General features: G+C 41.6%; 35 protein-coding genes and 1 riboswitch (2 of these 36 cut by a window edge). Of the genes, 16 read left to right on the top strand and 19 right to left on the bottom strand.

The window, feature by feature from the left end:
- From B151_RS0108775 to B151_RS20440, 5 genes are all read left to right on the top strand, one after another.
- Window positions 1-1324 carry the final stretch of a TonB-dependent receptor gene (locus tag B151_RS0108775; protein ID WP_020403254.1) on the top strand. The gene continues 1514 nt to the left of window position 1, outside the view, so the window shows 1324 of its 2838 coding nt (coding positions 1515-2838); the start codon falls outside the window, past its left edge; the stop codon is at window positions 1322-1324.
- Window positions 1325-1343: 19 nt separating this feature from the next.
- Window positions 1344-2996, top strand: a complete 1653-nt coding sequence (locus B151_RS0108770; RefSeq protein ID WP_020403253.1) for an SGNH/GDSL hydrolase family protein — start codon at window positions 1344-1346, stop codon at window positions 2994-2996.
- 201 nt (window positions 2997-3197) lie between these two features.
- On the top strand, window positions 3198-3782 hold the full coding sequence (locus B151_RS0108765; protein WP_020403252.1) for a nucleotide exchange factor GrpE: 585 nt from the start codon (window positions 3198-3200) through the stop codon (window positions 3780-3782).
- 9 nt (window positions 3783-3791) lie between these two features.
- Window positions 3792-4976, top strand: coding sequence for a molecular chaperone DnaJ (gene dnaJ / locus B151_RS0108760; protein WP_020403251.1), 1185 nt, complete (start codon window positions 3792-3794; stop codon window positions 4974-4976).
- A 245-nt stretch (window positions 4977-5221) separates the two neighbouring features.
- On the top strand, window positions 5222-5479 hold the full coding sequence (locus B151_RS20440; protein ID WP_425402408.1) for a four helix bundle protein: 258 nt from the start codon (window positions 5222-5224) through the stop codon (window positions 5477-5479).
- Window positions 5480-5514: 35 nt separating this feature from the next.
- Here the strand turns inward: B151_RS20440 and B151_RS0108750 are convergent, their stop codons facing one another.
- From B151_RS0108750 to B151_RS0108735, 4 genes are all read right to left on the bottom strand, one after another.
- Window positions 5515-5835 carry a heavy metal-binding domain-containing protein gene (locus B151_RS0108750; RefSeq protein WP_020403249.1) on the bottom strand — a complete coding sequence of 107 codons (321 nt, stop codon included), beginning with the start codon at window positions 5833-5835 and terminating at the stop codon, window positions 5515-5517.
- 121 nt (window positions 5836-5956) lie between these two features.
- On the bottom strand, window positions 5957-6202 hold the full coding sequence (locus B151_RS0108745) for an RNA recognition motif domain-containing protein (protein WP_020403248.1): 246 nt from the start codon (window positions 6200-6202) through the stop codon (window positions 5957-5959).
- A gap of 149 nt (window positions 6203-6351) precedes the next feature.
- Window positions 6352-6837: a 5-(carboxyamino)imidazole ribonucleotide mutase gene (gene purE / locus B151_RS0108740; protein ID WP_020403247.1), complete on the bottom strand. Its 486-nt coding sequence runs from the start codon at window positions 6835-6837 to the stop codon at window positions 6352-6354.
- A 62-nt stretch (window positions 6838-6899) separates the two neighbouring features.
- The gene (locus B151_RS0108735; RefSeq protein WP_020403246.1) at window positions 6900-8060 is read right to left on the bottom strand and encodes a 5-(carboxyamino)imidazole ribonucleotide synthase; all 1161 of its coding nucleotides are present in this window, start codon (window positions 8058-8060) and stop codon (window positions 6900-6902) included.
- Between the two features lie 216 nt (window positions 8061-8276).
- On the opposite strand from B151_RS0108735, the gene B151_RS19520 reads away from it, so the two are divergent.
- The 5 genes from B151_RS19520 to prfA all read left to right on the top strand — a co-directional run bounded on the left by B151_RS19520 (window position 8277) and on the right by prfA (window position 23935).
- Window positions 8277-10628, top strand: coding sequence for a T9SS type A sorting domain-containing protein (locus B151_RS19520; protein ID WP_020403245.1), 2352 nt, complete (start codon window positions 8277-8279; stop codon window positions 10626-10628).
- Window positions 10629-10905: 277 nt separating this feature from the next.
- Window positions 10906-12729: a T9SS type A sorting domain-containing protein gene (locus tag B151_RS0108725; protein ID WP_020403244.1), complete on the top strand. Its 1824-nt coding sequence runs from the start codon at window positions 10906-10908 to the stop codon at window positions 12727-12729.
- 227 nt (window positions 12730-12956) lie between these two features.
- Complete coding sequence (locus B151_RS18305; protein ID WP_083909891.1) at window positions 12957-18644, top strand: right-handed parallel beta-helix repeat-containing protein; 5688 nt, start codon at window positions 12957-12959, stop codon at window positions 18642-18644.
- Between the two features lie 35 nt (window positions 18645-18679).
- Window positions 18680-22741, top strand: coding sequence for a fibronectin type III domain-containing protein (locus B151_RS19515; RefSeq protein ID WP_083909890.1), 4062 nt, complete (start codon window positions 18680-18682; stop codon window positions 22739-22741).
- Window positions 22742-22855: 114 nt separating this feature from the next.
- Window positions 22856-23935, top strand: a complete 1080-nt coding sequence (gene prfA, locus B151_RS0108710; protein WP_020403241.1) for a peptide chain release factor 1 — start codon at window positions 22856-22858, stop codon at window positions 23933-23935.
- A 71-nt stretch (window positions 23936-24006) separates the two neighbouring features.
- Here the strand turns inward: prfA and B151_RS0108705 are convergent, their stop codons facing one another.
- From B151_RS0108705 to B151_RS0108695, 3 genes are all read right to left on the bottom strand, one after another.
- Window positions 24007-25623 carry a phosphoenolpyruvate carboxykinase gene (locus B151_RS0108705; RefSeq protein ID WP_020403240.1) on the bottom strand — a complete coding sequence of 539 codons (1617 nt, stop codon included), beginning with the start codon at window positions 25621-25623 and terminating at the stop codon, window positions 24007-24009.
- Window positions 25624-25934: 311 nt separating this feature from the next.
- Window positions 25935-28448 (bottom strand): serine/threonine-protein kinase, encoded by a 2514-nt coding sequence (locus B151_RS0108700; RefSeq protein WP_020403239.1) that lies wholly within the window; start codon window positions 28446-28448, stop codon window positions 25935-25937.
- Between the two features lie 76 nt (window positions 28449-28524).
- Window positions 28525-29097 carry a sigma-70 family RNA polymerase sigma factor gene (locus B151_RS0108695; protein ID WP_020403238.1) on the bottom strand — a complete coding sequence of 191 codons (573 nt, stop codon included), beginning with the start codon at window positions 29095-29097 and terminating at the stop codon, window positions 28525-28527.
- A gap of 378 nt (window positions 29098-29475) precedes the next feature.
- On the opposite strand from B151_RS0108695, the gene B151_RS0108690 reads away from it, so the two are divergent.
- Window positions 29476-30534 (top strand): agmatine deiminase family protein, encoded by a 1059-nt coding sequence (locus tag B151_RS0108690; protein WP_157470825.1) that lies wholly within the window; start codon window positions 29476-29478, stop codon window positions 30532-30534.
- Between the two features lie 5 nt (window positions 30535-30539).
- Here B151_RS0108690 and B151_RS0108685 read toward each other — a convergent pair whose 3' ends face one another.
- The 4 genes from B151_RS0108685 to B151_RS0108670 all read right to left on the bottom strand — a co-directional run bounded on the left by B151_RS0108685 (window position 30540) and on the right by B151_RS0108670 (window position 34608).
- Window positions 30540-31832, bottom strand: a complete 1293-nt coding sequence (locus B151_RS0108685; protein ID WP_020403236.1) for a M20/M25/M40 family metallo-hydrolase — start codon at window positions 31830-31832, stop codon at window positions 30540-30542.
- Window positions 31833-31965: 133 nt separating this feature from the next.
- On the bottom strand, window positions 31966-33066 hold the full coding sequence (locus tag B151_RS0108680) for a fatty acid desaturase family protein (RefSeq protein ID WP_020403235.1): 1101 nt from the start codon (window positions 33064-33066) through the stop codon (window positions 31966-31968).
- Window positions 33067-33116: 50 nt separating this feature from the next.
- Window positions 33117-34319: a saccharopine dehydrogenase family protein gene (locus tag B151_RS0108675; protein ID WP_026166580.1), complete on the bottom strand. Its 1203-nt coding sequence runs from the start codon at window positions 34317-34319 to the stop codon at window positions 33117-33119.
- Between the two features lie 79 nt (window positions 34320-34398).
- Entirely contained in the window at window positions 34399-34608 is a 210-nt protein-coding gene (locus B151_RS0108670; RefSeq protein ID WP_020403233.1) for a cold-shock protein, read from the bottom strand.
- A 359-nt stretch (window positions 34609-34967) separates the two neighbouring features.
- Between B151_RS0108670 and B151_RS18300 the strand changes: the two genes are divergently transcribed.
- Entirely contained in the window at window positions 34968-36287 is a 1320-nt protein-coding gene (locus B151_RS18300) for an aspartyl protease family protein (RefSeq protein ID WP_020403232.1), read from the top strand.
- 83 nt (window positions 36288-36370) lie between these two features.
- A complete protein-coding gene (locus B151_RS0108660) occupies window positions 36371-37894 on the top strand; it encodes a S10 family peptidase (RefSeq protein ID WP_020403231.1) in 1524 nt (507 codons plus the stop codon).
- A gap of 64 nt (window positions 37895-37958) precedes the next feature.
- Here the strand turns inward: B151_RS0108660 and B151_RS0108655 are convergent, their stop codons facing one another.
- The 7 genes from B151_RS0108655 to B151_RS0108625 form a co-directional block, all read right to left on the bottom strand.
- The gene (locus tag B151_RS0108655) at window positions 37959-38315 is read right to left on the bottom strand and encodes a DMT family protein (RefSeq protein ID WP_020403230.1); all 357 of its coding nucleotides are present in this window, start codon (window positions 38313-38315) and stop codon (window positions 37959-37961) included.
- Between the two features lie 129 nt (window positions 38316-38444).
- Window positions 38445-38654 carry a cold-shock protein gene (locus B151_RS0108650; RefSeq protein ID WP_020403229.1) on the bottom strand — a complete coding sequence of 70 codons (210 nt, stop codon included), beginning with the start codon at window positions 38652-38654 and terminating at the stop codon, window positions 38445-38447.
- 400 nt (window positions 38655-39054) lie between these two features.
- The gene (locus B151_RS0108645; protein ID WP_020403228.1) at window positions 39055-39834 is read right to left on the bottom strand and encodes a S1/P1 nuclease; all 780 of its coding nucleotides are present in this window, start codon (window positions 39832-39834) and stop codon (window positions 39055-39057) included.
- Between the two features lie 63 nt (window positions 39835-39897).
- Window positions 39898-40392 carry a VOC family protein gene (locus tag B151_RS0108640; protein WP_020403227.1) on the bottom strand — a complete coding sequence of 165 codons (495 nt, stop codon included), beginning with the start codon at window positions 40390-40392 and terminating at the stop codon, window positions 39898-39900.
- A complete protein-coding gene (locus B151_RS0108635) occupies window positions 40382-40840 on the bottom strand; it encodes a GyrI-like domain-containing protein (protein WP_020403226.1) in 459 nt (152 codons plus the stop codon). Before B151_RS0108635 ends, B151_RS0108640 begins: the two co-directional genes overlap by 11 nt.
- Window positions 40841-41000: 160 nt before the next feature.
- Window positions 41001-42671 carry an amidase gene (locus B151_RS0108630; RefSeq protein WP_020403225.1) on the bottom strand — a complete coding sequence of 557 codons (1671 nt, stop codon included), beginning with the start codon at window positions 42669-42671 and terminating at the stop codon, window positions 41001-41003.
- A gap of 139 nt (window positions 42672-42810) precedes the next feature.
- Window positions 42811-45783 carry a two-component regulator propeller domain-containing protein gene (locus B151_RS0108625; RefSeq protein ID WP_169332200.1) on the bottom strand — a complete coding sequence of 991 codons (2973 nt, stop codon included), beginning with the start codon at window positions 45781-45783 and terminating at the stop codon, window positions 42811-42813.
- Window positions 45784-46168: 385 nt separating this feature from the next.
- Between B151_RS0108625 and B151_RS0108620 the strand changes: the two genes are divergently transcribed.
- The 3 genes from B151_RS0108620 to B151_RS0108600 all read left to right on the top strand — a co-directional run bounded on the left by B151_RS0108620 (window position 46169) and on the right by B151_RS0108600 (window position 53910).
- Window positions 46169-47455 (top strand): hypothetical protein, encoded by a 1287-nt coding sequence (locus B151_RS0108620; protein WP_020403223.1) that lies wholly within the window; start codon window positions 46169-46171, stop codon window positions 47453-47455.
- Window positions 47456-47502: 47 nt separating this feature from the next.
- Window positions 47503-47720, top strand: a riboswitch (cobalamin riboswitch).
- A 169-nt stretch (window positions 47721-47889) separates the two neighbouring features.
- Window positions 47890-49746, top strand: coding sequence for a TonB-dependent receptor plug domain-containing protein (locus tag B151_RS0108605; protein WP_020403220.1), 1857 nt, complete (start codon window positions 47890-47892; stop codon window positions 49744-49746).
- Between the two features lie 495 nt (window positions 49747-50241).
- Window positions 50242-53910: a vitamin B12-dependent ribonucleotide reductase gene (locus tag B151_RS0108600; protein ID WP_020403219.1), complete on the top strand. Its 3669-nt coding sequence runs from the start codon at window positions 50242-50244 to the stop codon at window positions 53908-53910.
- Window positions 53911-54428: 518 nt separating this feature from the next.
- Here B151_RS0108600 and B151_RS20015 read toward each other — a convergent pair.
- Window positions 54429-57671: the 3' portion of a lamin tail domain-containing protein gene (locus B151_RS20015; RefSeq protein WP_211207840.1), read on the bottom strand. It continues 447 nt past the right edge of the window; the window shows 3243 of its 3690 coding nt (coding positions 448-3690); the start codon falls outside the window, past its right edge; the stop codon is at window positions 54429-54431.

The raw sequence follows: 57671 nt of genomic DNA, 5'->3' as shown, positions 1-57671 counted from the left end.
TACCGATGGATTCGAAAATGAAGTGGATCGTTTGAGAGCTCTTTCTCTGGCTGATGGTGGGGCATTATTTCTTGATAAATCTGACCTTTACCATGCTGAAGGTATGTATAACTTCTCAAATATAATCGACCCCTCAACGGTTGAGTTAATAGCAGGGGCCAATTATAGATTATATGATTTGAATTCTGAAGGAACACTTTTTGCTTATGAAGATGTAACGAATCAAGAGGAATTTAACATCAATGAATGGGGAGCCTATGTACAGGCTAGTAAGAGTCTTTTAGAGGATCAGATTAATCTTCAAGGATCTATTCGTTACGATAAAAATGAATATTTTGACGGACAGTTTTCCCCTCGGGCTTCCGCTACTTTTACGATCGCGGATCAGCATAATATCCGAGCTTCTTATCAAACCGGTTTCCGGGTACCAACTACGCAAGATCAATTTATAAATCTTGATGTAGTAAGCCGGTTGCTGATCGGAAGTAATCAAACTTTGGTAGATCGTTACAGATTTGAGACTAATACAGTATACACTGCTCAGAGCGTGCAGGAAGCGCAACAAATAGCAGCATCCGGAGGGTCTGCAGCTCAAGCACGCGCCGCTTTGGAAGCCGTAGCTTTTGAAGAGTTCGATACGGAGAAGATCCAAACCTATGAAGTAGGGTATAAAGCCTTTCTTTGGGATAAATTAATGGTGGATGCTTACTACTATTACAGTTCCTACAGAGATTTTATCGCAGAAATCCAATTTGTACAAGGTGTGCCAAATGGACTGACCAACGACCCGGGCTCATTCGATGCTGACAGTGATGCCGGAAAAGATGCGATCATTAATGGAGGTGTTCTTACTCAAGAATATGGTTTTGACGTGAATGCAGATGGGAATGTAAATTCACACGGATGGGGCCTTAATCTTGAATATTCACTTCCAAAGGGCTTTTTGATTGGAGGTAATGTGACTTACAATAAACTGCTCGATCAAGATGACTTAATAGCACAAGGATTTCGTGCCAGTTACAACACTCCGGAATGGAGATATAATGTGAAACTGGAAAATAGAAGTATCATAGAAAATCTCGGTTTCAATGCTACCTATAGATGGCAAGATGCCATGTTATGGGAATCTTCATTTGGATCAGCTGTAGTACCTGCTTTTGGGACTTTGGATGCCCAGTTTAGCTACAAACTGTCTAATTACAATACAATCTTGAAAGTTGGTGGAAGTAACGTATTGAATGAGCGATACACAACTTCTTTCGGTAATCCTAAGATGGGGGCGATCTATTACTTCTCTATCACATTCGATCAATTCCTGAACTAATTTAAAAAGAGATTTTATTATGAAACGCTTAAAAAAACTATCAAAACTACTTTTATTAACAGCCGTGGTTTTCACGGGTTGTGAAGGACAGGAACAATCATTGATTGATGATCGTCTTGCGAATAATCCATTACCAGAACCACCTTCGGCTAATTATACTGCAGGTGAAGCTGATCTGAGTAATTATGTGGCCATTGGTAACTCTCTTACGGCTGGCTATATGGATGCGGCACTTTATGACGCGGGGCAGCAAAATTCTATTGCAGCTTTAATGAATTCTCAATTTGAAGTGGTTGGCGGAACCGACAGTTTCAATCAACCAGACATTAACTCTGAAAATGGCTTCAATACCGCTGTTGAAAATCCAAACTCCCAATTAGGAGTATTGGGTAGGTTTAAACTGGATACAAACATTCCCGGACCATCACCGGTAATAAATGGGGATCCGATTTCACCCTATTCCGGGACTACCGCTGATTTGAATAACTTTGGAGTACCGGGTATACAAGTAGGCCAATTATTGACTCCAGCTACAGGTGGACCGAATTCTCCTCAAAACCCGGCTTATAGTCCATTTTATGCACGTTTTGCAAGTAACCCAAGTCAAGATGGACAAACCGGATCCACAATCTTACAAGATGCAATCAGTGCAGAACCTACCTTCTTTTCTTTGTGGATCGGTAATAACGATGTATTAGGTTATACCATCAGCGGAGCAACCAACGATGCCATCTTTACTTCCACAGCTGATTATCAAACTCGGTTCAGCGCTGTGATCAACAGCTTAATGCAAGTTCCTGATCTGAAAGGTGTCGTACTTGATATTCCGCCAATATTGGCGATACCATACTTCAGAGCCGTTTCTTACGATCAAATTTTTTTGGATGAACAAACAGCTGGGGCCTTGAACCAGGGATTTGCAGGTTTCAATGCTGCTTTGGATGCAATTGTAGCTAATTTGGGGCATGATGCTGATGATGCAGCCATGCGAAAAGTAAACTATGAAGCCGGTGCAAATCCAATTCTTATCATTGATGATAATCTTGAAGACCTAGGTCCAAAATTTGACCAATTGGAACAAGCAGGTGCTATTACTGCTCAGCAACGTGCCGCATTGGTACCCTATGAGCAAGCACGACCTATGATGGGAGATACGCAGGTTGGAGATGAGTTGGTACTACTTTCTGCAGGTTCTGTTTTAGGAACTTTAGCTGATCCTAACAATCCTCAGTCTCAGATCGGTGTTGTTGTTCCCCTGGGTGACGAGTACACACTTACAGTTGATGAGATTGTTGAAATTGAAACCCGTCGTCAAACACTCAATGGAATCATGCAACAAATAGTACAGGGAGCCAATGCTAATTCAACCCGAATAGCTTTTCATAGTACAAATGCTGCAACCGGTACTTTTGCTGACCTATTTGGGTTAAGTGATGGAGTACTTGGTGTTAGGGTATCTGGAACTTCATTAGCTCCCGATTTTAGTCCTAATGGTGTTTTTTCCACAGATGGGATTCACCCTAATCAAAGGGGTAATGCATTGTTAGTAAATGATGTCTTAGAAACTATTGAAAGTACTTTTGGAGCTTCGCTTCCTGAACTTAATGTCTTGAATCTACCAAGTGTTCAGGTTTGTGCAGGGGATTGCGTGAGTCAGCAGGGAGGAAGCTGAAAGTCAAAGCACTGATAATTAAAAACTAAATCTTAACCCTGCATAACTAACAGTATGCAGGGTTTTTTTATGTCAGGTACCAAAGGTTTTGTCAGAAAAAAGTAACTTTGTCATTTCGGTTGGTTCAGCAAACTGATGGCATGCTATTTGCTTCAACCAATGCGAAACAGACGAAAATCTTAATACCCACACAAAGCTTACATGAGTAAAGAACGTATTCAGGAAGAAGAAGCAAAAACTCAGCAACAGGCTGATGTTAAAGAGAAATCATCTGCTGAGCAGGATGTTACACAGGAAGAAATAGAAAAAGAAGCTGAAAAGGACGAAAGAGACCTCAAGATACAAGAACTCGAACAAGAACTGACTTCTACTAAAGACAGCTTGTTGAGAAAAGCTGCGGAACTGGAAAATGTTCGCAAAAGAGTTAAAAGAGAGCGAGTGCAGTTGTTTGAGGAAGCCAAAGCAGGTGCTTTGGAAGATTTCATGCCCATTGCAGACGATCTCATTAGAACCCTGAAAGCCGCTGAGGAATCCAAGATCGAAAATAGCTTTCTTGAAGGGGTGCAACTGGTGGCCGAAAAATTCAAAAGTGTTCTTGAAAAGCACGGAGTTCAGCGCATCGATGAGACCGGTGTTCCTTTTGATGTTAACCTCCATGATGCCATGATGAAACAACCGGCTCCGGATGAGGAAACCGGCAGCGATGTGGTGTTGCAAGTGCTGGAAAGTGGCTACAAGATCGGAAACAGGACAATCCGACATGCAAAAGTAATTGTAAGCGAGTAAACCAAATTTATGTCTACTAAAAGAGATTATTACGAAATACTGGGCGTTGATAAAGGCGCTTCGGAAGCGGAAATAAAAAAAGCCTATCGCAAGAAGGCGATGAAGTTTCATCCCGACCGTAACAAGGGAGATGCCGATGCGGAAAAGAAATTCAAGGAAGCTTCTGAGGCGTATGAAGTCCTCAAAGATAAAGATAAACGGGCCCGGTACGATCAGTTTGGCCATCAGGGAGTAAATGGTCAGGGTGGCTTTGGCGGTGGAGCCGGTGTCGACTTCGACAACATGGGCTTTGAAGATATTTTTAGCCGTTTTGGTGATATCTTTGGGTCTGGATTTTTTGGTGAAGAAGCTTTTGGCGGAGGGCGGCGAGGACGTTCCCGAAGGAGCAGAGAACCGGGGCAGCCCGGCTCGGATATGAAGATCCGCATGCCGTTAACCCTGGAAGAGATCGCATTTGGAGCAGAGAAAAAACTCAAGATCAAAAAACAGATAAAGTGCGATAAGTGCGGTGGTACCGGAGCTGAAACAAATTCCGATTTTGAAACTTGCTCTACTTGTAATGGAATGGGGGAAGTCCGCCAGGTTACTCGTACTATGCTTGGACAGATGGTAAATGTGCAGGCCTGTCCTACTTGTAATGGCGATGGCCGCATCATCAAGAATAAATGCACCAAGTGTAACGGAGAAGGCCGGGTAAAAGGCGAAGAAACCATTAAGGTTAATATTCCATCGGGTGTTTCCAATGGAAATTACATCACCCTCAGAGGGCAAGGTAATGCCGGTCGTCGCGGAGGTTCTGCAGGCGATTTAATTGTTCTGATCGAAGAAAAAGAGCACGAACATTTTCAGCGTGATGGGAATAATATCTACTACAACCTGACGCTAAGTCTCCCTGATGCTATTCTTGGAACCGAAGTTCAGGTTCCTACTCTGAAAGGCAAAGCCAAGCTTAAAATTGACCCGGGAACCCAACCCGGCAAAATGCTAAGAATGCGTGGCAGGGGAATCAAAGGATTAAATAATACAGGTGAAGGCGATCAATACGTTCGGTTAAATGTGTATATACCTGAGAACCTGTCGGACTCTGAGAAAAAGGCAATTGAATCACTTAAAGGCTCAGAAAATTTTGATGCCTCCAATGCTGATGACAACGCGAAGAATTTCTTCTCCCGCATGAAAGATATGTTTGGATAGGAGTGTGAGTGATTAAGTGAAAAGTGATGAAGTATTTTTATTAAAATATTTTAAGGAATTAGTTTTTCGTAGCTCTTACTATAACAAAAAGAAGAGCTATGATTTATACAGAATGGGAAGAACAAGTTCACCCTGATCTTAAGAATGATATTTTATAGAGAATCGAAGCATAACGCCTTTCTTTGTATTTGGCTGATTTGTGCTGGTTTGATACCCAGCAAATAATTCAAAGCAAATATTTTTCTATGGCCGACCAGTTAATTAGATCAAGTGGATCTATAAGTGCTAATATTTCGGAGGGTTATTCCAGAATCTCTAATAAAGAGAAAGCCCGATTTTATGAAATTGCTTTTGGTTCTGCTCCAGAAGCAAGAGGATGGTATTTCAAGAGCCGACATATTCTAACTCCTGAGTTAGCCTCAAAAAGAATTTACTTGATCACAAAAATCATAAAACTCTTATTGAATATGATTTCTGATAGAAGAACAGCCCATAAAGTTTAAAAACTCACTTCATCACTCATCACTTTATCACTTAATCATTCTGCCAAAACCGCCGTACCGCTAACAGAAACCATCAGCATACTTCCGTTGGCACCGATGGTTTCGTAATCAATGTCGATGGCTACAATGGCATTTGCGCCTACACTGTTGGCTTTCATCTCCATTTCTTCAAAAGCCAATTTACGGGCTGATTGTAATTCCTTTTCATAAGCCCCGGAACGCCCTCCAACGATGTCACGAATGCCTGCAAAAAAATCCCGAAAGATATTTGCCCCAAGAATCGCTTCTCCGGTCACAATACCTTTATAAGTTTTGATGGTTTTGTGATCGATGGTATTTGTAGTGGTCATGATCATAATAAAAACTCCGTTGATTGAAAGTTGCGTGTTCGTACTGAATTCACACCAAAAAGTTACCCAATAAAAAAGCCTTTCCCGAAATGAGAAAGGCTTGAGTAAAAAAGAAATAAGCGTACGTTTAATTACGAGGCTTTGCTTCGTTTACTTTAACAGGACGTCCATCAATTTCTGCCCCATCCAATTGTTCAATGGCAGCTTCTGCTTCCGCTTTGTTATCCATTTCTACAAAACCGAATCCTTTAGAACGCCCCGAATTACGGTCAGTAATTACTTTTGCTGAACTTACAGAACCGTAAGCCTCAAAAACTTCTCTAAGTTGATCACTGGAAACGCCATAACTCAGGTTTCCGATATAAATGTTCATAATGTCTAAGTGTGTTTAAAATTGAAATTGGAAAAATGATCATCACAAGTTAGATCGTGATTCCAACTTCAAAAGTACGCTATTTTGTGAATTTCACAAAGCTTATGTGAACATTAAGTACAACTAATGCAGGAAGCAAAAGTCGTATTCTATTTTAAATTGTCTGTCTTCTTCATTGATTCTTCAGCCATCTCCCGATGATAGGCCTCCAGCTTTTCAGCCAACGATTCATCATTCATTCCCAACATTCGAATGGCCAGCAATCCGGCATTTTTTGCCTTTCCGATAGCAACGGTAGCCACCGGAATACCATTGGGCATCTGTACGATAGAGTAAAGGCTGTCCACGCCACCCAGGGCAGTAGTTTTTACCGGAACACCAATAACCGGCAGGGTAGTGTGACTTGCCAACATTCCCGGAAGATGTGCAGCGCCGCCGGCTCCGGCTATAATGGCTTTGATCCCACGTTCCCGGGCTTCTTTCCCGTAATTGGCCATTACATCCGGCGTGCGGTGAGCAGAAACGACCCTTTTTTCATAAGGCACTCCAAAATGATCTAAAATATCAGCAGCTTCTTTCATGGTGGGCCAGTCACTATCGCTGCCCATTACCACTCCTACAATCGGTGTACTCATTGTGCTTTTTGCTTTAATTTAATTTTCGGTAAGATAGAATTCAGAACTCAGAATTCAGAATTTCAAATCTCAATCTTACGAGTCACATGTAGTGCTTTTTTATAGGTTTCTTCAAGATTGTCTCCAAGTAAGGTATAATGCGCCATTTTTCGGCCTACTTTACTGTCGATCTTGCCATACACGTGCAGATGCCCGTCTTCGGTTTTAAGCGCCTCTGTGATATGATCCGTTTCAGCCGGACGTTGATGTGTGCCTAGCAAATTGATCATGGCAACGGCCGGTTTGTTTAATTGGGTTGAACCGAGAGGAAGTCCCAGCACAGCCCGAACATGGTTTTCGAATTGAGAAGCCACGGTCCCTTCAATAGTGTAATGACCGGAGTTGTGCGGTCGTGGAGCCGATTCATTCAACAAAACTTCGCCATTTTTGGTAAGGAAGAATTCAAAGGCAAAAATCCCTTTCCCATCAATGGCCTCCGTGGCTTTTAGCGCTAATTCCTGAGCTCTTTTTTGAAACCGTTCTTCTACTGGAGCCGGAGATAAAACAGCTACACAGATATGATTTTCCTGCACCGTCTCGCAACAAGGATACACCACATGACCGGTTTCGTTCCGGGCGACCTGAACGGCAATTTCATTGGTGAAATCTACGAAAGCTTCCGCTACAATATCCCGGCCTTTATTGCCACCCAAATTATCAAAAGCCTCCTTAGCAGACTTCAGATCTTTAACCGTTTCATTGCCATAACCATCATACCCGCCCTTGGAAGATTTGAGTAGAAAAGGCCAGCCATGTTCTTCTCCAAATGCTTCGATATCACTTTCACTTTTCACTAATCTATAGGGAGTAACGGGAATTCCGGCATTCTCAAAAGTTTGTTTTTCAATCAGTTTATTCTCGATCAGAGAAAAGCTGTCTGGAGATGGAAAAATGGGCGTGCCACTTTTTTCCTGCACTTCTTTGAGGATGTCGGAGCTGATGAATTCATTTTCCAGGGTGATAACATCGCAATCTTTGGCAAAAGCCACCATATCATCCACCGATTCAAATGATCCGGAAGTAGAAAAAGGGGTCATAAATTGCATGGGCTCATTCTCGGTTCGATCCGAGAAAACGGCTACTTGAATTCCAAAACGAAAAGCTTGAAGGGAACTCATGCGTGCCAGCTGACCGGCGCCTAAAAATCCAAGTTTGAGGTTTGCCGGGAGGGAGGTACGGGACATAAATTTTAATTTTTTGTTTTTCCGTTACTGCTTATCAAAGGTACAACTGATTTAAAACAAATGTTTCTGCTTTAGCAATTACTGCATATCTATGCATTGAAATGCTTTAGGAAAATTGTTATTAAAGAAATATCAAAAATATATGCTCGGCTTGGGGTATAAGCTGGGGTAATATCTAATTGGGTTTTCGGACCCGCTAACTTAATACATAATAAAATGAAAGCTAAAGTTACATATTCGCTTTACGTACTTGCTATGTCTTTTTTTGTGGTAATAATGGGAACTAGCCATGTATTTGCCCAAAATTCAGAAATGGTACTACAAAACGAAAGCAACATTGAAACAATGATTGATAAAATGGGGGCAGAAAAGTTCCTGAAAGTAGCAAGGGATGATGCATCCTTCTTGAAAAATTTAAAGCTTAGGACAGAAGGAATGCGTGGAATGGACTTGGAAACCAGGTTCATGTTGTCGATAGCTGAAAATGAGTCAAAAATCGCTCAACGAAAAAAAATGCGCAAGGTAGTGAATGAAAAATGGCTGGAATCGTCCATGTGGTATGATGTGTGGGAGGAAAGCGGAACATTGGAGGATGCCGTATTATCTGAAAGGGCATACTATATGTACTCTGAGGATGAAGATGGAAATATTACTCAGAATGAGGTAGCGCAATATGTAGATGGAGACTGGATGCCCGGCTATGTGAGTTCGTTCAATTTAGCATCTGATACCTCATATTATTCATATAAAGATTACTATGATTATGCATCTACCGGCTGGCAAGATATTTATGAGAGTGAGTATTGGATCGATGAAATGGGGAATCTTACCAGTGCTGCCTACTACGAAATGTACACTACCGAATATGGTGAGGTGGAATCGGAAAACTATCGGTCAAATTATAGCTACGATGAAAGTGGATACCGGTCCTCGATAGTTGATCAATACAGAGAAGGTGACATATGGTATAATGAATGGAAAGGAGAATACAATTATGATGCGGAAGGAGCTTGGTTAGGTTCATCCTACTTCAATTGGCAGAATGGAGCCTGGGAAGTATATCGTGAAATAACCAACGCCTATACCGAGGAAGGCTTTTGGGATGAGCAATTAGTCGAAGATTATGATACAGAAACCGGTGATCTGGCCTACAAATTTAAATATGATATAGATTCTACAGATGTAAACGGAAATATTTTAGTAGAGAACTACCATAATTGGGATTTTGAGAATGAAGTTTGGTTTGAGGCATCATTTAGATGGCTCTATACCTATGATGAGAATGGGTATCAAACTGAAAGCATCTTTCAATATTATGATTTTGATTTAGGTGAGTGGGTCAATTCTGGAAGAACAACCTGGGCGGCTAATACTGAAGGGTATATGCTATCCAGTTACAACTATTATTGGGATAGTAATACTCAAGAATGGATTCCTACAAGCGGTTATGAGTACGAGTATGATGAAAATAATTATCGTACCAAGGATGTCAGTAAATATTACTATGAAGGAGTATTGGATTACAGCAATACCACAGAGTATGAGTATGATGCAGATGGATACAGAACCAAGGTGACTTACTCTTATTCTTATGGAGAGACGACCTATTTCGATGGATATGAGCAATATAATTACACCACCGAAAAGCCTGAAAGTACCCCATTTATCAATATCAGTTCTCTTGGGGACCGACCAAATGACCAAGGTGGTTATATTGAAATAGCCTTGGATGGACTTCTTGTTGGAAGTACCGATATCAATACCAAATATTGGTTAGTCTGGGTGAAAAATGGAGAGAATTGGGAAAACATTCATCGCTCCGAATATTTTGAAGGAGCCGGCTCAACCGCAACAGTACCGGTGTATGATACCAAACCCTCGGATGAGGAACCTGGTGCTGATAATTCCTTTCAATTTATGGTAACCATTCATGGTGCCGGTGGGGCTATTTTGGGAGCTACTCCTTCTATGATGGGCTACGCTGAAGATAACATTGCGCCAGCAAAAGTTAATTCTGTAAATCTGAATAGCAACAATGTTGAAAATACCATGACCTTTACCTGGGATGCAGTTAATGCCCCGGATGTAGATGGTTATCATGTGTACTTATTGGAAGATGGTGAATATAACCTGGAAAACTCGTTAGGCTTTACCAATTCGACAAATATTGAGATCAACAGACCGGCAGAACAGGGGAGCTATGAATACGTGGTAATAGCCGTAGATGAGAACCGAAACTTTGGTTTAGCTTCGGATCCGGTAGTGGCTTCATTTACTACCTCAAATGAACTCGAAGAACTACCCGTTGAATTTAAGCTGGCCCAAAATTATCCAAATCCGTTTAACCCAAGCACGAATATTTCCTATTCACTGCCGGAAGCCGCAGAGGTCAAACTCAGTGTGTATGATATGTTGGGAAGGGAAGTTGCTACGATTGTCAATAGCAGGAAGCAAGCCGGTAATCATACGGCAAGGTTTGATGCCGGAAGCCTCTCCTCCGGGATCTACATCTACCGGATCTCAGCCGGAAGTTTCTCCCAAACACGACAAATGATGCTAATTAAATAAGAAAAGCCAAATTTAGCTTTGGAAAGCCGGTTCAAGAAATTGAATCGGCTTTTTTTATGAGGGAAACTAATCACTCTATCCCATGATGAATACCTATCTGTCATAGCACACACTGCTTTTTTGAGAATATCCACTTGTAGCAGCTTAAGCTTAAGTTGAATAGATATATCCTAAAAAAACTACCTTTTTATGCAGTTTTAGTAAATATAAAAAGATATATGTTGTTCATGCTGTAATTATTAGGGCAAAAAACTATTATCAACAAAAGAAATTAGATATGAAGCAAACAATACTATTCATCAAATCACTTGTTCTCATAGTGATATTGTCAAGCACATTAACAGAAGTTTTAGCACAGGTCAGTTACGAAATCGACGATTTCGAGACCGAGCAAATGGGTTTTACCAATTATTTAGAATATGCTTCCTACAATGCAGCAGCTTCAGGTGATATCAACGGGGACGGATTGGAAGATCTTATATTTGCTTCCGGGCCCTCTATGTTTGTCGTTTTTGGAGATGCAGACCGGGAAGATACCGAGCTGAGAACATCATCTTTTGGTTCAGACTTCGATGGTACCATAGGATTTCGTATCCGGGGATTCACAAGCCAGCAGGCAGAAGATGGTGTAGCCCTGGCCACGGGAGATTTTAATGATGACGGGTTCGACGATATCGTAATCGGACTCGCAGGAGGCGGCTCCTTAGATACAGGCAGCATTACCATCATTCATGGAACAGATGAACCTTTTGAGGCAGAGTTAAATGTAACCGAAATGAGCAATGAGCAGGGATTTACCGTAGAAGGAGCCAATAACTCTAACCGGCTTGGAATGGATGTAGATGTTGCGGATGTAAACGGGGATGAGATTGATGATTTGCTGTTTTTGAATAATGGCGGAGAACTGTTAATTGGAGTTTATGGAAGTACTGAAGGTATTCAGAGTACTGATATCTCAGAAAATTTAGAGTTCTCTGCAGACTATGAGACGGTATTCCGAATTGAGGCAGATTATCCCAGCATAAGTACAAACCGCAAGATCGCAACCGGTGATTTTAACGGAGATGGCTTGGTAGATTTTGCAATGACGGATCCTGCTAATAGTTCTGACCGAGGAATGGTGGTTCTCATTTACGGGATGGATGAATTTCCTGCTGAGGATGTAGATGTATTTTCTTTAGAGGAAGGGCAAGTAAAGTTCATTAATGCCCGAGGCAATGAAGAAGCCATGGGTTTTGCCATAGAAACTGCCGATATGAACAACGACGGTATGGATGACCTCATTGTTGGAGCTCCATTTAGTGATATAAATGATGACGGTGCTTCAGGAGATGCTAACGGTTTGATTTACGTTTTCCCGGGAATGGAAGTGGATTCCGTACTACAGGTTGATACCGATACATTGTCTTCTATTAGCGGAATTACAACGATTACCATTAGTGATGAAGATTTTCAAACCCATGAAATTGGAAGAACGCTTGCTACCGGTGATGTGAATAACGATGGTGTTGCAGACCTGCTCATTGGTTCAGGCAGTGATGATGGCAGAAGAACGGGAAACACCTATCTGATATTTGGGGCTCAGGATAATCTTGAAGCAGAAATCACTTTGCTCGAGCTTACGGAAGAACAAGGCTTCACCATTTATGGCGAAAGAGATCAATTCGAGAATGCAAGTGGTATTGGTGGGAGATTGGTTTATATGGCAGATTTAAATGGTGATGATTCTGCGGATATGATTGTTGGCGGTAACATTTTTGGTGAGCGGGAATATTTATACGTGATCGATAACCTTGATGGGGTTCCGGTTTCGAATGAACGAGTGACTAAGAGGGTAACAGACTTTAGATTAAAACAAAATTATCCAAATCCGTTTAACCCAAGTACGAATATTTCCTATGCACTGCCGGAAGCAGCTGAAGTAAGGTTAAGTGTGTATGACCTATTGGGAAGGGAAGTTGCCACGATTGTAAACAGCAGGAAACAAGCCGGAAATCATACGGCGAGGTTTGATGCCGGCAATCTCTCCTCCGGAATCTATATCTACAGGATCTCTGCTGGAAGTTTCTCCCAAACACGACGGATGATGCTGATCAAATAAAGAAAAGAAAATAAAACGAACTGTATTAAAGCCGATTCAAGTACTTGAATCGGCTTTTTTTCTGATATGATTCATAAAAGTAGACAAATAGAAGATTCGATGACCTAAAACCCAAATCTTTTTCGTATTGTATTCTGTAAAGTATAAATACTACATATTCGGGTAGTGATTAAGCACTGATTATTCAATTTCTTTACAACAACTATTTTAAATCAAACCAGGTACAAATGAAAAGGTTTCTACTATCTTTCCTGCTTGTCATGTTTACTATCATTGCAAGCCAAGCTCAAACGAACGTTTCAGATACACTCACAACTTCTACAACATGGACACTTGCAAATAGTCCATATCAGGTAACGGGTACAGTTACAGTTGCTTCCGGGGTCACACTAACCATAGAGCCTGGGGTGGAAGTACAATTTAACTCAGGAACTTCATTATTGGTGAATGGAGCTTTAGTGGCAGATGGTACAGAGACTGATGAGATTCTATTCACATCGAGTGCCTCAATCAAAAGTCCGGGTGATTGGAATACCATACGGTTCAATAATAACTCAAATGTAGGATCTGTCATTGACCATGTAATTCTGGAATATGGAGGAGCAGGTACAGGCGGAGCACTTATCTCATACACTACCGGGGCTTATGCTGTGGATATTACGAATAGTGTTTTTCAGTACAGTAATTTGCATGGTATTGATCTGAGAGCTTCAAGTCCTGATATTTTTAAATCTACATTTCGGGATAACGGCGGATACGGAATCTTTTCAGATCTGTCTTTGAGTTATACCGTTGATTCTTCTATGGTATATCGGAATACACAAGGAGGTATTCGGGTACCTATTAATGCTTCTCCTACCATTACAGCATCAACCATTGATACAAACGGGGTTGGTATTTTCATGGATAATGGATCTACAGCAGAAGTGAAATTCAATAGCATTCGTGGTAATAATATCGGGGTTCGGGTAATTGAAGCCGGTTCAAACTCACCGCTTATTGAGGATAACTCAATTGAAGGGAATACTACTTGGGGACTGATCAATGAAGGAGCTTCAGGTGTAAAAGCAGAATATAATTATTGGGGAGCTCGCTCCGGTCCGAGTAATCTAACCAACCCAGCTGGTATCGGGGATGATGTTAGCAACAATGTAGATTTTGACCCCTGGTTATCGGGTACAGCAAACTTACCCACCAAGGAGCTTACTTTGAACTTTGCCGGTAACGACACGTTATATGCGGACACGGTATATGTGGTAGCAAATAATATTTCATTGGCTACTAATGATACTCTTTACATTGAACCCGGTACAAATATCAAGTTTCAATCCGGTCGATATTTGACGATTAACGGAACTATGTATGCTGATGGTAAGCAAGATAGCGTAATCGCCTTTACCTCTATCACGGATGATGTGTATGGGGGAGATACCAATGGAGATGGACGAAACAGTATGCCTTCTCCGGGCGAATGGAACTATTTGAGTCTTACCAATTCTGGAACTTCATCAGTATTGAATTACGTGAATGTTCGGTACGCAGGTTCAGGTGGAACGGCTGTAAATATTGAAAGTCCGAGTGTTCAACTAAAAAATATGTTTGTTGACAATAACTCAAGAACAGGGGTTCGAATTACTGCTGTACCTGAGGTTTTTCAGAATATAGTATCTAATGCGAACGGTAACCATGGATTTGAAGTATCAACTTCTGTAGATATCAAAAATGTAGTTGCCCAGAGAAATCAGGATCATGGTCTTTTTGTAAATGTTGGAAGTGGATCAAGTTTTACCGTTAGTATTGATAGCTCAGAGTTTAGTTACAACAGCAGATCCGGGGTGTATATTGATAATTACAGTAATGCCACAGCTGTTGTAGACAGCGTTACAAATTCGACGATGTCACACAACGGAGATTACGGTTTTGATATGACGAGTGGAAATAATAGCAGCCTCTACTTTGCCAATAATACTATCGAGAGCAACAACTTGTCGGGTGCTCATATTTACACTCCTAATGCTTCTACTGAAGAGGTAGAGATTGTCAATAACTCATTCCTGAATAACAAAGAAACAGGATTGAGAACTACTCAAGCACGGATGTATGGCAATAATTTTGAGGGGAATGAATTTGGTTTAGGCATTTGGGGCCCCGTCAATTTTAACTTTACCAACCTTACCGGAACAGACGATAATACCTTTGCAAACAATGATTACCAGAATGCTTTGGAATTATTAGGTCGTGGGCTCAAAGGAACGTTGAGTGCTGAATTACCTGCCGGTATTGCCAGCGGCTCGTACATGTATCAAAATCAAACATCTTACAATGTAGAGGAAGGGGATACTTTAACGATTGAGCCCGGTACGGTTATCAAAATGCTGAACAATCAAAGATTATGGGTAAGAGGCTTATTGATAGCTGATGCTACAGAGGCAGACCCAATCACATTCACCAGTTACAGAGACGATACGATCAACGGTAACAATAACCCGGTAACAGATACAACTTCTGCAGATAAAGGAGATTATTCTAGTGCCATAGTTTTGGATGACAACACTAATTCTGATACAGAACAGTCATTACTGGATCATGTAATTGTTAAGTACGCCAGAACCGGAATTGAAATTTATGGTTTTATAACATATACCAACGACTTTACCAATCTTACAATCCAGAATAGTTCAAATCATGGCATAGTAATTCATGATGCTACGCTAACCATCGATAATGCGCTCATCGAGAATAATGATGATTGGGGAATATATGCTCGTAGTTATCAAACCAGTTTACCAACGGGAGAATTGACGGTTCGCAATTCAATTATTCGTAACAATGGAGACCAGGGTATAGAAACATTCCGGGGCCCTTCAAGCAGTTACATTCATTATGCTTTGAAGGAATTATCAAATTCTACCATTACCGGTAATAATACCGGAGTGAAATTAAACTATCCTGCAAGCGCAGTTTCTATCTTAGGTAATACTATTTCCAATAATAATGAATTTGGATTATGGATATTCCACCGGGATATGGACCGGGAAGATATCTCAATAGCCGGAAATACCTTTGCAGACAATGGTCAGGCAGGGGTGCGCTCATCAGCCGCCAAGTTTATTGATAATACCTTTGATGGCAACGAATTTGGAATTTCACAGCACGGTAAATTAGGATATCGTTATGTGGATGATATTGGTAATGATGGAAATATTTTTACCAATAACACCTATAATAATGCCATTGAGCTATATCAGGAATATTTGAAAGACACGCTTTCTGCCAACTTTCCGGATCAGATCACCTCAGGGGTGTATATGCTTAGTACAGGAAGCAGGGCAATAGATAACGGAGATACGTTGAATATTGACCCCGGAGTTATCATAAAAGGAGGGCATGATGGCCGTTCTACATTCCACGTATACAATGGTATTTTGAAATCTTTAGGTACTAATAGTAACCCCGTAGTATTCACCAGTTACAGAGATGATAATTTTGGCGGTAAAACATCCGCAGTGGGAGATACCGTTTCTCCAAAGCCTTATGACTGGAATCAGATTTATTTTGATCATAGCTCGGGCGAAAACACCAAATACAGTGATCTTTCCAACATGATCATCAAATATGGTGGAGATAATATTTACTATAATGGTGGAGAAGAAAGTATTGTGCCTACCTGGAACAATCTACATTCTTCAAATGCTTATAGTTATGCCCTATCATTCTACAATACCGAAGTAACCATTGACAGTTCTTCTTTCACGAACTCACGAAATGGTATTGAAGTAAGAAACTATAGCGGTTCGGCCAGTACGTCACTGACTTTAAGAAATTCGGTGGTATCAAATAATCAAGATTATGGCATTCGGACGAATCGGGGGCCATCCAGTTCCTATAAATTTGGTTTCTTGCGTGAGGTCAGTAATACTGAGATTAGCAATAACGGAAGAGAAGGAATTTATGCGGTCAACGCACCGGCACCAATGACTTTTCAGTTCAATGACATATCAAACAATGGTTTGCACGGTTTATTTGCCACCGTTACAGAGGAAGCAACCTCAGATACCGTTTTGACCATTGCCGGAAACCGCATCACGAATAATGCAGGCACGGGAATTCTCAGTTCAAGAGCCAACATTGTAAGTGATACCCTGGAAGGAAATGAGTATCCGATTGGTGTAACGGGAATCATAAGCAAACCAAATACCATAAACGATCAGGGTAATTTCTATCAGGATAATGTCATTCAAGACAATAAAATTGATAGTGTTATCAATCTTAGAGGTACTATTCAAGGGGTTTTAGGAGGAACTAAGCCGGCTGGATACACCAATAATATTATCGTAGTTAATGAAGGAATCAGGGTAAATTCAGGAGATTCCTTGGTTGTTAGCCCGGGAACTATCGTCAAGTTCAATGGTCGTCACAGCATTGATAATGAAGGTACCTTCTTATCTATGGGTGAAGTTGATAATAAAATCGTCTTTACCAGTTTTAAGGATGATACCTACGGAGGAAATACCAACCGGGATACTACAGGAGTGGTGCCAGAGCCATCCGATTGGTACCGGATTTACTTTAATGGACAGTCTACAGATAGCAGTATTGTAAAAAATACCATTGTTAGATACAGTCAGTATGGTTTGAATTTTAATAACTCTGATGCATTGGTAGATTCTTCTGCAATTTCTTATGCCTATTCGTATGGTCTTTCATTTGATGGAAGCTCAAGTGGGACGGTTAGAAGTTCAGATATCCATAACAATAATTATGGTGTAAACATAGGAAGGTATTCTTCAGGAAGCCCGGTATTTCACTTGAACAACTTCTACGATAACGAAAATGGAGCTATGAATAAGTTCAATTCAAATACCATTATGGCCGAGAATAACTATTGGGGAGATCCTACAGGACCCTTGGTAGATAAAGGTTCAGACCAAAACTTAAATGGACAGGGTGATTACATAAATGTAAACGAAGGAGCCGTTGACTACCGGCCATTCTTAACGGGTCGAAACGGGATTCTTCTTGGAGACGTCACCGAAAACGGAACCATCTCAGCTTTTGATGCTTCATCGGTACTTCAGCAAATTGTGGGATCTATATCATTAAGTGGAAACGCACTGGCTGCTGCGGATGTGACAGGAAATGGGGATGTGTCAGCCATGGATGCGTCTTATATCCTGCAGTTCGTAGTTGGCAATATTTCCGGCTTCCCGGGACAAGGCAAACGAGCTTCTTATGACATGACCGAAGCCATTGCTCTTTCTTATGAAGTTGAGGATGATCATGTTCTGATGAATATTGAGAATAAAGAAGACATCAACATTCTTTCCAATGAATTTGATGTAGTTCTGCCCGGCCATAATGTGAAATCAGTAGAATTAGCAGGGTCAGACTTTGCGGATGTATTCAGCATGGATTATAGAATCGATGGAGATACGATCAGGGTCGCACTTGCTGCAAACAAAGTGATCACTAAATCTGGCGTATTAGCTTCACTCAGCTTTAACTTCGAGGAGGAGGGAAGCAATGAAGGGACTCGTAACATGAGTTTCAACAAATTTATGATCAACGAAACGGATATTACTGAGTTTGTAAATCAGACCTACACTTCTAACGAAGAGCTTCTTGGTGATATCCCTGTTGAATTTGATCTGAAACAAAATTATCCAAATCCATTTAACCCAAGCACTAATATTGCTTACGATCTACCTGTAGCCGGACAAGTGAAGATTCAGGTCTTCAATATTCTCGGACAATTGGTGCAAACCGTGGTAGATACCAAGCAAAAAGCAGGTCGATATAAGGTATCCTGGGATGCCAGTCAGTTTAGCAGTGGCACCTATTTGTTACGAATAGACTTTAATGGAGATCAAAATAAGAATTACTCACAGATACGAAAAATGCTGCTGATCAAGTAAACAGGCATGAATTGTATCTATAAAAAGGAGTAATTATGAGATCTTTAAAGCATAAAATGGATAAGTTGAAATGGGCGGGAATACTCCTGCTCATGATTCTGCCTACATTTACTTATGGGCAGGTCAGTCTGTCATTGCCTGACACCACACTTAGATCCGGCGAAACAATAGATGTGCCAATTTATGTCTCAAATTTGCAGAGCTCTGACGGGGTTATTGCAGGAGAATTTGAGTTCAGTTTTAATGAAAGTTATTTCGACATCGTAGGCATTAATAAGTCAGGAACGATGTTGTCATCGGTTGGTAACGTGGTTTATTTTGAAGGAACTGATCGTTTGGCTTTTGCATCTTCAGATACCGTAACTGCTTCTGGTGACAGTGTGTTGGTCTACTTACAGGTTAAGGCATTTTCAGAGGTAGATTACTTTAGAAGCAGCAATCTGGAATTTATTTCAGCACAGCTCAATGAAGGTTCTCCGGCCGTGACTACAGAAAATGGATCTTTGCGAACATTAGGTGTACGAATCTATCCGAAAAGTAATATCCAAATTACTGAAGGAGATACCTTACAGTTCGAGTTGCAAGAAGATGCAACTGACCCCATAACCTGGACGATCACGGATTCGAATATTGCACAAATTGATGCGAACGGGCAATTTGTAGCAAATACAACCGGAACGGTTCAGGTTAAAGCAGTAGATGCAATCGGTCTTAGGGACTCAACAGCTTTTTTTACAATTTTACCTAATGCATTTACGGATCTCTCTTTGAGTATCCCCGATACTTCTATCACCCAAACATTAACCCTGGATCTACCGGTCAGATCATCAGACCTGACTGGCTTGGCTGTAACATCTTTAGAATTGGATATCAGTTTCAGTGATAGTTACTTGTCATTAAAGGAAGTCTTAACAACACCTCGAACAAGCATTTGGGGTAATCCTACCGTAAACATTGATAATAACAGGGTTCAAATAGCGGCAGCAGGAACAGATAGTCTTTCAGGTACAGGTGATTTATATATTTTAAGGTTTGAAGTCACGAATGAGCGAACCGGAAATTCAAGTGTAAGTTTTAATTCAGGCTTGTTAAATGAAAATTTACAGGCAGATCTTGAAAATTCCACCGTCACGGTAAACAGCGCTCCGGATATACCTATAGCTCCACAAGATACTGCCGTAAGTATAGGAAACACTCTTCAATTTAGTGTTACCGGTGGAAATGGCACGGCCCCATACTCATGGGAAACTTCCGATGCATCTATAGCCAGTATTGATGGTACGGGCTTGTTAACAGGCGTTTCAAGAGGCGATGTGGTTATCAATGCGCGGGATGATCAGAACTTCCCATCGGATCAAATTAATGTGCGTGTAAACGATTTCGATGCATACCTGGATTCTCTTGAATTGACCTATCCCGATACAGCAACGATTGGCCTTTATACCAATGAACTTTCTTCCTACTCTATCTTCGCTTTCGAAAGTGAAGTTTCATTTGATACTTCAAAGTTTAGCTTTGTTGGCTTAGACCTTAGTGGAACCCAATCTGAAGCGGCAGGATTAAGTGTACAGAGCAGAGATTCGGCCGATTTTATTAGAATTGCCGGAGCAGGTACAACTGCGCTTTCAGGTACTCAGCCTGTAATCAAATTGATGTTTGCACCCAAGAATTCGGTTTTGGATGGCGAGCAGATTCCTGTTAATCTGAAAGAACTCTCTTTCAATGAACCTTCACCGTCGGTCCCTACCACAACTCCAATCCCAGGTCTAATTACCATAAGCAGGGTAAATCCTCCCGTTGCTCCTTCATTAGTGTCGCCCGGCAATAATACCACTGATGTGGATACAGCTCTTACTTTGACATGGGATGCAGTTTCAGAGGCTAATTCTTATCGGGTGCAAATTTCTACCGATCAGAATTTTGGTACTACAACTATCGATACCATGGTATCTGCTAACAGTTTTGAAGCAGATTCCCTGGATTTCTCAACCCAATATTATTGGAGAGTAGCAGGTATCAATGATGGTGGACAGGGCACATGGTCGTCAATTCAAAATTTCACCACTTTTTCTGGCTTGCCTGGAGATGTGAGTCTCGTGAATCCGGCTAATAATGCAACAGGTCTGGATACACTGGTTACATTTTCATGGAACAGCGCAGATCTTGCGGGAGAATATCAGTTACAGGTTTCCTCAACCTCAGATTTCTCAACTACTCAGATTGATAGTGTACTTTCAGATACCAGTTTAGCATTGAGCTTTGACTATGGCACACAATACTTCTGGCGGGTTAAAGCTATTAACGGTCAGGGCTCTTCCTTGAATTGGTCAACGGAAAGAAGCTTTACTACCATTGTTAGACCGCCCACAGCACCAATAGTGTTAAGTCCGGCAGATGGAACTGCCAATGCAGATACTGTACTTCAATTAAAATGGACCAGCAGTACAAACGCAGATTCTTTCAGAGTTGAGGTTTCTACAGATTCGCTTTTCAATACTATTGATATAAATGAGTCTTTAACAGATACTTTACTTTCAATAAATGGTCTTTCGTATGAAACGGCTTATTTTTGGAGAGTTCTGGCAAAAAACGAAGGTGGTGAAAGTTCATACAGTGCTGTTGCTAAATTCACAACAAGGAAACGCCCGGTAGGTGCTCCTGATTTGCTGACTCCTCTTAACAATGCCACTGGTTTAGATACTGCCCTCACATTAACATGGGAGAATGTTGAAAATGTAGAAGGTTATGAATACAGAGTTTCTTCAGAATCAAGCTTTGGAACGGTAGTTGTACAAGATACAAGTTTAGACACCTCTGCAGATTTATCAGGATTAGACTACTCAAGCACTTATTTTTGGCAAGTTAGAACCATTGGATCGACGAGTTCAGATACATCAAGTTGGTCGGTAAGCTATATTTTTACGACCAAGCAGCCCATACCTGAAAAACCGATCTTAGTTAGTCCTGCCAATAATGCAACGAATGTTGACACCCTGGTCAATCTAATTTGGAATAATATTGCCTATGCAGATTCTTTTCAGGTTGAATTATCAACAGCCTCTGATTTTACTTCTATTGTTATGAGTTCAACTTTGGCAGATACTATGTACCAGGTAAATGAATTGAATTATGATAGCCAGTATTATTGGCGGGTACGGGCAAAAAATGAAACCGGGATAGGTGATTGGAGTGCAGTTTCAGGTTTTACAACCATCAGTGAAATGAACCAAAGACCGGAAGTGATCTCGAGCCTGGGAAGCTTGACGCTTTCTGAGGATTTTGGAAAAGTAACCGTTGCCAAGTTAAGTAATGTCTTTTCAGATCCTGAGGGAGGTACATTAAGCTACCAAATTACCGTTTCTGAGGGGTCCTTGATCCAAGCATCTATCGGAACAGATACTTTGTATTTGTCTTCTGTAAAAGATCAATTTGGTACAGGATCAGTTGTGGTTGAAGCGTTGGATACTGAAGGCCTTCAGGTTTCTAATACTCTTACGGTTGAGGTGACCCCCGTTAACGACCTTCCCAAAATAACGGGCCTTCCGAAAAGTATATCATTCAAAAATGATGAGACCTTTTCACTAAGTCTGGATACTTCCATAACCGATATTGAGGATACTTTACCGGATTTGGATGTCCAGCTCTCGGTAACACCGGATGATATCGTTGTGGCACTCAATCCGGATGAATTTTCAGTGTCGATCTCAGCTCCCGGCTTTGAGGGAGAAGGTACTCTAACCATCACGGTTTCGGATTCAGAAGGAGGGTCTGTACAGGCTTCCATTACGATTGATGTTCAGACATCTGTAGCCAATGAAGCTGATGAATTACCGGTGGAATTCAGTTTGAGCCAGAATTATCCAAATCCATTCAATCCTTCTACAAATATAAGCTATGCAATACCGAAAGCGGCTGAGGTGAAATTGCTGATATTCGATATGTTAGGCAGGAACGTAGCTTCACTTGTCAATGAACGCAAGGCACCCGGACGTTACACGGTTCGGTTTGATGCAGGTAATCTCTCATCAGGAACCTATATCTATCGTATAGAGGCCGGTAGTTTCGTTCAAACGAAGAAATTGATGCTCATTAAATAGATCCCTGCCTCAAGGATAAATTTTCAAGCCGACTCAATTACAGAGTCGGCTTTTTTTATATCAATCCTTCCCTGAAATCCTTAATTTCGAGCCGAAATAAATTCAGCCCAAAAAATGGATATAGAAGAAAAGCTAAAGCAAGTTAAATCAAGGTTCGAAGAAGTGAATGCAGCAATGAGCGATCCGGCTGTGTTCGATGATCCTCAAAAATATACTGAGCTAACTAAAGAGCGAAGTGATCTGGAGGAGCTTGTGCAAGATTACGATACCTGGATGGATCTCAAAAATCGTCAAGAGGGGAATAATGAGCTGATCGAAATGAATGAGGATGCTGAGATCACCGAAATGGCACGTGAGGAAAATAAGGAGATCAAGCAGCAATTGGCTAAACTCGAGGAAGAGATCAAAATGAAGCTCATTCCTAAAGATCCTGAGGATTCCAAGAATGCGATTGTTGAGATTCGTGCCGGAACCGGTGGGGATGAAGCCGCCATATTTGCCGGCGACCTGTTTGATATGTATCGACGTTATGCCGATAAGCAAGGCTGGAAAATGAGTTTGATGAACATCGCAGAATCAGACAAAGGCGGCTATAAAGAAATTGTTTTTCAACTGGAAGGCGAGGCGGTGTTTGGGAAGATGAAATTTGAAAGCGGAGTCCATCGTGTGCAACGGGTTCCCGAGACGGAAAGCCAGGGGCGTGTTCATACCTCAGCTGCAACGGTAGCCGTACTTCCGGAAGTGGAAGAGGTGGATATTGACATCAATCCATCTGACATTCGTGTGGATACATTCAGGGCGAGTGGAGCAGGAGGGCAACACGTTAACAAAACGGATTCAGCGATTCGCCTGACCCATGAACCGACCGGGATTGTAGTGGAATGTCAGGAAGAGCGGTCTCAGCATCAGAACAAAGAAAAAGCTATGACCATGCTTCGTGCAAAGATGTATGATATGGAGTTGGAGAAGAAACAGAAAGAGAGAGCTGCCGAGCGTAAAAGTCAGGTTTCAACGGGAGATCGCTCTGCGAAAATACGCACCTATAACTTTCCTCAAGGCCGGTTTACCGATCATAGAATAAATCTAACCCTCTATGACCTGGATAATATTATGAAGGGCGGAATTGATGAAGCCATAGAAGCTCTTCGGGTACAGGAGAACCTGGAAAAACTGAACGCTATCGCAGAAGATTAACGCGATATCTGAGGCATAAAAAAACCGGGATGCATTAACATCCCGGCTTAAAAATGTGTCTTAGATTTTTGTTAACCGTTCACTGTTACCTTAGGTGCCGCTGACAGTAATTCTTCGCTTGCTTCATCTTCAAATTGCTTGAAGTTTTCAATGAACATTTCGGCGAGCTTCTTAGCTTTCGCATCATAAGCATCTTTATCCTTCCAGGTGTTTCTTGGGATCAAGACCTCACTTGGAACATCCTCGATAGAAGTTGGAATCTGGACGCCAAAGATGGGATCCGTACTGTATTCAACATTCTCAAGGTTTCCCGCCAATGCTTCACTGAGCATTTTTCGGGTATGAGCCAGTTTCATGCGGTGGCCTTCACCATAAGCTCCACCCGTCCATCCGGTATTAACCAGCCAAACATTTGCATTATGTTTACGGATTTTTTTTGCCAGTAACTCTGCATAAACTGTAGGATGTAGTGGCATAAAAGGAGCTCCAAAACAAGCTGAGAAGGTGGCTTGAGGTTCCGTTACTCCTCGCTCAGTGCCCGCCACTTTTGCCGTGTACCCACTAATGAAATGGTACATAGCCTGATCGGGAGATAGCTTGGAAATAGGAGGCAGCACGCCAAAAGCATCACAGGTCAAAAAGATAATGTTCTCTGGATGTCCGCCTTTACCGGAAGCACTTGCATTGGGGATAAATTCAAGCGGATAGGAACAGCGTGTATTTTGCGTAAGGCTTACATCGTCAAAATCCGGTTCTCGATTCTCATCCAATACTACATTCTCAAGAATAGTACCCGGCATCTGGGTGGTAGCATAGATCAACGGTTCATTCTCTCGGGAAAGATTTATGGTCTTGGCGTAGCAGCCTCCTTCAAAATTAAAGACTCCTTCATCGCTCCAGCCATGCTCATCATCACCAATCAGAGTTTTTTCCGGATCAGCAGATAATGTGGTTTTTCCGGTTCCCGACAATCCAAAGAAGACAGCCGTTTTTCCATTTTCATCATGATTGGCTGAGCAGTGCATGGCCATTACCCCTTTCTTGGGTAACAGGTAGTTCATGACTGAGAAGATGCCTTTTTTAACTTCTCCGGAATACAAAGTTCCACCAATAAGGATGATCTTTTTCTCAAAATTACACAATATGAAAGTACTGGTGCGGGTGCCATCTTTTTCAGGATCCGCTTTCAGGTGAGGAGCCGCTAACACTGTGAACTCGGGCTCATGATCTTCCAGTTCCTCTCTCGAAGGATTGATAAACATGTTGTGTGAGAACAGTCCGTGGTAAGCCGCCTCACTTACCACCCGAACGTTAAGCCTGTTGGCTTCATCGGCTCCGCAGAAAAGATCCTTCACAAACAGATCTTTGTCTTTCAAATAGTTGACGGTTTTTTCAAAAAGGTTTTCAAAAACATCCTCTGAAATGGGCTGGTTAATATCTCCCCAGTCAATTTCCTCACGTATAGATGACTGCTCAACGATGAATTTATCTTTTGGGGAGCGCCCGGTGTATTGTCCTGTTAACACACGAAGTGCATGATCTTTGGTTAGGATAGCTTCGTTCCTGAGAATAGCTTGCTCATATAATTCAGCCGGAGATAGGTTCCAGAATACATTTTCATTTGATTCTAAACCGAGATAATCGAGCCCGATTTTACTCTTTGGTTTGGACTTGTAATCTACACTCATATCATTTTTGTGATTGAAATTTTTAAGAGTATAGAAGGTAAGGATTTGAAAATTGAATTTTAACCGCCGAAAGACGAAATAAGCTAAATCTAAACCATTTATGATTTTTCATGGAAGCGCTTTTTTAACTAATGTGTGCAGAAACTTTCGCCTTAATATTCATATTATTTTTACTCTTGATTTGAATTATTAAAGTAAAAGATGCCTCTTCAGCTTAAAATATTACCGCTAAAAATGAGAGACCACGGAAAACCTGAGTTTCAAATTGAAGCCACCTTATTTTTTTAATACAGCCCCAAATAAATCACTTCCTAATTAAGTAAAAACTCAGAAAGTGAATCGGCTTGATGAGTCATGCCCAGGTCACGATATACATCAACCAAAACGCTGATGTTATCCTGAAGCTGAGGGTGCTTATTTTCAAAATTTGTGCGACGAATAGTTAGTGCCCTTTCAAGTAAATCTGAGGCTCTCTCAAGCTCATTTTCAGCGATGGCTACTTCAGCCATATTTTGAAGTGCTGATGCAATCTCAGGGTGTCCCGGCGAGTAATGGTGCTGAAAGATTTGGAAGGCTTTTGTATAGATGGAATCCGCTTTACGGTAATCCCCCTTGTAAAAAAACATTCTTGCATAGTTTGTAAGATAATTGCCATATCGGGGGTGATCGGTGCCAACGGATTTTTTAGAGACTTCAAGTGCCCGTTCACTTAACATTTTAGCGGAATCAAACTTTCCCTCGTAAGTATAAATACTGGAGAGATTTGCAGAAATTGTTGCAATCTCAGGATGAGTGGGCCCATATAGGTCGTGGGCCATATTTAAGGCCTTTTTGTATGATGACTTCGCTACTTCTTTATTTTCCAGGATATTATTCAAAACAGCGATGTTTGAAAGATTAGCAATAATACCCGGATGCGGCCCGTCAGTATTGGCTTGTACCATATCTAAAGATTGGTTCTGGTATTTCAGTGCTTGCTCATAGTTTCCCATATAGCGATTTACCGAGGCCAGGATGTAGATCGTTTCAGCAATATTGATATTATCCGAACCATAAATTTGTTGCTCGATCTTTAAGGCTTCTTCCAGGCATTTCAACGCCCCCTCATAATCGGATCTCAATCGCAAAACATATGCAAGGTTTTTAAGCGCTTTTGGATATTCCGGCACCTGTCGGCGGCTCAAAGACCGGAATGTGGATACAGATTTTTCGAGATAGGTTTGTGAAGAATCAAGCTTTCCCAGATCCCTGTAGATAATACCCGCTACATTATAGGTATGGGCAAGATCCGTATTCTGAATGTGTTCAGATTCAAGGATCCCAATGGCTTTGGTCAATAGCGGTTTTGCTTTATGTGGTTCACCAACCGAATTATATGCATGGCCAATAACTTGCTGCATTTTTGCTTTGATATCCGGGGACTTATTTATGGACTCGATTTCGAGTACACTTTTATCTAAGATTTGGCGAACGGTAACGGTATCTCCCTGTGAGTTTTCGGGATAGTTCTCTTCCAGTAAACCGATCACAAAAGAAGTAATCTCCTGCGATTTTTCAGCTTCGATCTGTGCTTGATTGCGTTCTTCTTTGATCTGACGGGTATAAAAGAATGTGAGTCCTACAATTATGACCAAGGCCGCAAAAGCCAGGGACGAGCCGCCCTTATGGCGTTTAAGGAATTTAGTGCCCCGATAGCTTAGGGTGTCAGGTCGGGCAGAAACCGGGAAATCTTGCAGGTATTTCTTTAGGTCACTGATAAAATCATTGGCACTGCGATACCGTTCTTCCGGTTCTTTTTGAATGGCTTTAAGAATGATGGCATCCAAATCGCCTGACAGCATTCGCTTCTGTTTTGGATTTATCACTTTTTTGGAAGGGGCGGGGATCACATCATTAAGTATAGCTGACCTGATGGTTTCTTTGGAGCGATCTTCAAAATCGATAGCATTTACTTCCGTAAGCAGCTTATATAAAACCAATCCCAATGCATAAATATCGGTTGCAGTAGTGATATTGAGGTCCTGAACCTGTTCAGGTGCGGCATATCTTGGGGTTAGAGCTGATCCACTGTACTCAGAAGCCGATGCAGAATCCCCCTTATTTTGCAGAAGCTTGGATATTCCGAAATCGAGAATCTTAACATTCCCGTCCTCATTGATCAGGATATTATCCGGTTTAAGGTCGCTGTGGATAATAAGATTTTCATGCGCATTTCGAACCGCTTCTAAAACCTGTATGAATAGTTCAATTTTCTCTGAAGCCGGGCAGGCTTTTTGTTGACAATAGTCAGTAATGGGGATTCCATTCACATATTCCATAATGATGTATGGAATATTGTCTTCGGTGACTCCGCCATCAAAAAGCTGTGCAATTCCCGGATGGTTGAGTGAGGCCAAGATCCTTTTCTCTTGTTTAAAGCGGTCGAGATTTTCCCGGGTAGCTTTTTCGCTGTCAATGAGTTTGATGGCTACCTGATGCTTAAAGTCTCCTTCGGTCCGTTCAGCCAGGTAAACGGCTCCCATCCCTCCCTGACCTATCTTTTCCTTTACTTCATAGGAACCAATTCTCTTTCCGATCAGAGGTTTGTTACCGGAATAATGTTCAAGATCCTCGGAAATTTCATCAAAAAAATCTTGTTTAAATTGAGTTGGATCATCCAGCCATCCTTCCGATTCTTTGATGGATGAAAGTATGAGTTCCACCTCTTCTTTCAATTCAGGATTGTGCTTGCAAGCCTCATGTACAAATGACGTTCGTTGTTCCTCCGGAAGATCGAGTGCTTCATCTAAAATACGTTCAACTTGATCCCAATCGAGATTGCCCATGATTAAAATGTCCTTTTATTTGTGAATGTATCCCGTGCCAATAGTATTACGTATTTCAAAGCATAAAACAGTCCAATTATTCTACCTCAAACCGGCCTTTCAATTCTTTATATAGCCACCCCCTGGCTTTCATCCAGTCTCTTTTGACCGTACTTTCCGAAACTCCCAGGGCTTCAGCAGTATCATCGATAGTCATTTCCCCGAAAAACCGCATTTCTACCACTTTTGCAAGGCGTTCATTTAGCTTTTCCAATTCATTAAGGGCAGCATCAATATCTATGAGTTCCTGGGCTTTTTGTTTTTTACGGCTGAAGATCTCATCGATGTAAGTGAGGTCTTTTTGTTTACCACCCCGCTTTTCCGCATTCTTTTTTCGGGCGTGATCGATCAGGATCTGCCGCATACATTTTGAAGCGATGGCCAAAAAATGACTTTTATCAGAGAATTCGATCCGAGACTGATCGATCATTTTGAGATAGGCTTCATGAACCAATTCGGTTTTGGAAAGGGTGTGGTTCGGCTGATACTTCATGTGCCCGTAAGCAAGTTGGCGAAGCTCTTCGTAGATCAAAGGGTATAATTTATCATAAGCTCCGTTTTCTCCTGATTTCAATTCTGATAGGAGCTGGGTAACATCTTTTTTCTTCATTTTCTAAAAACAGCTTTAACTCTTGATATGAACTATTTAAATAGCCGAAAACTCGAAAGAGTATATAGTTAAAGTTTTTAAAGATATCAATTTGATTTAACATACAATAAGACGATGAGGTAACAGAGCTCACAAAAAAGAGAAATAAAATGAGCTGTTTCTCCCCAAACATTCGTAGTAATAAAAAGGCATTACAATTAAATGTTGCCATTGAGTTCTTCGGGGAACGAAGAAGCCGGGAGGGCTAACACCTTCCCGGTTTTTTTATAAAAATCCTGACAAATACTTTCCCTACATTTTCCCTTTAGAAAGAAATTCCTTTTCAAACATACACATATCAAGTTGTTTGAAAAATAATCCCTAAATAAAAAGGTGAAGGTGAGTAACAGTAATAGCTGGATTATGCCGGCGGAATGGTGGAGACATACAGCTACACAGCTTCACTGGCCATCAAATTCCGAAACATGGCCCGGACATCGGCTTACGAAACTTGAAGAGGTCTACTGTAATATTATAGAAGAACTTCATTTTTATGAATCGATCCATCTTTTTGTAGAGAATCTTGATGTCCGGAACCGGGTCATGCAAAAGCTATCAGGGAGGGCGATCGATCTTGATCGTGTCATAATCCATCAAAAAAAGATCAATAATATTTGGGCGCGTAACAGCGGGTCTGTTTTTGTTAAAGACGAGCAGGGAAATTTTGTGATACTGCATCAGAATTCCTTCACCGGTAGAGGCGAATCTAATTCTATGCGATATGATCATGCACTGCCCGAATACATTGCGCAAAAGTTTGGAATTTCGAGCGTTGATCCCGGGGTTTCAATTGGCGCAGGAAATGTAGAAGTAAACGGTGAGGGGATAGTTCTTGCTTTGGAATCTAAACTGATGGGGCAAAAAAGAAACGATAAGCATTCTAAAACGAAGATTGAAACAGCATTACAGCGTTTTTTAGGAGCTGATCAGGTTGTTTGGTTAAGAGCTATTGAAGCAGATGGTTCAAATTGTCATGCAGATAGCATGACGTTGACGCGTTGGTTGAATAATCATACGGTTTTAACGATGGTATCCGAAGACCCTGAAGATAGGTATTACGAAGTATCACAGGAGAATCTGAGTGTCTTAAATTCAGTCTCTTTATCGGATGGAGGTAAACTTGATGTGGTGACCCTACCGCTTCCAAAAATTGAAATTACGGAAGAGAAAGCCGTTAAAAATCAAAAATTTGGCCCGGCAAATTATACTGGGTTCTACATTGCCAACGGTGCAGTATTAGTGTCTGTCTTCAATCACCATCATGATCAGAAAGCGATGGGACTTTTTAAGTCTTATTTTCCAGGAAGAAAAATCATTCCCATCGATTGTTCTAATCTTATTTGGGGTGGCGGAACTATTCATTCGATTACCTTGCCATGGTACGCCCCCATAAAATAGCGCAATTACCTGAGGCTGTCCGGATTGATTCGGGTCGGAGTCTTTTCTCCTGAAATGATCACCTGAGTCCCTTTTGCAATGGCTTGAATTGTATGCGTTGCATGAGAAATATCAAGCGTTTTAAATTCATCGGTCACCCCATGGTAATCTTGATCCATGTCAATAGGAGTGGTACTGATCGTGTGTGCCGGGATCCCAAGCCGCGCAAAAGGAGCATTATCGGATCGATAGAATAAATTTTGGCTTGGATAGGGATCCGGATAAAAGACATAACTGGAATCATGGGTACTATTTTGTAGAATTTCGCCAAGATCTGAAAGTTCAAACCCGGTGATCCATCCTGAATCGGGGCCTTCAATAGCAGGTTTTCCGATCATTTCGATGTTGATCATGGCCACAATATTTTCCGGATCTATATACCTTGAGAAATACTTAGACCCAAAACCTCCGGATTCTTCTGCCGTAAAATTAACAAAATAGATGGTTCGCTCGGGAGTCGGCTGCTGACTAAAGTGACGAGCCAATTCTATCACTCCACTTACTCCTGAGGCATTATCATTCGCGCCATTTGCTATGGAATCTTCATCCATTGGGGTGATCACACCAATGTGATCATAATGGGCTGAAAAAAGTACAATTTCATCTTTTCTTTGGCCTTCAATCATTCCGGCTACATTGAAAAGCTCGGTAGATTCCAATTTGTTTTTGAAGCTAACATCATAGGAGCGAATAGGGGCTGAAATCAGCACAAACACATCATTCGGTTCATCACCAAGTTCAAAACTTCGGTTTGCCCGGTTGAAATATCCTCTGTACCGGTGGAACCATTTTTCATGTGCCTTATCTACGGCAATAATATTGTGGTCATCATTGGATATAAATTGCCGGAAAGCATCGCGAAAGGAATCATTAGCAGAGATGTAGCGGATTGAAGAATTACTCTCTTTGAGTTCAAATTCCTCCTCATGAATGATCCCAAAGAATTCCTGATCATTCAGTTCTTGTCCATTGACTGTCACTTTGGTTTCAGAAGGCGTCAATGAGTAGATGGTGAAATCCTGGAAAAAGTCATTTTCATCATTCAACGGTGCCAATCCGATCTTTTGAAATTCACCGGCTATAAAATTAGCCGCATCATTGATCTCGGGTGTAAAGGCATGACGCCCCTTCATTTTGTCCGAACTCAAGGTTTGTATAATGCGACTGACATTCTCTTCTTTGATCTCCGGCTCTGTTGAACAGGCAGAATAAAATAGGCCGGCTATGATAAATGCAACCAACAAAAACCGATACTTCATAAAACTTAGGTGCGATTTAAAATTTTATGAATGGTAAGGAACCATAATTTTTCAATTTGAAAAAAATTGATATAAGAGCGTAAAGCTCTGTAAAAGCATTCAGTTTAAAATTCAATTCAATTGAACAATTTCGTTAGGCTTGTTGCCAGTTAAAATTGGGATCACCGAAGTTTTTCAGCGTACGGTAATGAGATGCTACTGCTTCACGGAATGTGGGATGATGGTTGTAAGGAATATTAAATTCTACAGCTGTTTGTTCTACAATACGGCTGATTTCCGGATAATGAATACTGCAAACTTTAGGAAAAAGGTGGTGTTCAATCTGGAAGTTCAATCCTCCTATAAACCATGAAAGCAATTTATTATCTCTGGCAAAATTGTTAGTGGTGATCATTTCATGGATTGCCCAGTGATTCTCAATGACGTTATCTTCATTTGGTTCGGGGTGCATGGTCTCTTCAACCACATGTGCAAGCTGAAAAATGATCCCGAGAATAAAACCGGCTGTCAGGTGTAGGGTCATAAAACCGATCAGCCACTGATACCAGGTGATATCAAGTAAAATTAGGGGTAATGCGATGGTATATCCATAGTAAATGGCCTTGGTAACAATTAAGGTAACCCATTCTTTCAGAGGGTGATTCTTATTTTCATAAGGTCCCAATGGATTCTTGAAGAAGTACCAGTAGTCTTTTACGAAGACCCAGAAAAAAGTAGCAAAACTATAGGCAAAGAAAGCAAGAATGTGCTGAAAACGATGAATAGGTTTATGCTCAGAATGAGGAGACAATCTTATGAAGGCCGCAACTTCCAGATCCTCATCATGCCCATGGATGTTGGTATAGGTATGATGAATAATGTTATGGGTGATCTTCCAGATGTAACCATTGGCGCCTGCAAGGTCGAAGGTAAGTCCGAGGATATAATTTACGTTCTTATTTGATGAGTAAGCGCCATGAAGTGCATCGTGGGAAATCGAAAATCCAATACCGGCCATGCCAATACCCATTACTGCGGCCAATACCCACATAGTGCCTAACGAGAGTTGCCCTGAAATGATCAAGGCATAAGCACCGAAGTAAAGGCCAAGTAATAAGATGGTTTTGACGACCATCTTTGCATTGGCATGTTGAGAAAGGTTGTTCTCCTCAAAATACTTCTTTACTCTTTTTTTTACTGTTCTGCTGAATTCCTGGTCTGTTTTATTGTTGAATGTAACTGTATTAACCGCCATTAAGCCCTTCCTAATTGAAAATTTAATCGCCTAAATGTACGTAGTTTAATTTAAACTTCAACTTTATCCCTGCTTTCAATTCTTAAACCATTGGCCTTTAAATGATTTAGGAGCAGATCCTCAAATGCAGAAACCGGGGTTAGAAAACCTTTTTTGGCAAAACTATGCTGTTTTGCCAAAAGCAATGCGCTTTCACATAAAAAGAAAATGGTCGATTTATTCCCCGGATCGCCTGGATAAGAAATACGGATAGATCTTGCTTTACCATCCTGATCTGTAGCGAATGCCTGCAATTTGAAGAATCCGTTTTCGATTTGATCTTCTGAAGGTCCTTCGCCGGGACCCGGAGCAAATTTCTTAATCAGTGAACGGAACCACTTTTTTGATCCGAGCAACTGAAGCGTAATTAGAAATAATGAGATGACGATGAATGGTATTGGATTGTACCATGGCCCTAAATTCATGTGCTCGCTGTAGGAGATACTTTTTGCATAGGGCTTTCCTTGTGCAGCCATCCACTCAGCGGTTTTGTAAACTACTTTTGAGTTGATCCCACTCATGATGAAAGGTACAGACCATTGCTGTAGGGTACGATCGTATCCCAAGAAATTATTTCGGTCAGATGGGTGTACTTTCTGCTTTTTACCATCCATGAGCAGGCGCGGGTTTCCCATCTTTTTGTACTCACCGGACTCAAACTTATTCAACATAGTGGCAATAGTACCTCCATTAAAGCCACCGCTAATACTATAATGTGCTCTTATATCTAATTTCTGTGGAGTTTGCGGAAACCGTCGGCTTAACGAAAAGGCTGCGAGTTCGGCTGGAATACTGTCAAAGCCTGAGAAGGGAATGATGGCAGCACCACTGTTCTGCGCAAGTTGGTTGTACTTTTCTTTCATCTGTTTGATGAACCCAACTTCGCCCGTAATGTCAAGATAGTGCGTGCCCAACCGGGCACATGCTGCAATTACTTCCTCTCCATAAAGTGAAAAAGGCCCAACAGTTGTTAGTATGATCCGTGTTTTTTGAGCTACAGCTTCAACTTGTTCCCGGATCGTTGTATCAACAATAAAACAACGGTCTTCATCAATATTATGCCGATCTGCTACATTCTTTATTTTTTCGGGATTTCTGGCTGCTATCCCCCATTTAAGGTTTTTGGGGGCATGATCGGATAAGTATTGAACGGCTCTTGATCCGGTGAAACCGGTAGCTCCGATCAGTATTAGGTCAAAATTTCGTTCAGGCATAACAAAACTGTATAGGGTAGAAAAAGAAAAACCCGGCCTGAAAACAGGACCGGGTTTCAAAATAAAAACAGATAAGTAATTATCCGACTCGGGATACGCTTACTGCGCTAAGTCCTTTTGGAGTTTCTTCAACTTCAAATTCAACTTCTTCACCGTCTGCAAGGCCTTCTTCAAATCCTAAGTTTTCAATATTGTTGCGATGAACAAAGATGTCTTTTCCGCCGTTGTCTGGAACGATGAATCCAAATCCTTTTTGTGCATCGAACCATTTAATTTTACCGTATTCCATAATTGTGTAATGTTGTAATGTTTGCGACAATTTGTTGACTCCTGGAAGGATAATTGAAAATTGCCGCGTATTTATTGTTAGTTGTACAAACTATAAGGGGAAACAAATACTAAACTGAAGAGGCTAATACTGATCCATACCATACATTTGCATTACGAATAATATCTTCTTTATTACAATGAACTCCAAATAAAGGCCGTTTTATTTATTATATGTACATCTTCACAAATTATAAGTGACAACTGGTCACGTTTTTTTAATGTAAGATGACAGTAAAATCAAACCTTCCGGGTTGAGTAATTGTTTACAATCTCAACAAATGTTTCATTTTAGCGTACGGATCTGTTAGGTATAATTTTATGAGAAGTGTAATAAACTTTGCGGGAATTTTCTTTGCCTGTCTGGTAGTTTTACCGGCTATGAGCGCCATGGGTGAGGCGCAGCAGTCGGAAGCCGTTACAGCAGATACGGCTTATTATGAAATAATCGGGGATAAGGATAAGCGGATCACCATTCCATTTGAACTTATTAATAACCTGATCGTAATCGAAGGTTCGATCAATGGTTCTGTGCCACTAAAGTTTATTCTTGATACCGGGGTATCCAAAACACTGGTCACTACGATTCCCATCGGGGAAGAAATTTTTCTGGAAAGTTCGCGCATAGTGCAGTTGTCGGGTTTGGGAGCCGGGGAACCTATTGAAGCTTTTTATTCCGAGAAAAATCAGCTTCAGATCGCAAATGTGGTTGGTAAAGATCTGGATATGCTTTTCCTGACGAACGATATATTTCAACTATCTTCATTTATGGGAACTAACGTACACGGTATAATCGGCTATGAGTTATTTGCTGATTTCGCCGTTGAGATCAACTACCTGGACAAAGAGATCATTTTGTATGATCCGGATTCCTTTGAGAAGAAATTCAAGAAACTGCCCCGCCATCGAAAATGGCATAAGATTCCGCTCTTTATTGAAGACAAAAAACCGTATGTGGATGTAACTTTCAGGCATCAGCCCGGAGCAGATGAGATTCCTCTGCGTTTACTGATCGATACCGGCTCCAGTAATGCATTTTCTTTATATGATCTAACTCATGAAGGAATTACGGTTCCCAGATCGCAAATTAGTACGCTTATCGGGGTAGGGCTAAGCGGTAAAGTGAGCGGACATATGGGGCGAATCGAATCCATTAAGATGGGGGACATGAAATTTGATGAACCGGTGGTAGCTTATCCCGACAGTGCATCTATCCGAAGAGTATTCAGTCTTGGGGACAGGAATGGGAGCCTTGGAGGGGAAGTTCTCAGGCGGTTCAAGGTAATTTTTCATTATCCCAATCAAGCCTTATATGTAAGAGCAAATAAAGATTTTGGAGACCGTTTTTACTATAACCTTAGCGGTATTGAAGTGAATACTCCGGTGGCAGACCTTCCTCTTTACGTTGTGTCTGATGTTCGTGAAGATTCTCCGGCAGACCGTGAGGGGGTTAGAAAGGGAGATGTCATAAAATTCATTAATGGAGAACCGGTAACCAAAATGAGCCTGAACGAACTGATCACCTATCTACAAAAGAGACAGAGCAGGAACTTGATACTCGGTGTTCAGCGAGATTCAGTGTATAAGCGATTTAAATTCAGGCTGGAGAATCAGCTTAGGGTAGACTCAAATATAAACTGATTTAAAAATTTACTGTTTTTCACAAGAAATTCAGCGTCATAATTGCTAAATACAATCCATCAATTCTAAAAAATATTAGCAATATGAAACTGCCTAACTATCTATTATTATTTGCAGCTTTGATGATCACGTCAAATACTGCACTTGTTTATGCTCAGGAAAGTGTGCAACAGGAGGCCATAAAGATGGCTGAACGGACTACTAAAGTAGACTGGAGTAACACTACGGAGCATCAGGTTACTATAAAGGGAAAGCGCGTGCCTTACACAACAACGGTAGGAAATATGCCGGTTTGGGATGAAGATGGTAAGCCTGTAGCAACTCTTTTTTACACCTATTATCAGCGCTCTGATGTGGATGATAAAAGCCGGCGGCCCCTGGTTTTTTCTTTTAACGGTGGTCCCGGCTCTGCTTCAGTGTGGATGCACATAGGCTACACCGGTCCCAAGAAGTTGAAGATCGATGAGGAAGGATTTCCCATTCAACCCTATGGGGTGGAAGACAACCCTCATTCTATTCTTGATGAAGCCGATATTGTTTTTGTGAACCCGGTAAATGTTGCTTTTTCCCGAATACTGGATGAAGAGGCTGACCGCAGTGAGTTTTTTGGGGTAAATGCTGATGTAGAATACCTGGCTGATTGGATCAATACCTTTGTGAACCGCCATCATCGCTGGCCCTCACCCAAGTATTTGATTGGGGAAAGTTACGGAACCACGCGGGTTTCAGGGCTCGCAAACCGGTTGCAATCTGCCCATTGGATGTATCTGAACGGAGTGATCCTTGTATCTCCAACCGGCTTGGGAATTGAAAGAGATGGAGCCGTTGGGGATGCTACGCCACTGCCATATTTTGCAGCAACGGCCTGGTATCATAATGCACTTGAGGGTTCCCTTAAACAGAAAGACCTTGCTGAGATCCTACCGGAAGTAGAGGACTTCACCATTAACGAATACATTCCTGCACTTGCTAAAGGTGGTTTCATCAGTGATGAAGAGCGGGATGAGATTGCTGAAAAAGTTTCTTTGTATTCCGGGATCTCAAAACAAGCTGTACTGGACCGGAATCTCAGAATATCGACATCCTTTTTCTGGAAAGAATTGCTTCGGGATGAAGGGTTAACAGTTGGCCGGCTTGATTCCCGATATCGGGGGATTGACCGAGAAAATGGAGGTGAGCGTTACGATTTTGACCCGGCACTCACCGCCTGGAATCATGCGTTTACACCGGCTATCAATCATTATCTAAGGAACGACCTTGGTTATGAAACCGATCTTCAGTACTGGACGTTCGGGCCGGTACATCCCTGGGACCGTAGCAGAAATAATACCGGTGAACAGCTGCGGTCGGCCATGGCTGAAAACCCATTCCTGCATGTGATGACTCAATCCGGTTATTACGATGGAGGCACTACTTATTTTGATGCCAAATATACGATGTGGAATATGGATCCAAGCGGAAAACTGAAGGACCGAATGTCGTTTAAGGGATACCGCAGCGGACATATGATGTATTTACGCGCGGAAGACCTGGCGACTTCGAATGAAGATATTCGGGAGTTTATCCGAAATTCCATCCCGGAAGAAGGAGTCCCGGCTAAATATTAAACATGGGTTTTCTAATTAGACAGATAATTTGACGCTTTATGGCTCCCTGAAAAGGGAGCCTTTTTTATGCGCCAAATAATTTGGAGCGAAAAATGAAAAAGACAGCTCCAAGAATACAAAGAGCAGCCCATAGATAGTCAAGTTTCAAAGGCTCTTTCATGTAATAAATAGCGAATGGAACAAATATAGATAATGCAATCACTTCCTGCAGTATCTTCAGCTCCCCGATTCCCATCACGGTATATCCTATCCGGTTGGCCGGTACTTGTATCATGTACTCAAAAAAAGCGATCCCCCAACTTATTAATGCCGCAATGATCCAGGGTTTGGAGTTTAATTCTTTTAGGTGTCCGTACCACGCAAAGGTCATGAATACATTACTCAGGGATAAAAGAATGATAGTAATTAAGGTAGGTTTCATGTGATAGTAATTTAGGGAAGGAGAGAGCGCTAAAATTATCACTAAATTCATCACGAAGGAATAACAGGAATAAAAAAAGCTCCCCGGAATTTAATCCGGGGAGCTTTAAAATTTCACAAAGTGAAAAGATCACTCGAGAATATACACTTCCGTAGCACTCAGGCCTTTGGGAGTTTCTTCCACAGAGTACTCAACTTCTTCACCATCATCGATACCTTCGTTAAAACCAAGGTTCTCAATGTTGTTGCGGTGTAAAAAGATATCTTTTCCACCATTGTCAGGTTTGATAAACCCAAATCCTTTTTGAGTATCGAACCATTTTACTTTACCGTATTCCATAATGTTGTGTTATAAATGTTGTTCGCAGGCACAGTGTGTTATATGCTTAAAAGATGGGCATACTTCATTTCAAAAATCGGCTGCGATGAATTAAATGTTAGTTATACAAACCAGAGAAGGGAAATAAATACTGTACTGAATAATACCGATGTTGCCTTAAATTAATTTGCACTTCAAAGGTCTCCTTAATTCTGACCAATACCAAATGAAAAGTTTTGTAGTGATGAAATGATAGAGTGATGAAGTGATTAGGTATGTTAGGAACACGTTAGTAATCGATTCAAACCACCGGTTGGACTTTTGGCCCGGTTGTTATTTTTGTGAAAATCTAAAACAGCCCAGTCATACACCTCGCGCACGTACCAAACCATCCAGCTACTTTATCACTTCATCACTGAAGCTATCCGTAGATTTCGTTGAGCAATCCGGCAAGTCGCACTCCGGCTTTGAGTAGTCTGATTTCAACCGTATTCCAGTTTTGATAGCCATATTCGTAACCCAATCTTTTATTTTCAGGCATATCATACACTTGAGGAAGAAGATCCTGAGATTCATAAGCCCAATCATAGACCGAACTGCTTTGCCATTCTTCAACTTGCTCGGGTGTGGTGTGATTGATAAACCGGGAAAGCTCGGTGAAGCTAAGTTGTTTGCTGTCTATCATCTCGCTGTCCCAAACACGGTGCAGGTTGGAATTTCCTCCAAACCATTGAACGCGTACATCATTTCCGCCACGATCGGTGCCATTACCCACATGCAGGGGTTGATGCAGATCTCCCACCAAATGCACTAATACCTTCAAGTTTTCCGCCTCCTGCTCTGGGGAAAGCTCTCCTTCTTTTAATTCGGTTACCATTTTATCAATAGCCCAAAGAATATCGCCATCAGGATTTTTTTCAACAGTCTCGTAGGTTTCGCCTTCCGGGATGGTTACATAATGCCAGGGGGCCATGTGATCGTAACCGCCATCCGAGCGAACTTCATCCATCCAGGTACTCACTTCAGCCAGCGATGCATTGTCTAAGACCCGTTTTACTTCAGAAGCCGCTTTTTCAGTGAGGTATTGTTCGGCTATGTAACCAGTAGTACGGTGCCCGATCTGTCCCCAGCGAAGAGCTTCAGTACCGATAGTAGAGAACCCAAAAATAAAAATGGATAAAAAGGCGATAAGTTTTGTCATGAGATAATAATTTGGTTTGATATTTTGTGAAAGATAAAAGGCGTAAGATTATGATTCAGTAAATTATTTGTGAAGTTCACCAAGCAGGCTTTCTACATCCAGCGTTTTAGTGAACATATCTATACTGCCGTCTTCTTTTTTAGGCCATTGATCTTTGGGGCGATCCCAGTACAGTTCCACTCCGTTTTGATCGGGATCGTCCAGGTAAATAGCCTCAGAGACACCGTGATCGGAAGCACCAGAGATGGGATATTGCTCATCAATGAGCCGCTGCAGGATCTCTGCTAAATCTTTCCGGGTAGGGTAAAGGATGGCTGTATGGAAAAGTCCGGCGCTGCGTTTAGGGGCCGGTGGAGCTCCTTTACTTTGCCAGGTATTCAATCCAATATGATGATGATACCCGCCTGCAGAAATGAAAGCAGCGTCTTCACCATAAGTGGTAATGAGTTCAAATCCCAACAAACCACAGTAAAAATCCAGAGATCGCTGAAGATCGGATACTTTGAGGTGTACATGGCCGATGCGGGTTTGTGCCGGAGCAGTGTATTTATTTTTCAATGTCCTGGTCCTCAATTTTTATATAGAGATCATGGGATGATTCTTTAGCATTTGGCAGATAACCAATGTCTAATTTAAACTCGCCAAGTGTCAGGTTGTTATCTTCAGCCCAGGTATACATTTCACCGAATGAATTTGCTATTTCTTTTAGGCTTCCGGTATGCTTATGATGCAGGTAGGTATCGCCTGAGATCTCAAGACGCTGCATGCCTTTTGGTACATTTCCGTTTAAACCGGAAACTTCTGCACCTATGAACTGAGTATAGATCCCATACTGATTCTTCCCAAAGCTAATATCCATAAAAGGCTCTGATGCACGGTCCGTGATCTGATCTGCATTCTCGAAAAGGGTATCCCAGGCTTTTGGCATTTGCTCCCAAAGCTCTTTAAAAGTAGCCTGAATTTCGAATCCTGTTACCCAAAAAGAGTCCAGTTTTACTATTTCCATGAACGTGATATTTTTAATTGGAGATTATGGGAATCTATGAAAAAGCAACTTTACTGTCACAAGTAACTCCCCAAGCTGAACTGTACACGTATCCCGCTTTTACTGGCAATAAAGTAAGATTAATAGGTTAAATGCAGATCATGAATTATAGCTGCGTTGCTCAGTCTGTGAATAAAGGAGGGTGTTTTTTATGATGATCTGTCGCTTCCTGGTAGGCTTTGGCTACCGACAATAACGTAGCTTCATCAAAAAGATCTCCCACAAAAGTGACACTCGTGGGTTGTCCGCTGTCCGTAAATCCGTTGGGCAGTACTACGCTTGGGTGGCCGGTTAAGTTGGTGATCAGCAGGTTTCCTCCGCCAAAAGCAGGAGAGATGTATACATCCACTTGCTGCATAACCGAATCCATTTTTTGGATGAGCTGATGCCGTGCCCGGTTCGCATTGATGTATTCTGTTGCGGGGATAAAATGTGCAGCCCGAAAAGTATTTGGCCAGGCATTGGGCTCCTGCCACTGCATCATATCGTCACGGTCGGTCAGGGTTAGCTGATCAAATGCTGCCGCTCCCTCGGCGGTAAGGATAATGCGGAGTGGACCGGTATTGAATTTGGGAAGCTCGATGGGAATAAGCTCAATACCCATATCCCGGAAAGTTTCCAGCACCAGGCTGTCGCGCTGCCTGTTCCAGTAATCTTGCTCAAAAGCCGATCTCAGATAACCGATCTTTAATGTTGAAATATCAAGGTCGGCCTGATAATTAAATGGAATTTGTACCAGGGTTTGGTCGATACCATCCGGGCCGTAAATGGCATTAAAAACTAATGCGGCATCTTCAACACTTCGGGTGATGGGGCCGATTTTGTCCATGCTCCAGCTCAAAGCCATGGCTCCGGTTCGGCTCACCCGGCCATAAGAAGGACGCAGACCGGTTGTCCCATTTCGGGTAGAAGGAGACACGATAGAACCCAGGGTTTCAGTGCCAATGGCAAATGGAAATAATCCGGCAGCGGTGCCCGATGCCGATCCGGCCGAAGAGCCGCTCGAGCCTTGCTCCAAATTCCAGGGGTTGTTGGTTCGTCCTCCAAACCAGATATCACCGTAAGCCAATGCGCCAAGGGTTGTTTTTGCGATCAAAACGGCTCCGGCCTCATCCAGTTTTTTGATGACCGTTGCTGTTTCATCAATTTCCTGATCTTTAAAAGGCATAGCGCCCCAGGTAGTCTTATATCCTTCAACCGCCAACAGATCTTTGGCTCCGTAAGGAATCCCATGCAAAGGACCCCGGTAGATTCCCTGCTCTAATTCAACATCCATCTTCTCGGCTTGTTCCAAAGCCCGTTCCCTGGTTACTGTGACGATGGCTTCCAGTTTCTCATCGTGTTTCTCAATGCGATCTAAGAAGAATTCGGTGAGTTCAACGGAGGTGATCTTTCGGTCTTTGATCAAAGAAGCCAGCTCCCCGATAGTATAGAAAGCGAGGTCATTACGATTTTCCGGCAGTTGAACATTCTCGGGAAGATCCCAAACCTGAGCCCGCTGCTGAAAATCAAATTGTTTACCTACTGGAATGGGGTTGAAGTTTAGGGCAGGAGGCACACTGTTATCGAGTTTAAAATCCCGAATGGACTGGAGATCGGCTCTTGTATCCTCCAGTGCTTCTATCATGGTATCCCGTTCAGCCTGGGTGAACTCCAGCCCAATGACAGATGCAGCATCCTGAATCATTTCGGAAGTGATAGGGCGGTCTTCATTTTGAATGAGTGTAAATGCGAAAATAAAACCAAGGAAAATTCCCCCGGAAAAGAGTATGATTTTATTAAACTTTTTCATGGTCTGGATAGCTTGGGAACAGATTTAGAACGGTAATAAATACGGATAGGATTATGAGTAGAATAGGGGAGTAAATCAATGTTTGGATTGTAAAGATTTATAGAATTCTAAATCTAAGAATCTTAATCAAATGCGAAATCTACATTATGTTATGGCCATGTGCACCTTTGATGTCCTGTAATTTAAAAGAGAAGACAAACTTTGTACCCTCCTCACTAACAATTTTGAAGGATGCATCTAATTGATCTATCAATGTTTTTATAATGGTAATTCCAATGCTTTTACTCTTCAGGTAGTCATCCTCACTAATGCCAATTCCATTATCCTTAACTGAAAAAGTAACACTATTATTAGTTTTGGATACCGTGATCCAGATGTTACCGGTTTCTTGATTTTGAAAAGCGTGCTCTAAAGCATTTGTGGTTACTTCATTTAAGATAAGGGCACAAGGAACAGCCTGATTTACGTTCATCAAAACTTCATCACTTTCAAGATGAATGTTTATCTCTTTAAAAGTATCTGAAGACTGAGTTATCGACCTTATTAAATCCTTAAGATAGGATTGAAACTCAATGTTACTTAATGATTCTGACTGATATAGTTTTTCATGAATAAGGGCCAATGATTTTATTCGGGCAACACTGTTTCCTAAAATTTTATTTGTGATATCATCTTCGGTTTCAAATTGTTGAATTTGAAGTAGCCCTGAGATGACCGCTAAATTATTCTTTACGCGATGATGAACTTCTTCCAGTAGTACATTTTTTTCTTTCAAGCCCTTTTGAAGTTCCTTCGTTTTCTCTTCGACACTTTGTTGAAGCCTGGTAGATATTTTTGATTCAGACCGGAGTTTAATAACTAAGAAAATTATGTTTACGGAAATAAATAAAATCAGCAGTTTAAACCACCAGCTTTGGTAGAAGAAGGGCTGGATCGTAAAATTTTGTTTCTCAAGATCGGAATAGGTGCCGTTATAGAAAGCCCTTATTTCAAGGGTGTAAGAACCGGGGTTTTGAAGAGTAAGATATATTGTGCGTCTATTTCCCACATCTGTCCAGTCAGTATCAAGCTGGCTAATCCGATACTCGAAATCCACGTTCTTGGGGTTCGTAAAATTAATACTGGTATAATCCGCTTCTAAATAATGTACACCGGCTGGAATGGAGATATTTTCGACTTGCGAAATGGTTTCATTCCCATAACGTATCGCTTGAAAATGGATGTTTACTTTGCGGTCTGCTCTGTTGGTTAAATAGGAAGGGATGATTGCGGGACCTTCTACCGTTGGGATCCAAATTTCTCCATTTTGCATTTCCCATCCGGCGGGGAATATTCCACCATTGGCTTCGGAATTGGGCATTCCATTAGCATCGGTAAATAATTGAGTATGGAATTTAAATGATGTTGAAGATGATTTTTTTGCTCTCTTTAATTCACTTGCATGCATTCGTTCCAGTCCAAAATTACTACTAAGCCAAAGAAAGCCATGTCGATCTTTTTTAATAAAATAGATCTCATCTGTTTTTAACCCATTGGAGCGATTGTATGATGTGATTTGGTCCCCTTCGATTAAAGCCAGGCCATAAGAGGTGGTAACCCAGATATCTCCTTCTTCATCTTCATAAAAATAGTGAGTAACATTACTGTTCAGTCCATCTTCTTTAGAGAATACAGTAATGCTCCGTTCAGGAGAAATTTTGAGAGCTCCATTTCCATTAGAACCTATCCAAATATTATTCTTTGAATCTTCAAAAAAACTTACAAATTCAGCTTCCCGAAGTTCATTTGGAACATTCAATTGAGAAATATTCCCATCTTTGATAGTGTGAATTCCTCCGCTTCGTGTGGCAATCCAAACTAATTCTGAGGCATCTTCATAAACAGCCTGAACAATATTGCTTGCTAAACCATCTTTTGTTGTGAATACCTTATCAAATGATTCTGAGCTTAAATTAAATCGGTTTAATCCATAGGCTGTTCCCGCATAGATATAATTTTCCGTACCGTAAATAGTTAAAATGATCTCGTTACTTAATCCTGAGCTGCGGGTATATGCTATTACATCGTTATTTTTTATGCGGCGCACGCCCTGTCCTGCAGTCCCAATCCAAATGTCCCCGTTTTTATGTTGGTATATGGGTAATATAATGGTTGAAGACAGTCCCCACTTTTTATTTGATTGAAGAACTTCGGCTGGTTTTAACCGAGTCAATCCAGAACCTGTAGAACCTATCCAAATAATTCCGGTATCAGATATATAGATACTTCTAAGATCTTCTCTTAAACTTTCGAAGTCGGGAAATGATAAAAAATGATCTTTATCAATATGAAAAAGTCCAGAACTTGATGTCACTCCCCAAATGGAGCCGGATTGATCTGAGTATAAGTCATTGATGAAAGTTTCTTGAAGTCCCTCTTTTAAACCGTATTTCTTTATCGATCCATTATTGTTGTGGAATATTCCATCTGACTCTGTCCCTACCCAATAGTTATTATTTGAAATTATATGAATGGAGCGAATCGGGATATTATTCAAAAATGAAACTTTAGTGATATTCCCGGTAGCGTGATCGAAACTATAAAGTCCATTAGTAGTACCGATCAAGGTTTCGGTACCATTTTGTTCAATAGTTAGAATGGATAGCTCTTTTTTAAGATCATTCCATTGGTTAACCCAGGAGAGGGAATCGTCCTTAAAACGAAAGATCTTTCCTGTTACGGTACCACCAAGAAGAATTCCATCTGAGGTCAGAGTAATATCAGAAATATGGTCTTTTGAAAAGGGTTCAAAAGAGATATGAGTTGCAGTACCGTTCTTTATACTTACCAGATCGCTTCGACTTGCTGCCCAAAGTTCACTTTTAGTCGATGCTTCTATATCAATAAACATCGGAGAAACTAATTCTGGAAAAGTTGTGTAATCAAATATTTTAAATTCAAGTCCGTCAAAGCGGACAAGCCCTTCTTCTGTTCCAAACCAAAGATAGCCGATCTCATCCTGTGTGATATCAAATACCGTGTTTTGTGGCAAACCATTGGTGTTATTCCAATTGCTAATCACGTATTGCTGCTCAACTTCAACGGTACTATTTTGTTGAGCTTTAAGTGGCAAAATGATTAATAATGATAATAAAAAACCACTTAAGAGAGATGAATTTGAGGTAAAATACATTTAAGGAAGTCGAAATTAAAAAGAACCGTAACTGGCTGTACCGCATTCAAATAGGCTGTTATTATCAGCAAATTAATTAATTCTGAGTTCAATAACACAGCTGAGCGTTTCATTATTCACGAATAAAAAAACATTAGAAGTCGGTGCTCTTGTGCTTCCGCAAGCCTTAAATTATTCTGGTATTCACTAAATGAAGATCCAATTAGCCAAGTTGTTTTATAAGGGCATTAATGGAATTTAAATCAGTGTTTGCATTCAGATTAAAATCGATAGAAAATCCCCATAATAACTTTAACTTAGATGTTAAACTTATTTAGAGGCTAATATGTATAAATATTTCTTCCTTGTCTTATTATTTTCGGGTGTTTCAAATTTAGTTTTCGGACAAAATTTAGCCAAAGCTTATGTTATAGACCTTAAGGGAGATACGCTCACAGGAAAAGTGTTCCTGCCTGATGATCAAGAGAACTACCTGAGAATAAATTTTTTCAAAAGGGGAATTTTAGAAAATGCTAAACAATATCATCCGGGAAATATCTCAGAATACGGTTATGATTATGAGCAAGTATTCAGATCCTTCAAACTAAGTGATGATATAGCGATTACAGAAAAAAGATATGTTTTCTTAAAAGTATTGATAGATCAGCCTGATCTATATTCTTTGTATGTATTCAGAAACAAGCTGGGGGAATCCTTTTATTTTATCAAAGGTCAAGGATATAATCTAACATTATTAACATTAGGTAGTTATAAAATGTTTATTAGAGGACTTAGTGGTGACTGTGAGAAAATTACTGACCAAAATATTGATGATCTGGATTATGCAACCTCTGATTTGGCTAAGACCGTTAATATTTTAAATAGCTGTTTGGACGATAACTATGAAATTGATAAAAGCTATTTATCGGATGGAATTCGTAACTATGGAATTAGGATAGGCACTGGATTTGGCTTAATTCCAAGTAGTCAATACAGTATTGATTCACCTGATTTTCTGGCTGCTATTAATGTCGAATATTCAAGAAGTCAAATAAACTCGATAATCTTTGAGTTGGGTTTCTCAAGAAGAACTTTGACATATACTTATTATCAGCAGGGATTTGTAAGTACTTTTTTCCCAACTCAGGGTAGATCGAGCTTATTGAGAACTAGCACTATAGCAAATTTAAACATGCTTTATGGTAGTTTGGGATTTAAAAAAAATTTAGACCGATTCTATGTGATCCTTGAAGGGAAGTTTGCAATAAATTTAAATTCTTCTGAAAACTATTATAGTGCTATTACCACAGATGAAGATTTTAGGAACCAGTTCGATGAAAATTTAAAAGTTAAACAAAGGATACCAACCGCATATGCAACTCCTTCTGTAAGTATCAGAGGAGGAAATACGATTTCAATATTTAATAAAAAAATTGATTTTGAGTTGGGTCTGAGCTATTTGGCAGTGAAATCAACCCGAAATCAATGGTTTGAAAAAAAGGAAGACATTGAGGAAGAATTTGAGATTCAGTGCAATTGTGGCCCTCCTTATACTTTATATCGTGTATCTCAACCTGTAATGCCAAAGTTCACAATTGACCTTTCATTCAATATCCCCATTTTCAGAAACTGATAATTTTGGGGATTTTGTTTTGTTTCCATTTCTAAACTGTTTAGTTTTTTAACCGACTTAATGATGGTCTCGGGCAGATTGTAAATCGCCCGGAGTTAAAAGGGAATCTCGTGAAAAACGAGAGCTGTTCCCGCAACTGTAATCCGAATTCGATCAGTTAAGCTGAACGGATCACTTGCAGCCTCACCTTTGCCACTGTTCAAAAAAGAACGGGAAGGCGCTGCCAACGGAAAGCCAGGAGACCTGCCATCATTGAACCGTAGCATTTCTTTCGGGTAAAAAGACATGCCGTAAAAACAATCATGCTTAACATCTCTGAACAGAATTACTGTATCATTTCCGAACTTTCATAAGTTTGTGTAATTGCTGTATCTGGTTGGGCCTTAAGCAATTTTACCCGCCAAAACTTAAATTCAAATTCACAAAACAGATACATGAAGTATTCATTTACCATACTAATTACGGTATTCTTGGCGGCAACTCAGATGGCAAATGCCCAGGTAGCGGATACGCTAGACCTTGGGGAATTTGTTATCACTGCATCCAAAACTCCAACCACAGAACGCGAAACTACAAAACCGGTCACCGTCATTGATCGTGTTGAAATTGAACAACATCCGGGAGCTTCTGTCTCGGAATTGTTGAATGAGCAAAACGGATTGATGATCAACGGGGCCATCTCAAGTCCCGGCAAGGATAAATCCGTATACCTGCGCGGTGCTGCTACGCAATACACGCTCATTCTTATTGATGGTTTTCCCGTTACGGATCCCTCCGGTGAAGGAGGCGCTTTCGATCTTAGGTTGATATCGCTGGATAATGTAGAGCGCATCGAGATTGTAAAAGGCAGCATGAGCACGCTGTACGGCTCAGATGCTATCGCCGGGGTGATCAACATCATCACTAAAAAACCGGAGAAAGGCACGCTTAATCTCAATGCAAAAGCAGCTTACGGATCATTTAATACTAATGAATTAATGCTTGCTGCAAACGGAAGCGCAGGCATTACAAGCTATAAGTTGAATGTCTCGCGCGATTTTACGGAAGGAATTACAGAAGCAGAACCTACCGAAGGAGCGGATTTCGGAGCAGACGGGTATGAGCGCATCTATACCTCCGCAGAAATAAATGTAGAACCGGTGAAGAATTTCAATTTTGCTCCATTTGTGAATTATTCCACCTATGACGGAGATTACGACGCCGGCGCTTTTTCCGATGCGGATAACCGTTATGAGGCAAACCTGTTAAATACGGGTGCCCGGTTTCAATTTAAAACCGGTGATTTTGAGCTTCGCCAGGCTTCCACTTTTACCCAAACCGAGCGCAAGTTTACGGATGATTTTGGGGTTTTCAATCCCAAAGCAAACCTGTTCAATTCTGATGTGTTTGCTACTTACAATCGCTTTAAGAAAATCCGGTTGCTTGCAGGATTCAACTATCAAAATCTCGGTTTTGAACTTGAAGGAATTGATGAGGCTTCACAAATCGTAAGTCCATATGTGACCGCCTTCCTCGAATCGTCTTTTGGTTTGAATGCCGAACTTGGGCTGAGGCTGAACGATCACAGCGAATACGGCTCCAACTGGACATTTAACATTGCTCCGGTCTTTAACATAAATGACGAAGTGAAGCTTTTAGCATCGGTCAGTTCGGGCTTTAAGGCTCCGACTTTAAACGAACTTTTCGGTCCTTTTGGAGCAAACGTAGATCTGGAACCTCAAAAAAGCCTGACCTTAGACGGTGGTATCAAATATCGTCATTCATCATCGGGCTTTCGCATTAGTGCCATTTACTTTCAGCGCCAAATTGAAGATCTGATTTCTTACGACTCAAATATTGGTTACATCAATGTGAATGAGCAACATGATTCCGGGATTGAAGTTGAAACCGAATACATCTGGCCAAACACCCGTGCTCAGGTTTACTATAATTATCTGGACGGTGCAATCACTCAAAACGGGGAAGAAACGGATAATCTAATTCGTCGTCCTGATCATGCTTTTGGGGTAAATGTGAGTCGGCAAATTACACCGGAATGGAGTGCGAATCTTCATGGGAAATATGTCGGAGAGCGCGAGGATATTTACTTCAGCACGGACACTTTTCAGAACGAATCCACCACGCTTGATGCTTATGTGCTTGTCAACATTGGAACCAAGTATGAATTACTTGATGGGATGCTGACCTTGTTTGCGGACGTTAACAATTTACTGAATACAGATTATACTGAAGTGTATGGATTCAACACGCCCGGCATACATTTTAAGGGAGGTTTGCAATTCAATTATTAAGGAAAATTATCTACATAAGAAGTGCAAAAGTTAGATCATGAATTTTGAAAATATTTATTCATATTTGTTGATTAATAATTAGTTAAATACATGATAAATTTAATGATTTAATTTTTTGAGGTCATGCATGTATTATTTTTAAATGTGGATAACTTTTCCTGACAGGAAATTCGATAAAGAACCAAAAAAAAGCTCTTTAAGTTTATTAAAGGGCTTTTTTATTGTTTTTGAAATGAATCATCTAAGCATCTGGTATATAATAAATCAATAAAAAGTATAATATTATTTTCTTTGTAGGGATCTTGATTCGTATTTGATTTTCTAATGTGGATAAGTCTCCGATTTTGTGGAAAAGTAATCGTTTTTTTTCTTGCTGAATCATCTTCACTCGTCTATATTAGTTCGTACTTCTTTAGGAGATAACTCTGAAATCGGGTATACATTTGTCTCTCATCTACGAAGGTTATTTTAATTCTAATAAAACGAAGTACGCCAATGAAATTTACTCGCTTCTACACCAAATCAGCTTGGGAAACTCCCTTTGACGACATAGAATTTGTAACTCGCACTTCTGAAATTAAGAACCCGGATGGCTCTCAGGTCTTCCACATGGAAGGGGTTGTTGTTCCTGGAAATTGGAGTCAGGTTTCTACGGATGTAATTGCTCAAAAATACTTTCGAAAGGCAGGGGTGCCTGCGAAACTTAAAAAGGTAAGGGAAAAAGGTGTGCCCAAATGGTTGCAGCGATCCGTTGCTGATGAAAAGGCACTCAAAGACCTTCCTGAGGAAGAGCGATACTCCCATGAGATCGACAGTAAACAGGTATTTCATCGTTTGGCGGGATGTTGGACCTATTGGGGATGGAAACATGATTATTTTGACAGCGAGGAAGATGCGAAGGTCTTTTATGACGAGCTGGCTTACATGCTGGCGAATCAAATGGCGGCTCCGAACAGTCCCCAGTGGTTTAACACAGGGCTGCATTGGGCGTATGGAATCAATGGTCCAGCGCAGGGACATTATTATGTGGATGGCAAAACCGGAGAATTGAAGCGATCCGAAGATGCATATACACACCCGCAGCCACACGCGTGCTTCATCCAAAGTATAGATGATGACCTGGTGAATGAGGGGGGGATCATGGACCTTTGGGTACGTGAAGCCCGTCTCTTTAAATATGGATCCGGAACGGGAAGTAACTTTTCCAAGATCCGCGGAGCCAATGAGCCATTGAGTGGAGGCGGCCGAAGTTCAGGATTGATGAGTTTCCTAAAGATCGGTGACCGTGCTGCCGGAGCCATCAAATCAGGAGGAACTACCCGGCGTGCAGCCAAAATGGTGACTTTGGATCTGGATCACCCGGATATTGAAGAATACATTAACTGGAAAGTTCGGGAAGAACAAAAAGTAGCAGCCTTGGTGGCCGGTTCAAAAACCGTTCAGAAGCACCTGAAGAATATCATCAAATTGTGCCACACGCCGGTTGAGATCGAAGGTCGTACTTTTAACGGAGCAATGAGCCGCGATCCTCTTAAAAACAAGAAACTGGCAGACGAGATCCGTCAGGCCAAACGAAATCAGGTTCCGCTGAACTACATCGAACGCGTGATCCAGCTTGCAGCGCAGGGATTCACCGATCTTGAGTTTGATACCTATGATACTGACTGGAATTCCGAGGCCTATTCAACCGTAAGCGGACAAAATTCCAACAACTCCGTCCGCGTGCCAAATTCTTTCATGAAAGCCGTGAAGGAAGATGGTGAGTGGAATCTTTATGGCCGGGTTGAGAAGAAAAGAGCAGCCAAAGAAGGCCGCGAGCCCAAGCCCATGAAAACGCTTAAGGCCCGTGAACTTTGGGATGATATTGCTTATGCGGCTTGGTCTTGCGCCGATCCCGGAACGCAGTATCACGATACCATTAATGAATGGCACACCTGTCCTGAAGACGGCCCGATCAACGCAAGTAATCCTTGCTCGGAATACATGTTTCTAGACAACACGGCTTGTAACCTCGCTTCCCTGAACCTGATGAAGTATTTCAAAGGAGAAGGTGAGTACAAAGAATTCGATATCGAATCGCTGGAATATGCGTCCCGAATCTGGACGGTTGTGCTGGAAATTTCTGTGTTGATGGCGCAGTTCCCATCTAAAGAAATTGCGGACCTTTCTTACAAGTTCCGTACGCTTGGATTGGGTTATGCCAACATTGGAGCGGCACTTATGGTTCAAGGACTTCCGTACGACAGTGAAGAAGGTGCTGCAGTAGCCGGTGCTGTTACGGCTACTATGCACATGACATCCTATGCAACTTCAGCTGAAATGGCGAAAGAATTGGGAGCGTTTGAGCGATACGAAGCCAACAAAGAACATATGCTGAAGGTGATCCGAAATCACCGAAGAGCAGCCTATAATGCTGATCCGGAAGAATACGAAGGATTGACCGTGAAGCCGATGGGAATCGATGCATCCATCTGCCCCGATTATTTGGTGAAGGCAGCTAAAAAAGCCTCTGACAAAGCTCTCAAACTCGGTGAAAAACACGGATATCGAAATGCACAGGTCACGGTACTCGCTCCAACCGGAACCATTGGTTTGGTGATGGATTGCGATACCACGGGAATTGAGCCTGATTTCGCCTTGGTGAAATTCAAGAAACTTGCCGGTGGCGGATATTTCAAGATCATTAACCAAGCTGTGCCAAAAGCGCTGAAGAATCTCGGTTATTCTAAGAAAGAATCGCAGGAGATCATCGATTATGCGAAAGGAGCCGGAACGCTGGAAGGTTGCCCACACATCAACCCGGAAACACTGATGGAAAAAGGCTTCACCAAAGAAAAAATTGAAGCGGTAAACCAGGCACTGCCCGGAAGTTTTGATATCAAATTCGCTTTCAATCAGTGGACGCTGGGCGAAGATTTCTGCAAAGAGGTGCTGGAGATTTCCGAAGAGCAGCTCAACGACATGAATTTCGATATGCTGCGATTCCTCGGGTTTAGTCATGAACAGATCCAGGAAGCCAACGATTATGTGTGCGGAACCATGACCGTTGAAGGCGCACCGCATCTGAAAGAAGAGGATTACGCCGTTTTTGATTGTGCAAACCGTTGTGGACGAATCGGAACAAGATTCATTTCTGCCAAAGGACACATTCGTATGATGGCGGCCGCACAGCCATTCTTGTCAGGCGCGATCTCCAAAACCATCAACCTTCCAAACGAAGCAACCATCGAGGATATGAAGGATGCTTACATGGATTCCTGGGAGATGATGTTGAAGGCAAATGCGCTGTATCGTGACGGTTCGAAATTGAGTCAGCCGTTGAATTCCATGGCTGATGTGCTGGAAGAGATCGTGGATGAGGAAGAAGCGGAAGAAACCGTTGATGCAGCTACTTCTCAAGCTCAAGATAAAGTGCTTGAAGTGGCCGAGCGAATCATTCATAAGTATGTGGCTCGTCGTCAGCGTCTTCCATTCCGTCGTGAAGGCTATACGCAGAAAGTGAAGATCGGTGGACAAAGTGTGTACCTCAGAACCGGAGAATACGAAAACGGACAGCTCGGTGAGATCTTCATTGATATGCATCGCGAAGGTGCCGCTTTCCGAAGCTTGTTGAACTGTTTCGCGATCTCTATTTCACTTGGATTGCAGCACGGCGTTCCGCTGGAAGAATTCGTGGATGCGTTTGTATTCACCAAGTTCGAACCAAGCGGTATGGTGAATGGAAATCCGCATGTGAAGATGAGTACTTCTGTGATCGATTACATTTTCCGTGAACTGGCTGTCACCTATCTGGGAAGAGAAGATCTGGCGCATGTACCGGCCGATCAGATCGAGACACGCAACTTGCGTCCAACCGCAGAAGCCAACCCTCATGTGGATAGCGCTGAATTTAAGATTGATGCACGAAGTACTTCTGCTAAAACTGCAGAACCGGAACCTGAAGTAGCTCCTTCAATGGCAGATCCATCGCAGACGGCTGCTGAATCACAGACGGCTACTCAACAAACGGCGGTTAAGTCAGACAGTTACGAAAGTGACTACGACAAAGCCAAGCAAATGGGCTACACCGGCGAAGCCTGCCCCGAATGCGGCAGCATGACCATGGTGAGAAACGGAACATGCATGAAGTGTATCACCTGTGGTTCAACTACCGGTTGTAGTTAATAGTGTAATGGTTTCAGGCTCGTTCCCAACCACCGGTTGGGAATGCATGCCGGGACCGCCGGTCCCACCGGGCCGGTAAAGAACTTTCATGGAGAACAGGATAAAACCCTGATTAGTGAGTAGCTGATCGGGGTTTTTTGTTTGGATGGCTTTGTCCTTGGCTACTAAATTTACCAGGATCTCTTAAGTCTTTAGCGAGCTCAAATATTCAAAAAGGAATGCACATTTTTCCGAGCGGTGATTTAAGAGTGTTAGCCACAGTTTTAGCATAGCTTCAATCAAGTCTGAAGACTTGAACTGCTGTTTCTTTTAAGTATTCGCTTTGTTCAAGACTTAAAGGATCTCTTATGCTTATTTCACACGGCCGGTTGGGAATCTGACATTAAATATTTAAAAAGACCTCCAAATTTCCCGAGCCGTACTTAGGAACTGTTTGAAATAAATCCTCAGATCTTCAATCCAATAAAAAAGCCCGCCTTGTTTAAAAGGCGGGCTTTTGGAACTGTTTGATTTTGATCTTACTTGATCAGCGTCATTTTCTTGGTTTGTACAAAGTTACCAGCTCTGATGCGATAGATATAAACACCACTCGCAAGGTTACCGGCATTGAATTGTACGGTATGTTCTCCGGCACTCATCTTCCCACTAACCAGGGTTGAAACCAATTGCCCGGTAATATTAAATACTTCAAGTCTTACTTCAGCAGTCTGCGGAAGTGTAAACTGAATATATGATGTTGGGTTAAATGGGTTCGGATAGTTTTGTGACAGAGAGAACTCTTTCGGGGTTTCAGAAACCTCTTCGTTTGAGACTCCTAACAACCTTGAGATCGAAATGGTGTGTGCTGCATCAGCAAATCTGGTACTGTCTTCAGCTGTTGCAGTTACAGTCCATTTCAAGTCAATAGATCCACCGGTTGCAACACCAAGTTCTGCCATTACAGAATCGATGTCAGCGTATGTAGGTGTTGATGTTGTTTTAAATCCATTGCTATCAGAGGGGGCACTGAATAATGGAGATGAGAAGTCACCATTTACAGAATCCAAATGGAAGGTGTATTGAACTTCCATGTTCGCTGTTGGTGCAGCCCAGGAAAATTCAAATACGGTAGTTGAATCACCGGTAAGAGCCAAGTCGAAATCATCAGCAGGTGATGTTAGTGCAAAAGCACCGATCTGAGGCGCTTCGGGAGCACTTAAAGCTACATCAGCTTCAAAAGCACCTTTGTACGGAGCCGTAGCACTTCTTTCGTTGCCATCGATATCATCCGTAACGGTGGCCAATGGAATACCTGCGAGATCTTCATCTCCTACAGAAGCTCCTGCAAGACGTAAGTCAGTATCAGAGGTAAACTCTACGGATACATTGGTAGTATTCATGTCATTTCCTGACGCTGTTTGCCAGTTACTTAAAGCAACGGTTGCCGATGCATTAAAATAACCAAGGTTGGCAGAAGAGCCACTTACGTAATAGTTGTTGTAATCGGCTTCTAAGTTATCAGCACTCGCAATAGGCCAGTAAATAGCGTGGGCATTATCAGCATCTTGTTCAACGGAGAAGATGTTATTTTTTAAGTCCCATATCTGACCGGTACTTGTCTGCCCCTGAGATCCGAATGCGGCATGGATGCCTGTTTCATCACTTGAACTGATGAGTACCGTATTATGGTAGATCGCATTTGTTGAATTACCAGCTGCGTTGTCAAAAGCAATTCCAAATACGTTATTTCCACTTGCATCTCCGGCATTGTTGAAGTTTTCTGCCGAAATGGTATTGTTGATAACATTTACCGTACCAATAGAGGCGTTAAATAAAACTCCAGCTGAATAACCGGCTCCTGCCGCGGCAGTTCGATTTACTGAAAGTCCTGAGATCTCATTTCCAATAATGTTGGTGGTTCCCAAATTTATGGCCAGATAAATACCGGCATAGCGACTTTTGTTTTCAGCAGGACTAGATACGATGATCTTATTGCCAATAAATTCGTTACCGTTACTGTACCAGGTTGTGATACCTCTGTAAGAAGCGTAGATCTCATTTCCGGAAACGGTAGTATTCATAGCAGGAAATGAGCTTGTTCCCCAAGAGCCTACTCCATTATCAAAATCACCGTTAACAGAACCAATCACGTTATTGTGAACGGTCAGATTTTCGGTACTTGCCGCTCCACCGTCTGCTACAATAGCTGAGGCACCATCTCCACCTGTATAGGTGATATTGGTATTCGCAATGGTTGTGTTCATGCTTTCGTTGGCATAAATCATTGCAGAGAAAGTGGTATCAGAGCTTGTGAGAGTTAAGTCACGCGTGCTTCCGCCCGGTTCATTCGAACCATCGATAGTCACATAGTCGGTTCCTTTGATCCATATTCCATCACCGCCGGGACCGCCTTGTACTTCTACAGTTGGTGAAACACCTGCAGCAGGTTTGATGGTAAGTGCGGTGGATTCGGTTAGATCATCACGATCGATGGTCAAGGAATCAAAAGATTCATCCAGATCAGCTGTGATCATTAAATTAGAATTGGCCGTAAGACCTTCAGTATTTACGTAGTGAAACGCTTGGTGAAGAGAAATAAAACCTTCCGCATCTGTGCTTCGCTGAGGAATGAAGTAATCGCCGGATAAAGCACCCATTGCTTCTGTAGCAAGGCCAAGGTTGTTAAACACATTTTCACTTTTAACAATCCACTCACTGTCATCATAATTGGTACCAAAAGAACCTAAAACGGTAGTATTACCTTCGGTTACAGTTGGTTTCCTTTGCAGTGTATATCCGGTAGATGCTTCATAAACACCGGCTACATCCCAGTCTGAGCTACTGTTGGGATCCCCGAAAATATCGGTAAAAGTAGTGTCACCGGTTTCAGCATCAATATGGATGATGGCTCGGGCATCGTTTCCATTAAAATGAATAGGACTTGGATATCCCAGAACTTCATCAGCATCTTCAGCTGCAAACAGAGTCGACTCTACCTGATCGGTAATAAGTACATAAGTCTCTCCGGCTGCGATAGATGCACCTTCAGCAAAAGAGAAATAATACTCCCAGTCATCACCGTTATTTGACTGAGCAATTTGGTAATTACTTAAATAAACGGTGGAATCCGTGTTGTTAGTAATTTCAAGTGCTTTATTGTTGCTTGAACCTTCAATGTACTCAGAGAAGAATAGATTTGAGGGATCATCATAATAAGGAGGTTCTGCATTGGTAAATAAAGCCAGTCCATTAACCCCTTCAAGTGAATACACATTATAGGTTCCATCTTCATTGACAGAAACTTCTGCTTCACCGTGTATTGAGCTGTAGGTGTCGGCGTCATCTCCCATCAGAGGAGACTCCCCTACAATAGTTGGGTTGGCTGCATCCGAAATGTCATACACGTACACCTGTCCTGTTTTATTTCCGGTATTTACACCGTCAGGCCTGTATGAATAAACAGCCAAATGATCAGTGCCATTAGCAGAAAAAGCTTGCATTCCATTTCTTGACGAACCGGATATTAAACTATTTTCAATATAGACTCCGTCTTTATCAAAACGTGCTGGAGACATTCCATTTCCTCCCACATAGAAGTCAGACTCACGACCTAATGCAATTGGAGCAGCATCCGCGTTGGAAGCAATGTTAGAAACGGTTCCTGATAAGGTAATGGTCTCGATATCCCAGCTTGCTCCTTGATCGGTTGTGGTAGCTACGTAAACTATGCCCGGGTCAGAACCGGCTGCAGGCATCCAAATTTCAACTGTGTTGTCTGTGAC

The organism is Gracilimonas tropica DSM 19535, assembly GCF_000375425.1.
GTDB lineage: Bacteria > Bacteroidota > Rhodothermia > Balneolales > Balneolaceae > Gracilimonas > Gracilimonas tropica.
Note: the sequence above shows the minus strand (reverse complement) of the source record. Positions and strands in the feature narration are given on the sequence as shown.

What these genes read in the sequence shown, in the direction of transcription:
- B151_RS0108765 (WP_020403252.1), top strand. Translation starts at nt 3,198, where the DNA reads ATGAGTAAAGAACGTATTCAGGAAGAAGAAGCAAAAACTCAGCAACAG.
- B151_RS0108630 (WP_020403225.1), bottom strand. Translation starts at nt 42,671, where the DNA reads ATGAAAAAGTTTAATAAAATCATACTCTTTTCCGGGGGAATTTTCCTT.
- B151_RS18300 (WP_020403232.1), top strand. Translation starts at nt 34,968, where the DNA reads ATGAGAAGTGTAATAAACTTTGCGGGAATTTTCTTTGCCTGTCTGGTA.
- B151_RS0108635 (WP_020403226.1), bottom strand. Translation starts at nt 40,840, where the DNA reads ATGGAAATAGTAAAACTGGACTCTTTTTGGGTAACAGGATTCGAAATT.
- B151_RS19520 (WP_020403245.1), top strand. Translation starts at nt 8,277, where the DNA reads ATGAAAGCTAAAGTTACATATTCGCTTTACGTACTTGCTATGTCTTTT.
- B151_RS0108675 (WP_026166580.1), bottom strand. Translation starts at nt 34,319, where the DNA reads ATGCCTGAACGAAATTTTGACCTAATACTGATCGGAGCTACCGGTTTC.
- B151_RS0108770 (WP_020403253.1), top strand. Translation starts at nt 1,344, where the DNA reads ATGAAACGCTTAAAAAAACTATCAAAACTACTTTTATTAACAGCCGTG.
- B151_RS0108705 (WP_020403240.1), bottom strand. Translation starts at nt 25,623, where the DNA reads ATGAGTGTAGATTACAAGTCCAAACCAAAGAGTAAAATCGGGCTCGAT.
- B151_RS19515 (WP_083909890.1), top strand. Translation starts at nt 18,680, where the DNA reads ATGAGATCTTTAAAGCATAAAATGGATAAGTTGAAATGGGCGGGAATA.
- prfA (WP_020403241.1), top strand. Translation starts at nt 22,856, where the DNA reads ATGGATATAGAAGAAAAGCTAAAGCAAGTTAAATCAAGGTTCGAAGAA.
- B151_RS0108680 (WP_020403235.1), bottom strand. Translation starts at nt 33,066, where the DNA reads ATGGCGGTTAATACAGTTACATTCAACAATAAAACAGACCAGGAATTC.
- B151_RS0108650 (WP_020403229.1), bottom strand. Translation starts at nt 38,654, where the DNA reads ATGGAATACGGTAAAGTAAAATGGTTCGATACTCAAAAAGGATTTGGG.
- B151_RS0108645 (WP_020403228.1), bottom strand. Translation starts at nt 39,834, where the DNA reads ATGACAAAACTTATCGCCTTTTTATCCATTTTTATTTTTGGGTTCTCT.
- B151_RS0108735 (WP_020403246.1), bottom strand. Translation starts at nt 8,060, where the DNA reads ATGTCCCGTACCTCCCTCCCGGCAAACCTCAAACTTGGATTTTTAGGC.
- purE (WP_020403247.1), bottom strand. Translation starts at nt 6,837, where the DNA reads ATGAGTACACCGATTGTAGGAGTGGTAATGGGCAGCGATAGTGACTGG.
- B151_RS0108725 (WP_020403244.1), top strand. Translation starts at nt 10,906, where the DNA reads ATGAAGCAAACAATACTATTCATCAAATCACTTGTTCTCATAGTGATA.
- B151_RS0108700 (WP_020403239.1), bottom strand. Translation starts at nt 28,448, where the DNA reads ATGGGCAATCTCGATTGGGATCAAGTTGAACGTATTTTAGATGAAGCA.
- B151_RS20440 (WP_425402408.1), top strand. Translation starts at nt 5,222, where the DNA reads ATGGCCGACCAGTTAATTAGATCAAGTGGATCTATAAGTGCTAATATT.
- B151_RS18305 (WP_083909891.1), top strand. Translation starts at nt 12,957, where the DNA reads ATGAAAAGGTTTCTACTATCTTTCCTGCTTGTCATGTTTACTATCATT.
- B151_RS0108620 (WP_020403223.1), top strand. Translation starts at nt 46,169, where the DNA reads ATGTATAAATATTTCTTCCTTGTCTTATTATTTTCGGGTGTTTCAAAT.
- B151_RS0108655 (WP_020403230.1), bottom strand. Translation starts at nt 38,315, where the DNA reads ATGAAACCTACCTTAATTACTATCATTCTTTTATCCCTGAGTAATGTA.
- B151_RS0108745 (WP_020403248.1), bottom strand. Translation starts at nt 6,202, where the DNA reads ATGAACATTTATATCGGAAACCTGAGTTATGGCGTTTCCAGTGATCAA.
- B151_RS0108695 (WP_020403238.1), bottom strand. Translation starts at nt 29,097, where the DNA reads ATGAAGAAAAAAGATGTTACCCAGCTCCTATCAGAATTGAAATCAGGA.
- dnaJ (WP_020403251.1), top strand. Translation starts at nt 3,792, where the DNA reads ATGTCTACTAAAAGAGATTATTACGAAATACTGGGCGTTGATAAAGGC.
- B151_RS0108670 (WP_020403233.1), bottom strand. Translation starts at nt 34,608, where the DNA reads ATGGAATACGGTAAAATTAAATGGTTCGATGCACAAAAAGGATTTGGA.
- B151_RS0108660 (WP_020403231.1), top strand. Translation starts at nt 36,371, where the DNA reads ATGAAACTGCCTAACTATCTATTATTATTTGCAGCTTTGATGATCACG.
- B151_RS0108685 (WP_020403236.1), bottom strand. Translation starts at nt 31,832, where the DNA reads ATGAAGTATCGGTTTTTGTTGGTTGCATTTATCATAGCCGGCCTATTT.
- B151_RS0108600 (WP_020403219.1), top strand. Translation starts at nt 50,242, where the DNA reads ATGAAATTTACTCGCTTCTACACCAAATCAGCTTGGGAAACTCCCTTT.
- B151_RS0108750 (WP_020403249.1), bottom strand. Translation starts at nt 5,835, where the DNA reads ATGATCATGACCACTACAAATACCATCGATCACAAAACCATCAAAACT.
- B151_RS0108605 (WP_020403220.1), top strand. Translation starts at nt 47,890, where the DNA reads ATGAAGTATTCATTTACCATACTAATTACGGTATTCTTGGCGGCAACT.